Below are 56,948 nucleotides of genomic sequence, written 5' to 3'. Positions count from 1 at the left end.
TTCGGATTTTAGTTCCAATTATTTAGAGCCACAACCAAAACCAGAGCGCGGCTTTGATTCTCCATCTGAACCTGACTTTTTTCTTAACCCGGAACCTGAATCTGAGTCTGAATCTCACTCTGACTTTAACGTTGACTCTGAATATTTAGAGCCAGAGTTAGATTTAGAAACAGAAACAGAAACAGAATTTCTAGAAGCAATCTAAAAACATTCGAGACACAGAAACATCCTCGTGTTTTGCTCTGGTGAGGAGCAATGATGTTTCTGTACCAGATTGCCAGGAATAGCAAAAAAATACCCCAAAACTGTCGCGGGGGGTGCTTCGCTTTGGGGAACTGATTTTTTATCAAAGTAACAACTATGTCAATCCTACCATCTTCCACTTCTTCCACATCAAGTTTACCACAAATCGAAACTCCAGATTTGATAACTGTAGAGTTCAATGCACAGATTCCCTGGAAAGCTTCGGACAGAATTCTTGAAGAAGCGATCGGCAAACTGATTAATTTGGATGAAATAGTCGATCGGCTCCAAGCACTTGATTGTCAACAGTCCGCAGCATTCACGACTGAACAAGTTAAGTTTGCTTTCCTGAAATGGATTGAGAATCATCTTGAGTCGATCGAACTCCAGCCCGAATGGTTTATCCATCAGGACTTTAAACATTTTGAGCGTTATTTACCTGAGCTTGATGGCTCTTTCTTCCCAGAGGAAGAGTACGACCAAGGCGTTATGTATGAAGATCGGGTCGCTCATGATACGGCTCAGTTTCAACTCGATTCTCAATTAGCTGCTGTTAACTTAGCTGCTGAATTAACAGCCACCGACTATCCATCTCCCCTTGAAGATGCTTTTGATGGGACTCCTGAACAAGCCGCCATTGCAGCACTTGATTGGTAGCCCCTGCTAGCAGCGCGAAAAGTTAAAAAATCCGGTGACATAGAAACAGATTAAAAACAAATCAAAACTCTGTTCCTATGTCATCGGTGACTACCATATTTACCCAGCAAATTCTAACATGAATATTCCTGTCGTTTCTACACCGTATTTACAAAGAATTGCTGAAATTCGCAGCAAAATTGAAGCTCTCAAAGCTGAGGCTGAAGCGATCGAACCTAAGGCTATTGTTGAAGGCTTTGATGTTCTCCAATCTCAACAGTCTCGGAAACAGATTGTCTATAACGATGCCAATGCCAAAATTGTCATTCAGTTTCGGAATCAATACGATGACCAAATCCTTCCCATTCAGCGCCTAGATGAGGACATTGCACGAGAATATGAAAACCTCTGCCGATCTAATGCTGAATCGATCGAATCTTCTAAATCTCTCATCGCTGAACTTCAAACTCAACTTGAAGAAGCAGAAGCAAAACTAGAAACGTTTCGCACTTCTGAACATTTAGAAAACCTGCAAAAACAGCGGGCTATCGAACTTAAAAAAACTGAACATCAAGTGCCAAAATTAGCGGTTTCTGTCCACCAATTAAACCGTTAAAATATGGAAAGCTAAACATCGAGGCTATTGGTCAATACAGAACTTAAAATCATAAAAATTTTGGCTAAGTTCCAATTGACTAAATGCTTCGCTGTTGGGCTTTGAGTTTCTTATTTCTCATATAGAAACAGAAACTAGAAACAAAAAATGAAACCTGAACTGAAACTTAATCTGAACCAAAAACCATGCAGAATCCAATTATCGTAGACGGGCACGCATTCAGAATCCCCGGTGTCCCTAGCCGTTACAGGGCTAACTGTTCGAGGGATTTTGGCGTCTTCGTTACCGGAGACACGAAAGGCTTAAACATTCTCGAAGTCCAAGAAAGGAAATTAAGCCGTGGAAAATTTGTTGAAATGGCTGTTTGCTCGATCGGCTCAAAGATTCTAACTTTTGAGCCAAATTATGTGAATGAACAATTCACCGAAATCTGGGGATTCCCAGTAAGCGGAGGTATGAAAGAGTTCTTTCATGCAAATTGTTCTGAACTGTCAACTTTCTTGATTCATCGGCAGTCACGAGACAAGTTAAAAATTCTGGTTGAGAGCTTCAGTCAGCAAGCATTCAATTCTTGGGTTGAAGAGGGAATGCCAGGGGGTTACGAGGAGTATGCTCGAACGAAAGCTGCCGATGCTCTATTCACCAACATTTTCTGTTTTGAATTGATTAAGCAGGAAAGTCGCGAATATGGAGCCTATTACGCTGTCTCAATTTCAGTTCGTCCGCCAAATGGAGCTTTAGATGAAGCAGCTCTCCAAGCAGCACGTCAAGTTCATGAGGCCGAAACTCAAGGCTTCATCTGTTGTGAAGACCCTCGGCTAGTCGAAAATGAGCAAATGTGCGTTGCCTCAATGCCTCAGTCTCAAGCACCAGTAACATTGCCTGAAGCTTCGGAACAGCCAGCAATCAATGTGGCTACCACATCCGCAAAACAAATCAAGTCCGCTAAGTAATTCCTGAAATTTAACTGAAGGTTGGGGAGCAATCCCCAGCTTTTTTTTAAAACCCAGATTCAGTGTCAGAGCCAGTCAATGCGATCACTCTCAATCAGTGCGATCGATGCTGTCCCACTGCGATCAATCAATGCGATCAATACCCGCCACCGTCACCGGCATCAATGACCAATGATTAATGCCGTGACTGATGACTGATGACTGATGACTGATGACTGATGACTGATGACTGATGACTAAAGCGATCGACCGATAGCCAGGATAAAACCTATGGCTCAAACCAAATTCGGTGGCTGCAAGGTAGCCGCTAGAAACTTGGAATTTCTGTTGAAGAGTATCTGCACAATATAAAATCCGGCTTGAAATGGTGCTTTAGTTGCCGAACCTGGTTGCCAACCGATCCCTTCAGCAGGGACAGGACCACTCACGACGGCAAATATAACTGCTGCCAAAACTGTCGCCGTGCTGTCGATCGCCAGCGGTACGAACGCATTCCCCCCGAACTTCGCAAACCCAAAGGCTTCCCCCCTAAACCTGCCAAAGATGGTGACAAGAATCAAGCCCGCGCTCGTGTGAATTATGCGGTTACACGTAATAAATTACCCCATGCTCGTACCTGACCCTGTACCGATTGCGGTCATTTGGGTGCCGATCGACAGCATGAATATGACCACCATAAGGGCTACGACGCAATCAATCATTTAGAAGTTGAATGCGTTTGTGTCCCTTGCCATTCCCGACGTGAACAACAACGGCAACGGGAACGGCAACAAAAAATTCAATCTGTTCAATAATCTTTGAAAACTCTTTGAGATGTTAAAAAACTAAGTAAACGTGTTAAAATTCTCTTAGATTTTTAACACTTTTTTAGACATATTTCAAGTAATCTAGAAACAAGAAACACTGGTAATACTTCGTTTCTAAGGTGGAGATGACTTACACTTTGACCGTAATGAGAGTCTGTGGGTTTAATGGTAATGAACCCTACACTGACTACAACCGCAAACACTCTCGCCATATTCACTTGATTTACGTCCAAACTAACGATCTTATTGAACCAAGTTCATGGGTTTACCGCAGTCTCTGTCATTTAGACGACAAGCATAAAATCTGCTTAGAAACCCAAATGTCGGACTATGAGGTGAGCGTAATTCAGCAATGGTTACGAAAGAATTAGACACAATTTAGGTAGCAACAATAGGAATAAAATCATGGGTAGAACATTGATAAGCTGGGTGTCAGAAGCTTGGAACCCCATCGTAGGCTGTTCCAGAATTTCCCCAGGTTGCAAGAATTGCTATGCTGCTGATTTGCCCCTAGACCCAAAGTTTAAGAAACTGTGGCAGTATCAAGCAGTAAAGAAATGGGATGGGACTATCGCCTTTGTTAAGAAAGAACTATATCGACCTTTTCGATGGCGGAATCCGAGAACGGCTTTCTTATCAGTTACGGACATTGCCCACGAGAATGTCAAACGCCACGAACTCAGTCAAGTCTTAGCAGTAATGGCTCTGACTCCCACCCATATTTACAAACTGCTGACCAAACGCCCTGTTGAAATGAGGCATTATTTCCAAACGTTGACAACTACTGAACTATTCAAAGCTGCGTTGGAATTTTGGGATGAGGATTTAATTAGTAAGAGGGCATGGCGATCGGTCAAAGAATTGGAAAGATATTTCGCTGAGCTTGCCCTTCCCTTACCCAATGTCTGGCTCGGAGTCAGCGTCGAAAATCAAGACTATACCTGGAGGATTGATGAACTTCGGCATATCGACGCTGTTGGAAAATTCATCAGTTGCGAACCGCTGTTGAGCCCTGTAAATCTTTCTTCTTATCTTGGCATTTGCCCTGGCTGCCAAAGTTGCGACTTCCGAGGCGGTCACAGAATCGGTAAGTCTGTTGCTAACTGGATTATAGCCGGCGGGGAATCCACTCGGAAAAAGAGCGATTCCAGACCCTGCAATATAGACTGGCTTCGATCGATCGTCAGTCAATGCCGCCAAGCCGACATTCCGCCATTCGTTAAGCAACTGGGCTCAAACCCGGTTCAGTTTCAGTATGTTCAGGGTAATTTGTTGCAGTCGGAGGGCGATAACCTAATTTTGCCTTATAAAACCAAACATCGCAAAGGAACTGATGAAAATGAATTTCCGATCGACTTGCAAGGCTGTCAAATTCTCCCTGACTACCATCGAGTTCTAGCTACTGTTTCTTCTTAATTACTAAATTATCTTTAGTGAGGCATAAAGATTTGTCTGTTTATGCTTCGCTATAAAACTTTGAGTTTCTAGATAAATAATAAATATGACCATTCGATTTCCTAAGAAAAGTGACAAATTCCCTGAGCCTGAGCCTGAGCCTGAGTCTAAACCTGCCTCTACTCCTGATTCTGGGTTTAATGCAGAATCAATGTTTAAAAAGTTAACAGCTAAACTTCGCTGGGAAAAGGAACATATTGAGCCTGAATTAGGTGAATTGTTCCCTTCCTATGACGATAAATGTTATATCTTTCTAACACCTCAGTGTGATGAAGGATATGTAGGAGAAGGTTATGGCTTTTACCACTCTCGCATGGAACAATACGAGGAAGTTGGTCGGCGTTTGGCTAAGCTGTGGTCAAAAGAACAAGAAACAGAAGAAAGGAAAGTAAATCACTACAGCCGTGAATGTAAGTAGTGCTTCGTTGTTGGGTAGTGACTTTTTGGAAAACTTATATGTCGCTACCCTACCTCACTAAAATTGGCAAGGCAGGCTCAGAATCTTTTTCTTTTATTCATCCTTCAGCTATTCCATACGATCGACCAGCGCTTAGATTTGCTAACCGATTACGTTGGGATAGACTCAATGTTGCACCGGAGCTAGATCAACTCTATCGCTACTACCGCAACACCTGTTCTATTGCAGACAAAACCCAGGGGTTGGAGCGGTCTAATTCTGCCGAGACTTATGACGTAATTGGTAAAATTTTAGCTCAGATATGGTCGATAGATCAACTTACAGAAGTGAAACAATTGAATTATTACAGTCGTGCTTGGGGTTAATGCTTCGCTGTAGAGTGGCAGTTTTTTAGTTACCAGTAGACTATGCACACTCAGAGCTTAGAACTTTTGGGACAAAATAGCCAGCAACAATATCAGAAGTTGACGGCAAAAGTCCTGTTTGAAACGGAATATATTGAGCTATATTTAGGTTCAATATTATTTCCTTACTACCGCCACTACTGCGTTATCTCGTTACTCGGTATCAACTATTCTCATAAGCAGTTTGGCATTTTTGATACCAGTTCCAATTCTGATAGATACGATCGAATTGCGATCCTTCTCAAAAGAATCTAAAAACTTACAAAAAAAGTGGCTGTTACATCGCGCTTGTAACAGTCAATTACTTAACTAAAAACATTAACTAATTAGACCACAGATGAAAGTCTTTCTCACAGGAACCGAGCATTTGCAGAAGATGAACGATGAAATGTGGACAAGGATTCACAATATAACCAAACTAGATGCCGAAATTTTAATCGGCAACTATCCCGGATTTGACCAACTCGCCTTAGTTTTCTTAACGATTTTGAGGTATCCCAAAGTCGCGGTTTATGAAACTGGCAGCAATCTCAGTTTTGAATACCCGCTTGTCTTTGTTGGTCAGTATCCGGCTCAAGATATCTTCATGAGCAAACAAGCTGACTATATGCTTGCGGTCTACGACGGCAAAAGTCGCGGTGTCGCAGCCAATCTACAACGGATGCCATCCAATCGGATTCGCATTATCCGAGTTTAGCCAGAGCTTAGCCAGAAACAAAAACAAAAACAGAAACAAGAAACAGGAGTAGAAACAATTCAGGTAACTGTTCCTGTTTCTTGTTTCTATGGAAATTCAATGTTAATCAAATCAAATAAGAGTTCGATCGAATGAAAGTATTTTTCACGCGATCGGAAAATCTAAAAATAATCCCTCCTCAAGTCAGCCTAAGAATCTGTAAAGTAGTTGGGCTTAATGCCGAGATTTTGGTAGGAAACTTTAGCGACTTTGACGAAATTGCTTTAGGAATATTGTTTATCTTAGAATATCCTAGAGTTACTGTTTATCAAAGCGGGAACAAGGATAATCTAGGGTATCCGAGCGTCGATGTTGGTGAATATCCCGCTTCCGATATTGCCATGAGTGAAGAGGCTAATTTCATGCTTGCCGTTTGTGACGGTAAAAGTCCCAGAGTTACTGCCAATCTCCAACGAATGCCCAAAAACCGTATTCGTCTCATCCGGCTTTAGTTCTCTCAGAAACAGAGAACTATCCACAGCTTCTGTTTCTGAGAAGTAACCAATTTTAATCGATCACCAAAAACTACCATGTTAAACCACACTCAACTTTACCCGAGCATTCCTGTCGAGCAAGCTAATAAACTCAAAACTATTTCAATTACCAATTCAGACAAGGGACACAAAGATGGAGCGGCGATCGTCATTCCGTCGTTTATCCCTGGCACTGAAGCCAGAGCGATATTTGCTGAGAAACCACATTCAGTATTTGTCGGAGGATATAGATGTAGATTCTTTCAAACTCCCCAGGAAGCGTGGCAAGAAGCGTGTTATGAGGCAGGTCTAGATTTAGGATTGTCTCTTGCTGTTAGTTCAGATCCGGCAATTTTTCACAATCCTCAAATTCTAGAAACTGCTAAACAGTTGTTTGATTCAATGAAATGGTGGGTTTATCATTTTTCATCTTAACCTAGCACAAAAATTTCTAGCAGCTATGAACTGACCCGGTAAATGTAGAAAAGCCAAATAATTATGACATACTTTTACTTCATTATAACTAATGATTGTATGTTCTCCATCAATGAGTGTTAAAATTTATTTATCATGATTTTATTTACTTACGATTGGCAGAGCGTGCCAGTAATTCCACTTTTTTGTGTTTCTAAATAACTTTTTGTATTAGGAACTTAGCCTAGCCACAGAACAAATTGTGTGGCACTTCAAAACTGGTTGCAGCAAAGGATTTTACCTCTTACTAGAACTGCAACCAGCTCCAATTCAAAAGCGTTTTACTGCAAAAAGTAAATCGTCTTATTTGACATTTCTCCATCCCTCTGGATTTTTCAACACTGATGCCCAAAAGAATTGAATCTCGTAAGCCTCCGCAGCATCTTTATCTTCTTGTCGATCGCCAATCATGATACAATCTTCCGGCTCTGCCAGCGGTCGGGCTGCCAGAAGTAACATTCCGTATCCCGGTTTCCGGCAGGATATCTTTGTGCCATCACCGGACAACGGCGCACTGAATTCGATCGGTTCGTTGTCACGGGAAACCTGGTAACAACTGTCTCCCCAATTTGGACAGAAAAATATCTCTGAGATTTGCGGAAATAACTCCAAAGTTATTCGCTGTTCCTCGATTGCCGAAGCCAAACTCTTATGTCCGGCTGCCACGCCACCTTGATTGGTGACACCGATAATTACAAATTGTTGACTCAGATGTTCGATCACATCTTGAACCCCTTCGATCGCTTTCTGGTCTGTTGGCTCATTGATGAACGTTTTGCCCGATGCGGTTTCTCGGATTGTTCCGTCTAAATCTACTAACAATACCTTAGTTGTCATGATTTTGTGTAAAATAAACGTAAGGATTCAGGTCTCAACTTGAGGGATTAAAGATGGGGTCTGCACAGCCGAATTAACCATTGCTTTTATAGCCTGGTCAAAAAACTCAATTACAGAACGTCTTTGACGACGACAAGTTTGTATAACTGTCAATAGATTAGCAGTATCTTGGAACCGCTCCATTGAGCGGGAACCTCCACTAACTTTTCTTTTTGTTACGGCTAAACGTAAGGTTCGTTCGGCTAAATTATTATCAGGCGGTATCTCCGGGTGGTCTAAAAAATACCACCACTGATGGGATTTCTTTTGCAAGGAGCGCAAAAGTTTACCAGCTTCCCCTCCGGCTTGTTCCATCCATAAATGAATAGAAGTTTCAACTTTTAGTTTAAACCCTGATGTCCAACTCAAGAATTCATCACTATTTTGGTTTTGTTGGAATAAAGCGTAGTTTTTAAAGGCTTCATCGACCAGACTGATAAAGAAGACCCCAATCTCTTTGTTATTTAATCCGGGGAGTTTGATCAGCTTCTTGAAATGACGGCGTAAATGCGCCAGACATTTCTGTTGAGCTTTCACCGGATAACCATTATAAGCGCTATAATCATCAGAGCTCAGTACCCCTGAGTAGCTCGAACCCAGGATGGCGTCTAACTCGGCGCGAGAACGAGTATCAGCCGCATGAAATAGACCGAAGTCGGTATTGGCAAAAATCCATAACCATTCTTTTATCCCTTTGACTAACCAAGGTGTTTCATCAACATGGATATTTGGCTGGGTTTGCTTGAGCCACTCTTTAAGCCGGTCAATACTTGGATTTACTGCACCGTCTATTCGTTCATTTGTGGCTACTAATGTTCCCACCCCGATTTCTATTTTTCCCAATTCCCATAACAGTTCTTGTTGTTTTTCGTAGGATAAATGCCCGTAATTATTGAGCCATCCTAAAAAAGCTTGCAGTCTGATTCCTATATCTTGTCCTGGTACTATCTCGGCTGACCAGTCTGCTGAAGAGTGTTTCCCCACACTGGCTGCAAATACAGGTATATTTTTGATATTCTACAATTTCAATTGGTCGCTTCACTAACTGTGCTACTTGCTGTGTTTCTATTTTTATTGGTTTGCCACTGAATTCCTGTTGACCACAGCATCTACACACTTGCGGTCGTAATATTTCCTCTCTATCTACTCGGTCAAACCCTTTTCTGGTTTTTCCCGGATGTCCTGGTTGCCCTCCTGGTTTCCGTTTTGGTGTTTGGCTCTCGGATGGTTGAGCTTCTGGTTTCTTCTCTGCTTTTTTGAGGAGGTCAGCCGATGGAGGTTTTGATGATATTGTACTGTCTAAATCTCTGCTGACTTTTAGTTCCTGTATTTTTTTTTCTAGTTCTACTACTCTCGATTTTAATTGCTCTATAGCCTTCGCCTGCTCAATAATTATCTCTACCAGTTGTGAGGGAGCCAACTGGTTCAATATTTCACTGTCTAGTTTGAGAGGCGGCTCTTTTTTCATAATTCTAATAATCTCCCTCCAGCATCATCTTTGTCAATACCCCCTGACCTGAATCCTTACAAATAAACAACAATTCAATTCATCAAAACGAAGTCTTACATCTTTAAAAATTAATGAAGATTGATGCCATCAGCTTTTAATTGTGCTTCAAATTCAATTGTCGGGGACTGGTTTGAGGTAGGAATCGATCGTTCCAATGGATTGAAGGGACGACTTGTAAAATTCAAATGAGCATTAAAGGGCTTAGGCTCTGTCATAGTCAGACTTCCGTAAATTGGCAGAGCTTCGTCGGGTTTGGCACTCAAGGAAAAAGGCATCATAAATCTTGGATATAGCTGGTTTGAGTTTTCAAGCACTGAGCAGCTTTTTGCAATTCTACTCCGACGGCAGATAGTTCGGCTCCGGGAAGAATAATTCGGGCGGTTCGTCCGTGACCATAGCCATCAGATCGATCAGCTCTTGCACCTGTCCGTCATAGCCCGTAGGTCGCAACACACCTGTGGTTTTGATGCGGTGGATGATTTTTACCCAGGTTTCGGCGATCGTCTTCCCTTCTATCCGGTACCCGTAACGCTGACCTGGGAAAACCGCCGGCAAGTTCTCCACCAACGGGAATATCGTCGGCGTTGCCCACTCCGGCTTCTGAGCAAGGTTGGCTAACTTTTTGGCTAGAGTGACTGCTGCGGTGATGCTGTGTACTTCATAACATTCGATCGATTTCCGTAACTCTTGCAGAAATTTCTAACGGAATTTCAGTATCGATGTAGCCAATGATTTTTGATTTTATTCTCCAACACTTAACACCCTCTTCACTTTTTGCCTCTTCAAAACCTTGTCGAAAGAAATCTAGGAAACATTGAGCTGCACCTGAGTTTTTATCTTCCTTCGTTGCATTTAGCACTATTAGGTATCGGACATGAGGATTCTAAAGTAAGTTTCTAACTAAAAAGTTGATACCGCGTGTTGCTGAGTATAGTTGTCCGATGGCTCCATACTCATGCTCTTCCAGCTTCTTCTTCACTGTGCCTTTCAATGTCCAGCCTGTTACTATGGCTGTTTGTCCTGAACCACAAAACACCTGATTTGGTTTATAGAGCGGTTTGTAATATCTTTCCATTTTCTTACAATTTTTTACAAATCATTGTAATTGTATGCAGAGAAAGAGAGCTAAACTACAATATAATATAACACTAATTTAAAGGTTTCATTATGCCAAAAAAATCTAAATTTTTGACTCTACAACCGCAGATGAATCGGAACAAGAGTTTGCTGATGTTTGAAAAAATCAACAAAGAGCTGTTGGCAAGTATAAGAGAAGATATGAATTATCGAGTGCCATCAGAATACATAAGCTGGCAAGTGCTGAGCCAAATAATTGCGATCGGTTTAACAACCTGTGATTTGGAATATGCACAAGTTGACATCTCAGCGTTTATCCAAAGCTACCGAATCGCACTCTGGTTTGCCCAAAAAGCGCCGATGTACTGTTTAACTCATGAGTTAATTGAAGCGTTTGACCAGACTGATGCTCTCCATAAACCAGGGGTTTTATGCGGATGGCAGCCCTCTCTACCCACTTTTTTGCTAGCCATACCCAAAGGATCAATTTATGCACCACCCAATGGAGCTTCGATCGATTACTTGACAATTAGCTGTAACAATATTAATTATCCTGAATGGAATTCAGCGACTTGGAGAGATATCTCGATTCATCCGTTTAAATTAAGCTATCCTTTATACTTTCAGTATTCTACAATAGATACTCACGAAACTGTGTGGACTTCCGGCACTGCGGTTACAGAAAATGGAGACACTTTGATTTATGACGAAAATTCTGATATTGGACGTGATGCTCTTACTCCTGAAGATAGAATTCTCATCAAACGTTTAAGGAATCTGGTCATCAATATTCTGTTGACTCTTGAATTTCTTCCTTCTCTGGTTAGCGACATAGAGAAGAAAGACTTACCATCTCCTAAAGGATTTGGAGAAAAATTACACAAATCCAAAACAGTCGATCGATTTCCTCGTTGGCTTGGTAAAGGTTTTTCTATTCCACAATCCGATTCTTTAGAAACTTTTGAAGAAATTGTGGAAGAACAAGAAGATGATAATGAAAAAACAAAACTAAAGAAAATTCATTCATCACCTGTTGCACATTGGAGACGAGGACACTGGAGAGTTTTGGAGGCTGGTGAAGGTAAACGATGGAAAAACGCTAAGAGAATATGGATAAAGCCTATGTATATAAATTTTTAAGTTTATCGAATTGATCGGAATTTACTGATGACATAAACCCCTCAAGCTCATTTAAAATAAAGTTTTAGGAGTTTCTGTCATGGAAATAATTAAAGGAACAGCCTACAAAGCTGAACTAGGCTTTATCTACGATGGAGATAGTTTCAACTTGGAATTAGTATCTCCAAAAGGTACAGATAGTCAAACTATTATCTGCCGATCGCAGTGGATCGACACACCTGAGTCTCAAAAACCAGATAAAAACAGCTCTGATCCACTGATTCTAAAACATTGGGAATGGGCACAAAAAGCAAAATTAGCGTTGATGAATTTAATTCAAAATAGAGCGCTGATAGCTATTCCCTATGAACAAGATATGTACCGGAGGTGGGTTTGCGATGTTTACATCGACAATTTACTCCTATCAAACAATGTCCAGGTAAAACAGGCTCAGTCTGGCTTGGCTGTTTCTCGATTGCCCTTTAATCGTCACATATACAATGTGAGAGAAATAAATTTATTGCGGGCAATCATAAATGCAGCAGCAACAGCTAACAGAAAAAAAGTAGGAATCTGGGCAGAACCAAACATGATTTTGCCCTATGAATTTAAGAAGTTATCACTCTAACACTCAAACACTGTAAGACTTTTGCACAGTACATCTAATCCGAGGAAAGTGAAATGGCGAAGACATTTGCCGAAAGAATTATTGACTACATGGAACAGCAAAATTATGAAATCTCCCGGGGAAGGTCGGAGAAAAACATAATCTATGTAGAAGGAGCGGACACTAATGGAACGGAAAATGACGATCGACCTAATTACTTCAATGATTTGAGAATAATCATTGCCTTTACTGAAAATTATCAGCCAGTAATCGAAGGCATTTGGATAGCGACGACGGAACCGGGATTCTATTACACCGACAATCCCATGAATCCAAACGGCGCTGCTCGAATCGGATTTGGGCAATACAAAGCTTGGCAAGTCGGCCTTCATGGATGGTCAAGTCCTCATGAGGCTTTAGTGCAGATCGATGAAGTTAAAATTCATCGCGATTACAATCGCGACATGAAGCGGACAGGCGATCAGATCGAATGGGGAGTCTACGGCATAAACCAGCACCACGGCTGGAATCATCCTATTCATGACATCCATACTGCTGCGGCTGGGTGTCTCGTTGGTCGGCTTTCTGAAGAACATTTTGACTTTATGTATCTCGCAAAATCCGATCGTAGATACAGATTTGACGAGAGATTTGTGTTTCCGACAACTATTATTGCGGCAGATAGATTGGCTGTTGTTGCCCAGTAATCTACGAGAATTTATTTTCTGCAATCGATCGCTTGTTAAATGACAAACTACGGCTCAAAATTTGCTAATTACTTATCAACAGAGCTAGTAAAGACTAAGGGTGTATCGAACGTATTAACTTACTTGTCTCAAGTATTAGCCTATTTTTCGCAGTATTATCCTTTATTTTTTATCTAGCTGCAAGACAGATTAAAGCTGATAAAAAAAATCATATTTGGGAAATAACAACGATAATTGATAGGAAGTAGGAGCGATTGCAAATCATATTTTCTAGCCTCTTTCAATTAATTATCTATCGAAACATTAGCCCAATTAGGAATGCAAAAGCTTGATTGAATATATTGAATCAGCTTTTGATGACCCGAATTATGCCCAGAAGAACACACTAATTTATGACGATGAAAATAACACCAGACACTTTTTTAGATCTGTTAGCCACTGTTTTCGGCACTATTGGTGGAGTTGCCCAGCTTTTAGTCGTGACGAACAGAATTAACTCTGATGATGGACTTTTGATTGGTGGATTGGCTACAATCGCTTTAGGGATAGTTGCAAATAAAGGCAAATCGCCCTATACAAACAGCCTTAGAAAACCTCCTAATTATTTTCCAATAGACTTTGCTCCTTATGATTCACCGCCATACAACGACCCTTATTATGAGCCACCTACGGAAGCACCATTGAAAACGCATGACTATCCGACAGCAAACACGACTCAATACAATTCTAAGTACAAAGGACAGGACTCAAGCAAACACCCAAGAAAACAGCAACCTGAAAACGATCGACTTCAAAACGACAGTGAATCGGGGCGAGAATCTTTTCGACCCCAACGAAGAACTCGAAAACGACTAAAACCAGAGTCTTCTTCTATTTTTCCTGATGCCTCTGAACCGTCTAAATAAGTTACTTATACTTCCCAATTTAAAGCCTGTATCATACAGGCTTTTTTATGTTAAAACAGGGAACTGTTAATTGATTCTTTGAATGCGCCCTATTGGTTTTGTAAAACTTAATAGCAGACTTTGCCTCGTTGAAACTTCTTCCCACCAGTTCAGCCGTCTAGGACATCTCTAATCATCGCTGTCATTTTTATCAAGTAATTTGATTCCTAACCACAGCACTCGCTCGGGATTTTGCGGCATCAAACAAATCACTTCCCCAGAAGAGATTTGTGCTGTCGAGAGAAGTAGTAAAAGTGCTGCCAGAGCCTTCGAGTGTTCCTGTTCAGGTAGTCGTGAAGTAAAGCTCAAAGTGTTGCTTTTGTCTACTTTTGGCACTTCTGAAGTAGCTTCCTTCCCTTTACTTGCACCTGAATTCCGAGTAGTATGATTTACTTCTGCTTCCCCACTCACTCGACCATTAATACCTCAAATCTATAGACAGTAAGTATTACAAGTAAATTAAACATTATTTGGGATTGTAATTTTGACTCCTCCCTCACCAAGTACAGGCCTCAGAAACAAAAATCTTTTCTGTTTCTGACTTCTTTCACCGTTTTGTCGGGTACAAGCGCCGTAAAATCTAGCGTTCTACTCTCGCTAAACATCTTGGGTTACAGAAACACGTTTCTTTATTTTTCGGAAACAAAACGTATTTTTCTGTTTCTGAACACGTTACTGAGAAATTTAGGGACTGGTTGCCAGACACAAAAGCTTAAGCCGATGAGGATACGGGAGCGGACTGTGCTGATGAAGGCTTTTTGGGAATGGGGGTAAGAAAAAAAAGTTACTCGTTAGCTTTGCTGGAGGAATTCTAGAAAATCCTTGAAAAAACTTACAAATTTCAGTACCTCCCCACCAGTGCCACGAACCTTCCACTCTTAAAGAAATTAAGGCAATTGTCCAGAAATCTTGGTGTGACTCGTACCTCAAGCATTTCCTCGACTATGTGGAATTTAAGTTTGGGAGAGGACTCCGCACCGATGAAGCAGCCCTGAGATTGTGGTACTGTTGCAGCGAGTGCGATCGAATTTGGAACGGTGAAACTTTTAATTTTTTTTGTAAGTGACTATAGAGAAGAACGCAATTTCAAAGCTGCAAATAAAACTTGCAACAAAAACAAAGACCAGATGGTATCGCTAACTCCTCGGTTTGTTTTCTATTTCTTCTTTAAATCCCTCCAAAAGTTCATCTTCTCATTATATTGAATATCCTTCAAAAACCACAAAAAAATTAATAATTTACCTCCCTTAATATTTAATTAAAAACCTAAATCAGAACCTGAATTAGATGATTTATTCATCTTGAGAATTAACGAGATGTTTGATAATGTTACTCTGGATCATATTTCGACGAACCATTTCAATCAGCAAAATCTGTGCCTCTTCAGCGGAAAGAGATTTAGTCTGCTCAGAATAAACTTTAAGGCTAAACTTTTGTTCAACTGTAAGTTCAGTTGAGAGTTTATCTGATTGACTTTCATCTTCCCCTGTTCTTTCATTGGTCATAATCTCTACTGTTTCCTAGTCAGTTTCCTTATCTGTTAGAGAATCTGTTGAAGAATTGTGATTTTTGAGGGTGATCAATTGATAGATTCGATCGCGAACCTCCGCACTTTCCCCCTCCAGCCACTGAATTATCACAGCAACGTCGTACTTAGTCCCTGGTGTCTGCCAACCGTACATTTGTGTTAGAAGAGCTTGCAGTTGTTCTGGGTAGTATTCATTCCACCAAATCAGTGCTAGTTCTCGCAGTTTCTCTGCATCTTCATCACTAATTAATTGCTCGACTACGGGTTCAGGTTTGGGTTCAGGTTTGGATGCAGAATTCGCAGGATTTAATTCTGATTCTGGTTCGGCTGGTGTGGTCGGTGTGGGTTCCTCTACAGGTTCAGATGTAGCTCCCGAAGTTTCAGGGGTTTCGGGTATGGGGGCTTTGAGTAGAGCGGTGAAGGCGGCTTTTTCGGCTTCGGTCAGGCTTGCCCAGACCTTTTGGCGATCGGCCGCACCGACTCCGCAAACTTCCTTCAAAACGCTCTGGATACTTCTAGCTAATTCCGGGTCGCCGGCTTCGAGCACTGTCCGAATATATTCGAGTAGGTCAGCTTCCTCTCTTTGTTGTTGAGTTTGCTGATCGACCTCATTTTTTGAAAGATCAACCTCATTTTGGAAAGGTCGATCGGAATCAAAGGCTTGCTCTGTAAGGGTTTGATCGACCCGATCGACCCGATCGACCTTTTCACCCAAACTTTCTAAATCTGCTGCTTTTTCAGCATCGGTCAGCGCGTCCTTGCTTGCTAAATCTGCGATCGGTTCACATGATTGGGCGATCGCACTCTCGCCATAATCAGAGGTCGGCTCAGAGGTCGGCTCAGAAGTTTCCTCGGACGTTGGATTGGAGATTTGGTCAGGGGAATAGGGAGGGAAATCAGGGTGGGAATCAGGAATTAGTAAAGTTTGAGAAACAGGACGATCAGGTTGATCAGGTCGATCAAACCCAGACGTAGCATGGAGATCAACCTCGCGATCGACCTCCATTTTTAAGGGGATTTTCAAAATTTGAGGTTGATCAGCGAGTTCATCTATCTCGACTTTTGCCCAAACTCGAACCCGTTTGGAGCCGATCATTCTGAATTCTCGTTCCCACCCGATTTTTTTGAGAATAGCCGAGCAGCGCATTTGGTGCGATCGCTCTTGCCGACTCAGATCGACTTGGAGATGGTTAAGGAGGTCACTCAACTGAACGTAGTCACGGTGCTCGATGTAATTGAGGATGAAATCTTCCCAGGGGTCAGAGGTTTGAAAATCCTCTGTTAACTGTTCCGCTTTTTCTTCATCATTTCCAAAATCAAGATAGGGTTCTTCACCAGAGCGATAAGCCAGCATCGCAGCAGCCCAAATTTTGTCTCGTTCTTGCCTGAGTAATTTGGTGTCAATTTTTTGTTTAACCGGAATTATCCAAAATCGGCGGTTGCCAGTTTCATCTGCCAAAAATTCTTGCTTATTGGTGGTGGCAACAATAATGCTAGGTCGATCGAAATCTTCGGTATCTCGACAATATGGCGGTCGAATAGCATCTGTCCCAGAGGAGAGGAAAGCTTTGGTTGCCGAGACATCGCGGCGTTTGAATATTGACTCTAGCTCCGACCATTCAATTAACCAAGCTCGGTGAAGTTTTAGACGTTCATCTTTATCTGAAACCGTCCCTAAAGAATCGTCAAAATATTGCTTGCCTGCCATGATTTTGAAAAATGTAGATTTTCGGAATCCTTGAGGTCCTTGCAAAATTAAAACTGTATCCATTTTGCAACCCGGTTCAAAGGCGCGCTTTACAGCACCAATTAAAGTCTTTCGGATGAATTTTGTATAAAGTTCACCTTCCACACCAAAATATCTTTGAACCAAAGTATCTAAAATGGAAGTATCTGAAGCCATTGGCAGAGAATTTAGATACTCTTGAATAGGTGAGTATTGATTTTCCACAGCTATTTCTGTTAGAATGTCTTGGACATCTTCTCTACTCGATCGAGTCAATACTCCGTGTCTGATTGCGAGTTGAAGCCGGACTCGATCGAGAGATACAGGTTTTCCATCTATTTCGATTCGTTTGCTGAGTATGTTTAGCCTGATTTGTTTCCCAAAATGTCGGTTCAACTTTTTGTAATCCTGAATCATCTTGTCATTAGAATCCAAAATGTTAAAAGCCGATGACTTTGGGTTTTCTAACTCAGCAACAGAATCAGGAATAGACGCAGAATCAGACTTAGGTGAGAAATCTAAATCAAAGGGTTGCTGAGCTTTGAGAAAGCGCCAATATACGCCCTTAATACAGCCTTCTACTCCATCAGGAATATAGTGTTTGATAGAGGAGACTGGATTGGATTTAACAGCCGAATCCCATATCTGCTGCCATTCATCCTCATCCCATCCGCCACCGGGTGAACAACGGCGACAAGCATCCAAAAATAATGTATAAGCATCGTCATCTGTAAGTTGTCCTAAACGCTGAAATTCGGCCTGAACTCCAAGTAAATCTCTGGCGAGCATTGCCATTGATGTATTTCTTTGAGTTTCGATTCCATTCAGATAAACTTTGGCTTTCCCCAAGGCGGAAGCCAAGGGTATGGCGATCGGCACCGGAACTTTAAGATCTTTGAATTTTATCTTTTTGGTTCCTGACGCGGGGAGAGTTTCTGTTGGTTTTATAAGTGTCGCTGTGGAAGTGCCAGCACTTCCTGTACCGTTAGCGATATTTTCAATGCTTATTGGTCTAGAAGAATTGGCTAATAAATCGAGTAAATTTTGCTGATTCCGCTCCTTTTCCTCCTTTCTTCTTTGCTCAAGCTCGGCGAATAATCTACTAAGACGTTCCCGCAAATCATTGTAATTGTATCGAATACCTGATTCACTGACAATTTCTGATTTGATTGGTGGGCGATCGGGTTTGATGTGCCAAGCCCCTGCTAGGCGTAACATCCTACTGGGATTTTTATTACTTCCATCAGCTTCCATTATCTCAATGAGAAGCACTTGCAGTTCGCGCCACTGCTCCGGGGTAATAGGCTCCTCGAACAACCAATAAGGTTGCATGGACTTGCCACCACTAAATATTGTGAATGTCGGTTCTACAAAACTGACTTCACTCCATTTCTCGAACTGTTCAGCTAGCGATATGTCATCCCATTCACAGAAAATAGCGCAGCACTGTTTAATATCAGCATCGGTTTGACCAGTACCGCCAGCGCCATTGATGACTACATAAACACCGCGCCCATCTGCTTGATATTGTTCAATTTGTTGCCAGTTGAGGTCAGAGAGTTTGCGTCCTTTATCTTTCTTCTTACGATCGTCTGTGGAAGGATACAAAAATCTCAAGTAGGCTTGACCTGATTCATATCCCAGGTAATTGAGATGTTTTTCTGCTAATTCACGATCGATCACTATTTTCTTACTCACGTCTTTGCTCCTGATTCTATTCCTGATTTTTTAACTCCTGATTGGTTTAAGGAGTTGATAAGAGTCTGCAATTTCAATCGCAGATGATTAATCTCTGAATCTAGATTGTCGCGTTCTACCTCCAAATCCATAATTTTCTGTTCGAGGCAAGTAATTTTTCTTCGATTAGCTATTTCCTTCTTTCGTTGCTGTGATTGTTTAGGTTCAACGACGGTTTCAGGGGCTGATCCAGTAATTGCTTTATTGAGTCGATCGGCTAGACATTCACAGCATAAGCCGTCCGTCAACTTCGCAAAACGACGTTTACCATCTTTGTGATAGTTAACACGACACCATCCGTTTATTGTCATCAGAACCTCTCTAATACTTAAGTTTCAGTATTTTGTTGAGAGATGTTCTGAGAAGAGAAATAAAGAATTAAAGCTGTTTCTACTAAAGAACCCACACTAATTCTTTTGTGCGCTGCGAAAACACGAACTTTGTGGTCGATGTCTTCAGAAATTAATAAGGTACGCTTGGTTTTTCTTGCTTTCTCTGGCAAATTGTTGGTATCCGCTAACACAGTTGACACTGTTGAGCTTAGTGATTCTGTCATATAAAAGAAATAGTGAGTAAAAGATTGGTAGCAGTCCACGCTTAAACTTTCTTGACTGCGTGTTAGGGTTGCCCGTGCATTGCAAAATATGCCAAGCTCAAAGAAGAATGATGGAGCTTTGCTGATGTACGGCGAAGTTGTTACGCTAAAGTAAGAAAGTAAGGCGGACGTAGTACCTGTTTCAAAGTCAGGACAGGCTAAGACCGCAAAGCATTTAAGGGTGTGGTGATTGAGAATCCAGAAGAGCTCAAAGCAAACTAAGGTGGTTGCGAACAACTCAGAATGTGATTAACTCAATGTCTGCTACGGCTTAAGCTATTACTAGCTTGAGTTCGCTTATTTACCTTTCCCCTGTACTATGTGCCTTGTATCTGTGCCTTGTACCTGCGAATAGAAGCTTGGTAACTGTATTACCAGGCGTATTTACCACAATACTACCTTATTTACCAAATGGATACCCCATCACCTATCAATTTTCGTTTTTTGTTCGACGACTATCCAGATGTGGAAACTGAATCTTCCCTCCCGGTGCTACCTCTTGCCACTGGCTGCCTGAACCACTCTCAGAGCCATCAGAATCCTAGCCAAAATGATCCTAATTATTCTGGAAACCCCAGGCAGAGGGAACTTCAGCGATATGTAATGGATGATCACACCAAGAAAAAATTTGCTGAGCTGATCTATGAAATGCGGGCAAATAGACCATATCGAGCATTTGGTCGCTTGTTGGGGGTAACTCATCCCACCATCAAAGCTTGGGAAAATTTGGAGAAAATTCCCGACCTAGAAAATCTTGAACGTATCGCTCATTTCCGAGGCGAAACTCTTGAAGAATTCAAGCTAGTCCTGGCTGGGAAGCGCAAACCCAGCCGCTTACAAGAGCTCGTACAGCAAGTTCGTACTATTTCAAAGGAAGAGCTTGCTGTTGTGCTCCAGGTTATTGCCGAGCGCATTGCCTCCTAAATCCTTCTATTTCTCTTATAACTTTTTAATAAATGTATTTACCAGTATTGGTAAATGGTGTAAATTGGTAAGTAGGTTACCAATCTATTTACCAATGAGTAGCAATGGCAAAACTACCAACAACGTTTACAAGCCTTGACTTGTCTGGGTTTGATTTAGATAATCACAAGAAGCAACACACAGGGTACACAGGAATTAGTCGGGAAATGGTGGATTTTGCCTGTGCCGTGCTTCAGAAAAATCGGGTAGGGGTGGCAGTTCGATCAGTAAACGCAGCCCTCAAAGAAATCTACGGTTACGGAGGCAGTACGGACACAGTATGCAAACTGGTCAAGGAATGGCGATCGGAAAATCTGTCACTCCTCAAGCAAGGAAAATCTGAAAAAGATTTAGCAACTGCATTGCTGGAAGCCGTAGACGACGGTTTGCTGGATGAATCCGAAGTGCCTGAAGAATTTCTGGCGGTGATGAAACAAATGGCGCTCGCCAGTTACCGCTTAGCTTACCAAAAAGCGGATACCAGTATCAGTGGCGATCGCATGAAATCGCTGGCTCAGGAGAACGAAATTCTTCGCCAACAACTCCAAGGATTTCCAAAAATGGAAATGGAGCTGAATTTTTACAAATCTGAGTACGAACGTCAGAAACTCGAACTCAAAGAAGCGTACATGAATCTGAATAAACAACAATTGGCAGATTCTGAAGAATTTCGTCATCGGTTAGACTCTCTACAAGCAGATCGTAACGAATTACAAGCAAAACTTACACTCGCTGAACAACGGTTGGCTGAAGTTGCTGAATTTGAAACGGCAGCCCGCGATCGAATCTCTGAAATTTCACAACTCACAGGAAGAATCGAAGCACGAGAACGTGAAGTTACGAACCTTCATTCTCAAATTCAAACTCTTCAAGCACAAGTTGGTGAGAAACAAGTCCTTGAATCTCAACTAGAACAACTTCGAGCGCAACTTAAAGAGGCTTCGAGCACAATCACTAATCTGCAAAGTCAACAGAAAGTTAGTGGCGCTTTACAAGTCGATCGAGTTTTAGATGATTCAGATGATGAGCCAGTTACAGATGCTCAGCTCATGGTAGAAAACGAAACACTCCACGCTGATTTGTCGGAAGCTCTCAGAGAAATTGAAGATTTGAAAGCACGTCTTGCTAAAACTCAAGCCGCTCAATCTGAATCTCACTCTGAACCTCAAGCTGAATTACTTCCTGAAATACTCCCAGAACTACTTCCTGAAACAATTTCAGACTTGGTTGACCCTCTTTTAGAACCCGTTAACTCTGACTCTGACTCTGGCTTTGACTCTGACCCCATTAACTCTGAGTCTAGTTCAGAATCAGTTGAGTCTGTTGAATCTGTTCAACCTCCAGCTAAGCCGTTTGAACCTGCTCCCAGAACCAAAAGGCAAAAAGTGGCTGTGCAATGAGAAACAGAAACAGAAACAGAAACAGAAACAGAAACAGAAACAGAAACAGAAACAGAAACAAAAAGCTCAGTAGCAGTTTCTGTTACTGTTACTGAGCCAGAAGGGAGAATGGGTATTGCTAGAGAGCTAATAAGTCTTGAGTGGGTAGCTCAAGACTTGTAGGTAGCAAAATTGGTGGCTCAAAAGCTCGATTGCGTACTAGCTCGGCAAATCATTTGATATGGGATTAAGTACGCATCACTGCTGGGTAGAGAGTAATTAGCAATTGATAATTGGATTAAAACATGATAGACCAAAAGAAAGAAATTCAGCTAATGTTATTAGCGAGATTTCCTTTGTTGTGGGTAGTGAGCCCGGAAGAAGAACCAGCCGAAGAAATCTTGTGCGAAGTAATCAAAGGCATAGAGGGACAAATATACTTCTGGGATTTTGCCAGGGGATGGAATGACTCAGGTTTAGGCAAGGGAAATCCGATGCAAGCACTGGAGCGCATCAGTAAAGCGCCGCCAATGGAGCAAGTTACTGTTTTTGTAATGAAGGATTTGGGGAGTTTAATAGCCCCCGGTGCCAACGGGCAGATAGCAATGAATCAATTAGCGATCATCCGGGAACTAAAAAACCTGGCATGGCAAATTGCCCGTGACCGTCGCTGTCTGGTAATTCTTTCCGACCAACTCCGAATTCCCCAAGAACTCGCTCAAGAAACGACGGTGGTGGATATTTCCTTACCAGGCATTGAGGAGATATCGAACTTGCTCACTCGATTGGTCGAACCCCCGGATCTCAAACTAAATGCGGAACAACGGCAGCAGTTTGTCAAAGCTTGCCAGGGGCTGACCCGATGCCGGATATCTCGTGTCCTGGCGAAATGTTTGGCACGTGGTAAACGAGGCAAAGTCGATAGTACCGCTCTAGCTGCGATCATCGAGGAGAAACGCCAAACAATTCGCGAGACTGGCATTCTAGAATTTATCCCGCTTGAATATGGTCTGGAAGTCGTCGGCGGACTCGAAATTCTCAAACAGTGGGTCAAATCTCGATCGCGCTCTTTTACTGACCAAGCCCGCGAATATGGTTTACCAAACCCGAAAGGTGTCTTGCTCGCTGGCATTCAAGGAACCGGGAAAAGTCTGCTTGCCAAGACGATCGCCACGGAATGGAAACTCCCTCTGCTGCGCCTCGATGTCGGTCGCGTGTTCGGCAGCATGGTCGGTGAAAGTGAAAGCCGCATCAGACAGGTAATTAAGCTGGTCGAGGCGATCGCACCCTGCGTGCTCTTCATAGATGAGGTCGATAAAGCGTTCGCCAACATCGCCAGTGGCATGGATGGTGACTCCGGCACTTCCCAGCGAGTATTTGGAACGATACTCACTTGGATGCAAGAAAAGACCGCGCCAGTCTTTGTGGTCATGACCGCGAACCGAGCCGAAGTTTTGCCCGCCGAGCTGATTCGGAAAGGCCGCATTGATGAAACTTTTTGGGTTGATCTGCCGAACCTCACAGAGCGGGAAGCAATTTTCCGAGTACACCTCACCCGCGTCCGACCCGATCGAGTCAATGCCGGCGATTTCAATTTGAAGCTGCTGGCAGAGCAATCGAAAAATTTCTCAGGCGCTGAAATTCAGCAAGTTGTCTACGACGCGATGCAAAATGGTTTTAGCGCCGGGGTTGAGTTTACCCAGGATGATTTGCTTGTTGCGATCGCAGGTTGCGTCCCTCTGGCACAAATAGCCGAGGCGCAAATTGATGAACTCAAAACTTGGGCCATTCGCTCCGGTGCTAAGTCCGCCAGCATCCCTGACGTTCACACGCAACCCACTTCATATTCTCGTTTTGCCCCCCTTCAGGTTGATGAAAATTAATCGTTATCAAAAAGCGAAGTTAAATGCTTCGCTTTTTGCTTTTGATTTAGGAATTGCTCACATAAATTGAGGCAGAATATGGAACCCCATTTTGTTCATCCTTTGTCAAGTTTGGAAACGATCGATACCGATGAAGGTAAAAAAGAAGTAATAAATAATTGGGCGTTTGCCTCAGTGATTTGGTCTACCGCCCTGGATGGTAACGAAAATGCTTTGATTTTGATTAATGAGGTATTTCCTGATAAAAGCAGAATTCCTTTACTGATTTTGCGTTCTAAGCAGGGAGATGAAACAGCGATGAGAGATGCGATCGGAATTATTGCTTTTGCTATTGATGACAAATTAACCGAAGCATTTGAACCAAAAGGAAATTGAAATGGTGATGTAATGCTTCGCTGTAAGGAAATGATGTTTTTAATTTAGCAATCAGATTATGGCAAAGGCAATGATGGATGCTGAAACACTCTTGCAGAATTTGCAACATTTTTGTGGAAGTGAGCAATATTACAGACATTTTCTTGGGCTTTGTTACACTGACGGAGTTAAATATTTGGCTGAGAATGCTCAATGCTTTTGGTTGCTTGATGCGATCGGCTCTCATCAGCCCAGAGCTAACAGAATTCACCGATTAACCGAGTTTCAACTTTGGTTCCTTCATGTCGGAAATGCACATGAGTTTATTAAGCCCAAACGAGGCAATGCTGCGGTATTGACTTGTTAGGAAGATTCACCAACCCCCGAAACTAAACCTGCGATTATTCAACAGATTCCATTTACCGATTTTCCCTTGCCAGAACTCAAACTTTATCTACAAGAGAAAATCCTTCTGTTGCCCGACGAAAACTAAATCTTAAAAGTCTGTCCAGTTTTCCCCCACTGGCTGCTGGACAGACTTTCGCACTACATCATTCACACAAATTAGGAGCATCGCCATGACTTTGGACACAGGACTTACAAGAGAGGAACAACTTCGCTCGCTCCAAGCCCAAGTTAACGAAATTTTTGCAGAAGCAATTAGTAACAAAATAACGTTGGAGGTTTTTGCTCTTAAAATTTGGGTAAATGCAGTGAAGCAGGAAGCGCCTTATGTGGCGATCGCCTCACGAATGATTAATCTGGCTACAGGTCTAGTTCAAGATGAAAATCTGGCATTTCTCCGGTTCTTAGCTAAAGAAACACTTGCCCAGAATATTGCAAAGAGTCAGTGGGCTGTACAACTCATTTATAACGGTTTAGTTATTAATAATCGTTCCCAACCAATCCCACTCAAAAATCATGGAACTAACACAAACTAAGCAGTGCAAAAACTGTCCCTGGAAACAAGACAGAGATTTGAACACAATCTCTGGCTATAGCCGAGAAAATCATCAGAAATTGAGTCAGACGATCGCTAACCCAGACATTGATTTTTCGGAAGTCGTCTCCCAACTCACAAACCCCATGCGAATCATGGCTTGCCATTACTCCACCGCCGACCTCGAACTCCCCTGCATCGGATGGATTTACAACCAACTTCGGAACAATAATCTAGCTTTGCGACTGGCACTGATTCGATCAAAACAAGTGAAAAAACTTGAAATTGATGGCGCACAACGAGCAACTTTTGCTAAAACTTTTGAAGATTAACTCGTTCATTGTCCAACTCTAAAGGAATTTAGATGTCACATTTAACTCATCTCCGAACTCAAATCAAGAATCCGATCGTCCTCCAACAAGTTCTTCAGGAAATGATTGAATCTGGACTTGATGGAATTCTGACCGGGGCTTATCTAGAAAGTAATGCTCAAATTCATGACCCTTTCGGCAACAGTAAACTAGCGGAATTTGTCATTCGGCGCAAGCAAAGCTATCAGGGTGGTTATGACTTTGGCTTCAAATTAGTAGAAGAAACAGAGGAATTCGAGTTTTTAACTCGTGACGGTTCTCAACAAGATGCCAAGAAATTTATGGAACAACTTTTGCCTTGGTATGCACGGGAAAACACCCTGGCAGCACTGAGGAATCAAGGATTTAACATTGAGTCTCAAGTTGAAGAAAATGGCGAAGTCGTGATAGTTGCTGGCAAGTGGTGCTAATGGTCAAAACCAAAGTGAAGCTTATAATGCTTCGCTTTGGGGGATTGACTTTTACTCTTATGAGGAAGCCAAAATGTGTCCAGAAATTGAACAACTCACTGAAGAGTCTACTGAAGCAGAAATCCGAGAATTCAAAGATGAAATTAAGAGTATCGTGAACAGTGCCGGGAAACGGCGCTTGAGTATCAGAGAGTTTGCTATCGAAATTTGGGATAATGTACTCTTACAAGATGTCCATTATTTAGCATTTTCAAGCCTTTTATTGGAAAGCGCTACAGGTTTACCAATAGAAGTCTGTTGTGCCAAAATTGACGAAATGATGATAGCTAGTCTATTAGGTAACTCAGAGACAACTCAGGCAGCTATAACTTTAATGGCTGATGGATTAGTGGAATATCAGAAACGTATCCCGAAACCAGCTAGTTAATACTTCGTTGTTAGTTGTTGATTTAAAAATACTCAGGAGTGCCAATGATGACTCAGCAACAAGCCTCAATTCCTCAACTCTCAACTGACCAAGAAGCTGAGCTAACTCAAGCCAAAATTGACGAAATTTTTAATTTAGCTACATCTATTTTGTGGGATTTTGAACAATTTGCTAAGAAGATTTTGGCGGGTTGTGTTGCTTGTAATTCCGGTTACGTCGCCATTGCAATTGAACTCATTAACACAGTCACGGGACTAGAAGGTGAAGCAAACCATGCCATACTTTTCTTTTTTGTGGCTCAAACCAAGAAATTAGATATGGGAAGCATCAATAAAGCTCACCTCTTGTTTCAGCATGGGTTACTTATCAAATCTATTCAGGCTGAGCAAGGAACTTTGTAGCTGCTTTCAGTTATGGAAGCTATTACCTGCTTTCCTAATCATCTTAATCACAGCATCTACTTATCAGGACAGGAGAAAGACATGACTTTAATTCCTCAAGCCGAAGAAGAAATCCCTCTAACAGAGGAAGAAATTCAACGAAAAGCTCAAAAAACCCAAGAAGAAGTTGACAAAATTTTTCAGCTAGCACGAGACAACAACTGGAATTTTAAACAGTTTGCTAAGAAGATTTTAGCTGGAGCCATTGAATCGGATTTGGGGTATTTTGCGATTGCAGCTCAACTTGTTCAGAATGTCACAGGATTAGAAGGCGAGAACGCAATTCAAATCCTTAAGTGTTTACTTGCAGATGTAGCCCAGTTAGATAGCGTGAAAATTGAACAGACGCAAACAATGTTTGTCTACGGACTAATCATCAACAAAATCAAAGCTCATCCAAAGTATCGACTATGAAAACTCTCAGAACTGAAAACAAGATTGGGAGTGAAAGCAAGTATAAACCTGATGATAAGGTTGGGCAACTTAAACTGTCGATCGCCATTAACCTCATCCCAAATCTGCGCCCGATTCCCTGCAACGATTATCGGCTGATAGTGCTAGACCCGCCCTGGGACTTTCACTTACGAGAAACAGACCCTAGCCATCGGGGTCGATGTCCGTATCCGAGCATGACCGACCAGCAGATTAAGAGTATGCCGATCAGTGCGATCGCCAATCAGGACTCGTATCTGCTGCTGTGGGTAACAAACAACCATCAAGCGCTAGGGTTCCGGTGTCTGGAGCACTGGGGATTTACCCATCACAGTACCTTTACCTGGGAGAAAATCACCAAGGCTGGCAAACCTCATGCCGGAATAGGTCACTACGGTCGGAATTGCACAGAGCATTTTCTTGTAGCCACTAAAGGCAATCCTGGGAGTTTTACCCATCACGGCTTGACGAATATCGTCAACATCATTCGGGCACCGCGCACCAAGCATTCACAGAAGCCTGAACAATTCTGGGACATTGCCGATCGACTCGCCGAAAAACTGGAAAACTGCGAGAAACTGGGTAAACTTTCCACTCCCTCCAGAATTGAACTCTTTTCCCGTACACCTCGCCCGAACTGGGACTCCTGGGGGGCTGAAGCTGATTAATAAAATTAATGGGAGAGGGTTATCTCCCATTAGTGCTTCGCTGCAAGATGTTGCTTTATTCTTGGATTTACCATCATGATAAACATCGACACCGATACCCTAAAGGGTTTAATGATTGATAAGGACACTTACATTGTTAGAGTTCAGGGCTATCGATATCTAGCTGCTGAGAACTCTGCCGAAACTGTATTAATGAGCTACATTGAAGTCCTCAAATTTCCTGGTGAAATGGATGTTGTAACGTTCACCGGTGATGGTACACAGCTAATTGGTTATTTGATGACCAATGATGACTTAACTAATGAAAACCCTGATTTCTGGGACGTTCCAAAGTTTATCCCGAACGAAGACAAATTTTCTTCTGACAAACGGGCTACTTATTTCGGGGATAGAGGTTTTGAATTAGCCAAGCAAGAGCTAGAAGAACTTTCAAAAGTTCGTCTAGCCAAGGGTATTAAGCACTGGTTAATCAAGAACTATTTACGGAAAATTACTCTACTCTAGTTTTACAGATGTATCACCCTGCTCAAGAAGGTTTCGTTACTTTAGAAGAAGTTGAATTTTACTCTTCCCAAGTCCCAGAAACTTATAAATCTGACGGTAATTACTTTCGATTAAATGTGACGGCTGATGAAAATAGACACACTACTGCTTACTACACACTTTCAGGGAAATATCAACGATGACAGATAATTTGCCCGCTAAAAATGCCGATGGGTTCGTCGCCCTCAGCGACTTCTATGCCCATCACCATCAACCGATCGAAACCGCACTCAAAACAGCTCAGATTCCTCATCAGATAAAGTTTCATCCCCCGAATGCCGAGCAAATTTGGGAAGATGGCGCTTTCCGAGTTTATGTGCCTGCCGAGTATGTTGAGTCCGGGAGAACTCTGTATCGCAATCGAAGGTGCTGTAGTTTTCTAATAGCGTAATTAACTGGGTCGCTCCCAGTTGAATTGCATAAATGCTTCGCTGCAAGTTTCTGAGTTTTTAGTTTCTGAAAATGAACGACTTAGAACTAGACATATCCACCGAAAACGGTTCTTGGAGAACCAAAGAAGGTAAATCAATCCCCTACACAAGAGAAAGGTGCGAGCTTCTTATTGATGACGGCTGGAATGATTACTACCTTCAAATCACGAAATGGCCCAAAAATACCACAATTCAAATCTCGGTGGTTAGTGGAGATCCCGGTTATGACGCAGAAAGCCGATGGTCAAAGGAAGAAATTTATCGTTTAGCAAAGTTATCCCATACAGGATTTGCTAGACGAAAAGCTGAATTAATTCAAGATGCGATCGAATTTGCCAACAATCTGGTAATTTATTTGGTAGCCCACAACCTTATTAGCGTAATAATTGGGTCGTTCCCAGTCCTAATGAATGTCTTCACCTGACACCAATATTTCAGGACTTCAAAGAGTAGCTGTTTTCCATCCCATCAGCATCAGACGCTTGTTGCTGCCCTTGGCAAAATCCCTCATCAACTAGAGTTTTACGTGTATCAAGGCAAATTTAGCCTCTATGTTCCCCCTGAGAATTTTGAGACAGCTAAAGCTTTGTGTGAACCCATCTCTAAGATGGCGACAAATCAATAAATAGCGAATAACTGGGTCGCTCCCAGTTCCCTCTCATGCCTTACTACATTTTGATTACGAACGAACAAGAAATAAATGTTTACACCAAGCCGGAAATGTTGACAACAGAAGAAATTCAAGATTTGGTTGGCATTAAAGGAGAGCCAGCCACTTTTGAAGTGCTAGATTGTTCTAATTTTTCTGACCCCAAAATTGTCATAATTTGTGATGATGACGTGGAACCGAAAGCGCTGAAACCGACTTGTGTAACTAAAAAGGGAGACGTGATTTTCGGTCAGGTAGTTATTCTCGGAACTAACAACTCATTATTAGATTTGTGTTTGCTAAATCTTGAGCAAGTAAAAATGGTGAAAGAAGAACTCAGATTGCACCCAAAACCACCCAAGCCACAACACGATTTTAGTGCTTCGCTGCGGGATTGAGGTTTTCTGTAATTCGATCATTAGGAGCCATTCAAGTGCAATTTTACGTCTTAGTTAACTCTACTGGAATTGAAGAAGTAGTAGCAACCGAACTGCCACAAATCCCAGAACTTCAAAAACTTGTAGGAATTCCAGGGGAAGAAGCTTACTTGGAACCTGTCTATCAGTGTTACTCTGACCCGTCAATCGTCATTCTGTGTGATGAGGAGTTCTTGCGGAAGGCTCATCAGCCAACTATGCTTACTCCAAAGCGCGTGATTCTTCAGGGACAGCTTCTCGTTGTGGCGATCGATCCGCAAATTGAAGATTTCTGTCTGTTGACTCAGCAGCAGGTAGAGCTTGTGAAACGAGAAACCAAACTCTATCAAGCAAATTTACGTTAGCTATAACAAAATCATGCCCCAAATCCTGGGGCGTGATTGCAACTTATCAGAGCAACTATCAAAGGAACAGCAACCAAGAAAATGGATAAGAATCTGTACCGAAGAATAATTCAATATGCCAGGGTAATTGCTGGGGGAGATGAATTACCGTGGTCAGGATTATACACGGCTCGAAGTGTCTACAATCTGCTGAAAACTTCAGAGCCTCTTTACCCAAAGGACATAGGTTGTACAGTGACTTTTTATTTGACGTGGAGACATATTAGTGCCGTTAAAGAGGCAAAGCTAAATCTGGCTGGCTTTTTTGGCTCAATCTAGCTTGCCAATGCTGATAGTCAAATGCTAGAACGCTGAGAAAACTTTCTCTGCAATCCTGTAAGAGGGAAGGTTTTGCTCAGCAACACAAAATTGTTTCGATGTCATTTAATTAGGCACTGTACAAATGGTTTACCTTTCCTATGAAGGATGAGAAATTAAATACTGAAGGAACAGGCGCGAACAAATGTGGGTCTGGCTCTAGTACGCGAAAGCGACACGGAATTAGTTCGGTCATGATCACCCAACGATTATCTGCTGCCAACGCGCATCTGTTGGGGAGTTCAAAGTCTGCTGCTGGGCTTGGGGTACCGCGAGACTTTTCGGTACACGATTGCAGGTAGTAATGCACGGGTTTTGAGCCATCTTACCAGCAATTCTTGCATTTGAGCACCCCAGCCACGCTGACAAACCCATAAAACATCTAGTTTTTCTCTTTATTCAGCAAGCCCTCGGCTATACCCCAAACAGATGCTTTTTGGCGATCGCTCTAATGTTAAGAAATGTTTCCCCACCAGTATTGTATCTGCGCTTTACCCCTTTAAGGCGCGGTTAGTCTAAACTCCACTAGCGAACAACTTCAAACAAATCATGAACTGGAGTGGGAGATTGCTCGGTGGTGTTCTCAGTTTGCACAGTGACTCGATAAAGTCCCGGTTGCAAGTCAGCGATCGCCAGCACCCATTCTTTCTCTTGCTCGACAAAATCAAGGGTGAGAGCAGTTTGCTCGTGAGAAACTGCTTGAATATTAGCTTTTAGCTTTGTTGCTGAATTTGGTAATCCAATAAGTTTGGCACGCAAGGTAATAGTTTCATCTGCTAGATACAAATCATCCAAGCGAAGACTGATGGCTGTTTGAGGTTCACCTCCCCTTACAGCTCCCAAATCAAATTGGCTAGACCGTAGATTATTGAGTACATTTTCTAACACTTGACCCTGATTCTGCAAACCCCCATGCTGTTCGGCGATAAAGAAATTATCGAGGTTTTCCGATCGCTCAATAGGAATTGCAGAAGCTTTTGGAACAGTTCCATCCCCATCACCATAATCGAATTTCTTTCTCAATACCTCTGGTAAATCCTCGCTGGCTATGAGTTTTCCATCAATTAGTGCTGCCGATTGTAGGGTTGGCTGTTGTACGCCAGAAATGGGAACTGTGGTAAAGGATTTGTGGTAACGTTCATCTTTGAGATGTTGTTCGACTGCGGCTTCAATTTCTCGATGGAACGCTAAAGCATCTTGTGCCTTGAGTTGATCGACATTGGGAAGGTTGTCTATTTCTGCAATGCGGTGGTATTCACCATTGATGTTGATAACTTTATAAATCGGAAGTAGTTGGTAGATAGAGGTCAGCGATCGCATCACCTCTGTCAAGTCTAGAAACATCTGCTTGTAACCATTTGCCAGAAAGTTGACGGCTTTAAGCGAACCGCGATAGGGCGTGCCGAATGTGAACAAAGCTCTGCTATCTTGCCAACCTTCCAAAACTTCCAGATAGTAGCGAGATACTAACCCGCCCATGCTGTGTGCCATTAAAATCACTTTTGCATCCGAGGCTCCGTTTTCTCGCCAGCATTTGAGCCGCTTGTCTATCAACTTTTTCAAAATGCGGGCATTGGCTCGATTATCCCGTCGCCAATCGTAGGGAAACTGGTAAAAGTTTGCTGCTCGATCGTCTGGATCGCTGTAGATATCGCCGGGAGTCACGTCAAAATTGTCGGTAATCAGACGTGCTGTTTTGGTATAGCCATCAATCTTCCAAAATCCTGGAATCAAATGAGTATCTTGAATCAGCGCTGTTGCGCGGACCCCATCTCCCAAGCTTTCTGCTTCCGCATCGTCCTGAGCTAATTTTAAATTCTGGAAGGTCTGTTCTGAGTTGGTGAATACCTGCCAGACTGCCTGACCTGACACTGCCCAGATGTCTTTCCCATCCTTCTGCAAAACGCTTCCCAGGATGCCGGGAAGAATCACAACTAGATCTTTCAGGGGCGGTTTGTTAACCATTAGTCTCCTCCATCTTTCAACTTTAGGATTACAATTCTCTAGATTGGCTTTAGTTACAGTTCATCCGAGCAAAATATTCCAATAGCATCCGGTGGAAAAAGACATAACTACCCCCGACTTTTTTCATTAAACGACGATCTGAAACAAAGTCAAGGAATTTTGCATAGTTCCAGGGAATCCGATTCTTCTGGTGAAGCATCCAGCGTAGAGAGAAGTGTTGAATACAAGCTGCTCCACCGTACTTCAGCCCATAACTCAGCCCAAAATTCAGCCCAGCAATCAGCCCATAACTCAGCCCATAACTCAGCTCAGAACTCAGCCCGTAACTCAGCCAAAAAATCGGCACAAAAATCAGTCCTCCAATAATCAGCCCGATGAGAAAGCAGTGTCTTAGAGAAGTGCGAATTCCCTGATTTGGAACTGTTCGCTGAACTATTTCAGAACTACCCAGCCCACCACCCAGCCCAACAATCAGCCCAACAATCAGCCCAACAATCAGCCCAATAATCAGCCCAACAATCAGCGTATAACTCAGCCAATCGCTCAGCCAAGCACTCAGTTGATCGCTCAGCTTAGAAATCAGCTCAACAATCAGACTACGCAGCTTAGGAATCAGCCTAGAAATCAGCCCAAAACTCAGTCCAGCAATCAGCCCGTAACTGACACCAGTAAAGAATTCACGAACAAATTCAGACTTAGCCCTTTGCCATGACCAACTAAGTTGCTCTAAGGGCGATATTTTTTTTTGTAAACCAGTAATCAGCCCAGAAACCAGCCCATAAATCAGCCCAGAACTCAGCCCATAAATCAGCCCATAAATCAGCCCATAAATCAGCCCAACAATCAGCTCAGAACTCAGCCCAATAATCAGTCCAGAACTCAGCCCAGAAATCAGAAAAGTTCTAATTCGATAAGCACTTTCCTCTTTTGCATTCTTTAGCCAGTTTGGCTGCATCTTCTCAATCAAAAAAATTGTTTGCTTTTCCTGTACCATCCGGCTTGCCAACCAATTCAACCAACGCAGCACTTTATCTTTGGAATATTCTGAAGAAGCACCTTGCTCTAGTCTGCGATCGATGTAAGTATCAAATAAATGTTTATGACGATCTGGAGTTGAGCGCAGTTGTGATATCAACTCTTTGGCTGACCATCCCTGGTATGCCACACTCATAAAGTTCAAAATCAGCGGTGTTTGTGCAAACTGCTCTAGTTCCGCATCCTTTTTGAGTAGCGCTTTTAAGCCTGCTAGAGAGCCACCTACGCTGTCTAAAAACTGATACACCTGCTCTGGTGAGAGGGGTTGCAGGCAAAGGGCACTGCTGAGTTGTAAGCGTTCTGGCAGCGGCTCGTAATCTTTCACTCGGCTGCAAACTGCTACCTCCGTTTGGGGATAATCCCCAATAAATTTGTTCAAGGCTCGAACGCAATCATTGCGATAATCTTCTTTGACTTCATCCAGCCCATCTAGCAATAAGATTAGCTGCTGTTCACTAATCCAAGGCTCACTCAATGACTTGGGAACCTGATATTTTTCTCGCAGTTCATCAATCAACCAATCGACGAACTTCTTTCGCTCCTTCGCCCAAGAAGATAGGTTAAACACTACGGGCATCGGTAAACTGAGATTCTGTTCGCTGCGTTCTATCAAGCGTTGTGTCAGTTGCAGGAGGGCGATCGTCTTTCCGGCTCCTGGATCTCCTAAAATCAACAGCGTCCGACCTTGCCCCATTTCCTGATATATTCGTGTTGGTCGTACTTTTTTATACGATTCCTTTAGATCTACATACAATGCCTCAATTCCCTCAGATAAATCAGCGATCGCATCTGGACGGCCTTTCAGGTCAAGTCTCATTGCACGGTTATCCTGGAGGGAAGGCTTAAGAAATCCCTTAATCCAAAACTGCTTGACCTTGCCTATCAATATCTCGCGCTGTTTCGACTCCGATTTCGTCAGATTAGTTGCCTTCTTAGCCGAAAACTGCCCAAAATTGTCATACGCCTTTCTTACGAGATCGTTGTATTCCTTGCGCTCGATTGCTGGTTTCAACAATTCAAAAAAATCTTGTGAAGAATCAGGCATTGCTGACCCAAGAGAAGCGTTCTGAACTGAGTAAATCTCCGCTGATGTAGAGGGTAAAAGTCTCTTATTTATCCGCAATACTGGCTTCTTATGTTCTGCTAGCTGAGGTGTGGATTGTACAACTCCACCAGCGTATTCAGCCTTGCGAGGCTGCCTAGATTGAGACTTTTTTTCACTCCAGACTCGAATCGCGGTACAACCCATCTCATAGGCTTGCTCGATCGAACTTTCGTTTTCTAACCCTATATTTGCTAACCATATATAGAAGCCTACTGAAAACTTATAGGCGGCTTCATCCAGGATTGGCTCACTCATGCCAATTACATAATTGACATATTTAACAATTGCTGCTGCCTGGTGATCGCTACTGCAAGCATTCAGCACCGTACAGCTAACTACACCTGAAAAAGGCTTGAATATTTCAGCTAGTGTTTCTGTCGAAATGAGTATTTTTCGGTCATTCTCATCCAGCAAAACTAACCCTTGATCGCCTTCTCCATGTCCACAAAAATGAACAATTTGCGGTCTATGTTTCGCAAGTAGTTTTTGTAACTGATTATAGCGCAGCTCGAACCCAAATCTTAGTTCAAAGTTTCCTAAATTTTCTACCTCCTGTATCTCTGTGATCAAATCTGAAACTTCTCGATTAAGCTTCAAATCTTTCGTTGGATTAGAGGTCAGAATAAGGATTTTTACCATTGCTTCGTACCCTATGATTTAAAGCTTTACGGCTCGATGGTGAATTGAATTTGCTTCGTCACCCATTCATCCTTGGGATCTGCTTTGTAAGTTCCAGCACGATTTAGTTGTGGTGAAAGATCTGCATCTTCACCGATAGCTTCCAACAACTGCCCAAATGGAGTGCTAATTCTCTCTATTCCCATTGAACCTTTTGGTTCAAATTCCCGCTCTAACGGTGGTAGTTTTAACGAACGGAAGTCAGCACGCCCACGAGTTGCAAAAAGTTTGAATATTTCTTTCACTTGCTCATATCCTCTGCCTCCTGGCATCGTAAATTCAACTGGATTGTCTTCTACCTTATTTGGCACAAGTTCAAAGAAGGGAGAATCAAATCCCTGAATTGCATACTGGGAAATTTCCCAGGTAGACTCTAAATTCAACACTCCTATATTCAAGGAGTAAGCCGAAGTATTTTTAATCCGGAGATATGCATATCCACCATGCTTCAACACTATATTGCTTGGGTCGGGGAAGGGTTGTTTATTCTCGTCTATTAACTCAAATTCAACCGCATTAATTAGTGCCGAAGTAGGATTGTCCAGTTCTTGAATTGCCTGATACTTTGCTAAATGAACCAAGCGTTTGACCACTTGCTCTGCCGCTTCTTTTTCACCAATCATCAGCCGTGGGGTCAAGTTTTTAATTGGCATCCCGGCACAAATTTCATATTCGCAATTCTGACCAATTGCTACTTGATAATGGGCTTCTTCATCTGACTGTACTTCAACGATCCAGCCATTTCCTATTAAAGCCTGCCGAACAGCATTCAGTGCATACTTTTGTTTGTCAATTAAATCCTGAGTTGGTAATTCATCTTCGGCATTCCCACGTTTTTTCTCGTCAAATAGACGAACTCGACGCACCAGATCCGGGGGTGCAGATAACATAAGAGCAGGTGCACCTTGCTCTATCTGTCCCTTAACTCCTATACCTCCGTCCGCCTCTTCTAAAACATGGGCAGATGCACTGGATGCCTGAACTTGTGTAACCTCTACAATGGCTAATTGATTCTGCTTATTTGCAAAGTCAGATGTATTGAACGGATAGATGGCAAATCTTGCCCCTCTGCTTAAGCCATTCGCCAAACCTGCATTCAGTTTCACTTGTTTTTGATTGGCATCAACATCAGCCACAGCCACAGTATATTGAGTAGAAACCAGATTGCTGTTGAATACTGAGCGACTGCCTTCTCCCAACAACATTGGTAATTGGTTGGGAAACTTGCTCTGAATTTTGGCACTAACGCGATCGTGCAGGGTTTTATAGCTTAGTGTTCCAGGATAAGTTCTCAAGGTGTCAATCATCCAGTAGGTTAAAGCACCATGCCGCTCTTTTCCATTCACAGCATACTCCATCGCAAATTCGGTTGGACGACAGGCTGCCAGCACTACGTAGTTTTCGGACTCTGGAACCCAGCCAGTAGGCTTCGAGCCTTCAACCAGCGATCGCCAGTTATCGAGCAACTCTTCGCGAGAAGCTACCAGACTATCTTGGGGACGAGGTGTCATATCCTCCTCCTGTGAGCCGCGAATAGCGCAATCACCGCGAGTTGCACCACCGGAGTGGCAGCTATCCAGAACGACAGTGACTCCCAATCCTTTATCCGTCATGCGTTTTAGCAATGTAGCTAGCTCGATATCCCGCAGGTATCTCCCATCTTGTTCGCCAATATCCATTGGGACAATTGCCTCATCATGCTGTCCATCCTCCTTCAACTCCGAGTAGATGGTGGTGGCACGCCCACCATGACCGGAGTAGTGGATGTAAACCAGCTCTTGAGGTTGAGCTTTCTCAGTAATTTCATTAAACGCATTGACGATGTTTTCGTAAGTTGGTAAAACATCGGGTTCGTTTCCAGCCCTAACTTCTAAAAGAGTTGAGTCTTCTCGATCTGGAGAAGTAAGCTTGCAAATTCGTTCTGCTGGAATCTGTAACGTTCGTCTGAGGTAGTCATCTACTAAGTTAATGTCACGCACGCACCCTTTAAGGTTTGGATACAAGCGGTTGGGTTTGTAGTAGTTAATCCCAATTAGGAGAGCATGAATGTTCGGTTTTTGCTTAGGTTGGTCAGCCATTTTACCTCCATTACTCAGTGTCTCTTTTCAATTCAAGTATTGCTGCCGCAGCATTCCAAAGCCCCAAGTTTCTGCTCTTGAGAAAGCTCTGTCAGTTCAGAAACGCATCTTTTAATTCAAGATTTGGTTAGCTAGTTTGCGCTCGCTCAAGCCATTAGTGTTAGGGTTTTCGAGTCAACAATCCCGTCTGCGGTTAAACTCTTTTTCTGCTGGAATTCTTTGACTGCCTTATCTGTCCCCGCTCCGAATACACCGTCACTTGAAACAGCAAGACCTGCTTTCTTCAGCGCTTCTTGAAGTTTGAGTACATCAGAACCTTCCATCATCAGTCGGCTGAGCCTTAGCACTCGAAATTTTTCATCCCACGGCGCTATCTCAAAGCCCATAACTGGAGAGCGATTAAGGGCATCTTCTGTTTGAGCTCCGTAATCACCATCTTCACCAATCCTTTCATTTGGATAGTTTTTATTCCAGAGCTTTTGGATAGCTAACATGGCTGTACTACGAAGATCTTGCGTGCCTACTCCTACATAATCAAAATGGGGAGGATCGAAACTACCTAGTCGTTGCCAACCGTATTTCTCCAGAAAAGGTTGCCAGTCATCGGGATTTTCAACATCTAACGCTAAACCACTTTGATGATTACTTTGGCCTGGAAGAGCCACAACCGGATAACCACAGTCACTACCCCATCTATAGAGAAGAAGTTGTTGAGCGATCGTTCGATAAGCTGAATTTATCGACATTTTGATGCCTCGCTCCTGAATTGCTTGCTGTAATCCCTGCTTAGCTTGAGGTTGCAGGAAAGGAAAGGCTGCCTCTTCAAGTTCCACATCCAACTCGTCAAAGCTAACCAGAGCATCTGGCAGAATGAGATTCATCTGGTGAATCAATTGCTGGGACAATCCATTAACAACTGAGGTCGAACAGCCAGGAGCATCCTGAAGCAAGCCATTAAAACCAGCTCTAGTTCCTGCACGGGCTTCTCCTTCATTTATTCGATCGCAGGCCTCAAAGTCATAATTTCCTGTTGGATTTGATCTATCTACGGTTGTATAACTCATGGCGCTCTCCAGATAGATTTCCCGGGCGTTGCTGAATACAAGTATGAATTCAAGTTTTCGGAATGGCTATAAGCCCAGTAGAGTGAGTTTTGTAACATCAAGTGAAAAGTTTATTCATACGCCAGAATCAGCAACGCCTTACCTGTTTATCTTGCCCACTTTTTTGGGGCGTACGATCACATAACCAGGCCGTGTAACTTTTCTGCACTTATCCAGCAAGCCCTAAATACCTAACACGCCACACCCGAAGGCTAGAGCAGCATAGGGACATATCCTGACCCAGGGCTTAAAACTGCTAAGGCTGGGCGGGGAAAACCAAGATTGCGGGTCTACACCAAACTCAGACAGCCATTTTGGGGTTAGGTTAAGGCTGACTTTTGCTTTTCTTCCAAAGTTTGACCAGTTGTTTAAAATCCTCATTTTCATTGCCTGTCAGCACTGCTTTAACCGCTTCCTTGACTCCCAATTGATGCACTTGGCAATAGACATCATGGGCTGCTGCGGGGTCATTGTCCGCGATTTGGAGCGCACGCTCAACCAGTTCTAGTTCGTTTTCGTTGAGATTTGAGTCAGCAGCGGATTCTAAAACTAAATAATGCCTGTCAAGGAATTTTGGAATTAGAAAAACCCCAATAGTTGCCGAGTGCAATTAGCCCGGTTCCTCCTCACCCCCCGGAATTCTCCAAGGGTCGATGCCGTTTTCTCTGAGTAAACGCTCAAAGTAGTCGCGCTCGGCTCTGGCTTCATCGTCAACCCAAAACGCTTCTCTGATATTGCGCTCAAGCTCTTGAACTCGCTGGCTGAGCAATTCGTTTCTTTCAGTCTCGGTGCGGGTAACGCCGAAAGCTTCGTCAAACCGACGTTCGAGAGATTCGGTAATCAGTCCCATGCTCATAGTCAAGGCAGCTTTGTTCCCCCGGTGAGCTTGCCACAGCCAGTAAGCGCTGGCAATTTCTGGAGGGACGGACAGAAACCGACTTTGCCCCCGACTACCGGGTTCAGACTCGATTTCGATTTCTTCTCGCTCAAAAATCGTACTCGTGTAACCTTCACCCAGCAAGCTTTCGCCGGCGTTTGAGCGTAAAAAATCGGACACGTTGCGCTCTTTGAGAGCCCGCTGCTTCGGCGACTTGGGTTGGGCTGCGTCCGATACGAGCCGTCTGGCAGCATAAAACCATCGACTGTAATGGAACCTATTTGCCAGATCGCCCCCCAGTCCTTCTAGCTCGGCTCGGTTAAGGGCAGACCGCCTCGAAAAATCAACTCGGCAGTCAACCTCAACTCTGGGAAAGCCAGCGATTCAACTCGGTCATCTCCCCGAAACTGGCTGATTTGATACTCGCCGTCAACCAACTGGCAAACCGAGAGCGTGGGTTGCTTGGGAGTGCCGATGAACTTGCGGCCGCCCAAACCAAGGTAGTCCACAATCCAGTATTCGGGGATGCCCATTTCTTCGTAGTCAGCGAATTTGAGATGGTAATCGTCCCGCCAGTTCGTGCTGACGACCTCTACAGCCAGCCGTACCGAAGATCCCATCGCGATGATGGATTCCCTATCCCAGCGCGGTTCTCTCTGGCGCAGAGCTGCTTCGTCTAGGACAACTGCGTCTGGCAGGTAGCCCGCCTCGTTGCGGACGGGTTTGAGCAGGCAGTCGCCGGGGATGGAATAAGGTAAGGAGCGGCGGTCAATTTCGATTGATAGTTTTGAACGGATGAAACCTGTAACGCGGGAATGGCGACCAGTTCCTAAAGGCATTTCAACAATTGCTCCGTGGTGCAGTTCGTAGCGGCGAATAGAGTTCTCTGGATACCAGGCTGCGAACTCATCAAACGTGATTGTTTGGGGGATTGTTTGGGTTTGGCTCATAACATTTTCAGTTGGTAGACATTAGGTATGGAGTCAGCCCTATGATTTTCGGTCGCTTTCACTTTCAGGGCGATCGTTCCGCTGATTCTGTTCTATGTACTGTTTGACCAAATCGATAAGCACTTCATTCATGTTTTTTCCGTTCAACGCACAAATAGCCTTGAACCGTTCTCGAAGCGTCCGAGAAGGAAATGTGACTTTCAAGGTGGGTACTGGTTCTGTAGTTTTTCGCTCGGTCACTGGGATATCTAATGCAATTACTTTATATATCCCAGACTACCCGTTAAAGCTCGTTTTTTGCTTAATGGGTCAATAGACGCATACGGGATGTTTGCATTAAACATCCCGTATGAGTTATCATACACCCACGAACGCCTGCAAACCAAACAGAAGCACAAAACAGTTATCTGTACTTCCGATATGGTTGCTTCACTAAGCTTTGTTAGCGTCAAAAACCCAAAACCAAACCCCGCCCCCTATGACTGGAAATCGAATGGGGCAGGGTGTGGCACTCACATTAATGAGGTTTTTCAATCATGACACAACCGCAGATACCGATACCCGCTGAATCGGCTGCAACTTTTTCGGCAGCACCTGCACCCGCAGCCGCATCAGAACCAGGTACAACAGCAACTTCCGCTTTGTACCGCCAGTTGTTGGCATCTGTTAGCGCGATGCCGCACCGAGAACTGAGCGCTTTGATGGAAGCCTCCGTCTATTCGTTCCGTCAAAGCGATACCCTCACCCGCGCTATCAAAGAATGCTCCACGATCGAATTATTCGGGGATAAGTGGCCTCTGGCTTTCGACTTCCTGCCAACATCCGCTGAAGCTTTGAGTTTGGTGCGAGCGATCGCCGACCAATTCTCGTGCAGCCAACTCCATCCATGCTGGCAAGAACTCCTGACAACCAGTACCGCCACTCAGAAGAAGGCGCTCATTGAAGGCATCGCCTACGCCCAGCACTACTCCTGCACTGTGTGGGAGGCATTAGGAGAGTGTTCCGTCTTAGAGTTGTTTCCAATATCTGAACATTTAAATGTTTGGATGTCTGAAAGTGAAGCGCTGCAAATGGTTCGCTTGCTCTCGGGTTCTCTGTTAGCCCAAAGTTCAGAGACATTGCCCAATGCCGGTGACGGGAGGGACGATCGGTGAAAGCGCTCAGGAGCCACCAAATTGAATGGAGTGTCACCGTAACTCGCAAGTACAACCCGCCCCGAAAGATAAGAGTTTTCGGGCGGTCTAAGGAGGAAGCCATCTTAAACGCAGTTTCCTCTGCCCGCGAAGTCTGGGGTATCTGGGATGCCAAATCATTTAGCACGCCAGAAAAGAAATAATTTTTTTTGATTCTTCGTTAGCTACTTCGGGCGACTCCGAAAACAGCTAACGAAAGAATCAGAGTTTCGGGTGATGTAGCCTGCCAAGTAGCCAATCAAATGCCAGAAAATGCCAACACCTAAAAAGCCTGTAGACGTAGCGGTTTTTAACAGTCGATGCGGCCAATGGAACCATCGAAATTACTTCGCCAGCAGAGGTAAAAATCAAACGCTCAATTACCAACAAATACGGTATTCGCAGTTGCTTTCATTTTCCTCAATGATGCGATAATAAAATGGCAGAGATGGGGAAACTGCAATGGTGGAACTAACAAAATATAGTTGGTGGGGTGAATCCAAAGAACCGCCCCCGCACCTGAAAACTAAAAAGCAATTGGGTGAACTTGGTTTATCGCCTCTGAAACCTTCAGGCGTTATCGAAACGCGGAAATACGACTTGTTACTTTACGATTCTACCAATCCCGAAAGCTGCCGGCCCAAAAGAAAACCCACTCCCAAACAACTGGAAACTTTAGCGGCCAACCGACTCAAAGCCTAAATTAAGCAGGGTGGATTAATTGTGGGAAAAATAAACTAAGCTGATTGGAGTAATTGCTGACATTAGGTGAAGGATTTAACGGGTTTATCTCGGCACTGAAAACCGAAAAGCAACTCACTGATATTTTCAAGTTGGTTAGCCATCAATCTTAAAGCTTGCTGCCAGTTCTCTCGATCGCAATTATGTGTTTGGCTCCCGCCCAAAGGGGTAATAATTTAGGGGGATCTAGCCTCAACTAAAAGCGACATTTATTATGTTATGTGGGTTTCAGTCTTAAGTTGTCAGCAATGAGCTCTGCCTAGGAACCAGTTAATATTACCCCTTTTTTCCCGCCCTTTTCTTCCACCACAAACCCATTCCAGCAGCCACAAATGTACCAACAGCAGTCATCGGTTCCGGTACAGAAGCATCAGCAATAGGTTCATACTCATAAATTGCACTAACTGTAGTGTTAGCCGACACCAGACCTCCAAAACTACCCCTAACAGGATTCCCCGTAACTTGAGTAAAACCCGTCGTCACCAAAGCTGCGATAAAAGTATCACCATCACATCCACTTAACGCACTCAGAGACGGCTGGGAATCATAACTCTTTGACACAGTACCGGAAGCCGAACCGCTAACACTTCCTGTAACGCCATTAGCAATCCTCGTTTCCGGCGGACTGGCTAACACACTTAAAGTCAAATTAGGGTCAACTTTTAACAGCGGAATATTCACAGCAATACTTGCATTACTCGTCGCCGTTCCCATAAAATCTCCAGTCAAAGGAGTAATGCTAACAGTGTTATTAACAGTAGATTTAACCGTAACATAAGCCCTTAATAGCGTTCCTAACAGCGAATTAAACTTGGGCAAAACCACATTATTGCTACTATTTAATGGCTGGGAACCCAGATCCACGGTATAAGTTTGAGTTAGAGTGGCAGCTTGTACAGAAAAACATTGACTAACAACTGCAAAACTCAAACTTCCGCCAACAATTCCCAACTTTTGATAAACATTCATTTCGCTCAACTCCTACAAGAATAAAGTTGCATTTTGAATAATTAGTATTGTTTAACCGCTTCGAGGCGCGTAAGCGCTCTTGTCACAAATGAAAAAGAATAAAGAACAAGGAAGGAGTAGATAATCTTCTACGGGAGCAATCGTGGCACGGGTGTCTCGCCTGTGATTCATCTGCGGTTAAAAACTCGGAACATTTAACAATACCCAATTTCCAATCAAGGACATTAAGTAACTAAACGCCCAAACAGTATAAACTATACTCAAAGGCGCATAGACTGCTAAAACCCATCGCGTTTCGACTTCTGCTTCAATCTCCTCCCTTCGCAACAAATCCACATAAAAATTAAAAGATTTTTGTCGCAGATTGTTAATCCCTGTTGCAGCAACTAACAAATAATAACCGTCAAATCTATTCAACGGGTTTAAGTTAATTGCCACAGTCAGCAATGCCGCCACCATCAACAAGTAACTAATTTGATGCCAAACTAAATTCCCTTGAGATAACAGCCATATCCAAACAGCAACTGCCCAAATTGTTACTTGGATCAATACTCCCGCAGCTACTACTAAAACTCGCTGTTTCCGCCGGACTAAACTGTATTGGTCGGTTGTATCTGTATAGCATCCGGGGATAAGACACATAAACAACAATCCAATTTCTTTAACTATGCCACCGTAGTGTTTGAGTGTGAAAGCGTGACCGAGTTCATGCAACGCTATTACTAGCATTGTCATTAAGACAACTTTGCTCGCATTTTCAATTTTTCCCGCTGTCAATAACTGCTGGTGCGAGGCGGCGACTTCGGCAGCAGAAGCCAACAACACTGCTACGGATGAAGAGATGAAAGCGCACAGAAAAAAGCCAAATTCCCACGTCCAAATCCAGCGAAATTTGTCGATGTGCCGCGATAACCAAACATCGGGATTGACTAGGGGAATTGTGAAGGATAGCAGGTTGAATTTAGCTTTCGGCGGCTTGGTTCCTTCTAGCATTCCTGCTTGTGCTAAGTCTTTCAAAAGATTTTGCACATCTTCTAAATCGAGGTCGTATTCAGCGAGAATATTAGTTACTGGTTGTTGACTTAGTTGCAAAATTACCTGTTTGTCAAAGTCGTCAACTTGAATACAGGTAATGTCTTCGGGATTGCGAAGTATCCAATAACCGTCGGGATGAGGTATCCACTGCACTGCTGATTTTAGTTGCATGGTTTGGCAGAAGGAAAAAGAAAGTTCGGCAACGAGCAATGTACGGGATGTAACACATGGACTGAAGTTGGAAGAAGGCAAAACTCATCTCCCTTAGCCCCAATTTAGGAATTACGCATTTTAGGTCGAAACTCGATCCCCCCTAGCCCCCCTTAAGAAGGGGGGGACAAGAGTTTTCACTCAAAGTGGGTGTTTTTATTGAATTGTGTTGAATCGATCGCCCAATTGTGTTTGTATGTTTTCTCCGCTGGGTTTTTGAGATTTTCAAGTAGCCCTAAGTTTTTCTGAAAATGGAAATTTTTAAGGCTAAATTTTCCCCTGTTTTAATGAAGCAGGGAAGTATTAAAGTATTTTGTGAAGAAGCTTTAGTGATATTTGTTTGGGCTTTAGACTTTAATCCAAATTTCACCTTGGTATTTATATTATCAGAAATCAAAAAAAAAGCAAGTGTACATTCTAACTCTTTTAGTAATTACGCATTTTACACCTGTCATTGCGTAGGAAACCTAGTGTAGCGGATGTTTTGCTTGAGGCGGGGATTGCTTTCCCGTTGCAAGGCGTAAGTCGTAATTAAGTTGACCGAAAAAACTTTACCGAAACTTTACGATCTCCAACAAAATTTGGGTGTATGATAATCGTGTGAAGAAGCAAAAATCATAAAAACTAAGCATTAACAAAGTCTTTGTCCGATCGCCCGCCTGACCGTTAGTCAAGGGTGGCAGATGTGAAGCGATCGCCTATACAGAAAATTTGTTAAGTTTGCGTAAATTCTCAAATAAACAGAAATTTTTGACGATTAGTGAAAAATCCTTGGCAAGGAAGGGTTTTGGTTGGATGTCTCAAGGCATTTAATTAAATTCGTGCGATCGAACTCATATTAATCAGGGTGCAAAAGTTATGGGCTGGCTAAATTTTGGTGGCAAAAAACGCAAACAGGCTCAAGGTTTTGGTAATTCCAAGCCAGCGAAAAGCCGGAAACGGCCAAAAACTTTTATATTAGAAAAAATTGTGACTCCGAGTGCGGGTGTTGGGGGTTGGCTGCAAGATTTTGACTCGCTGCATCAGTTATTGGGTGCTTTTTCTTTACCAGATTTAGATTTACCTAATTTCTTGGCTGATAGCGGTGTTTGCCCGATCGACCCGAATGGAGCACCAACTAACAATCTACCGCCGCTGATTGATTTTGACCCGCTGGGTCTGTACCATGATGGGGTTGCCACTCAAACTCCTTACAATCCGGGCGGTGCGTTTGAGACTTTGCCGGTTGCTGTAATTCCTGTCGATCCGCATTCGCCGAATCCTAACAATCCGAATGCAATCCGTCAATTGCTAGATTTTCCTTTGGCAGATCAGCCGTTGTTGGGGACAATTGATACTGGTGTGAGTGCGGATAGTCCTTATTTGAATTACGCGAATATTAAGAAGGGCCGCGATTATGTGGGCGGGGATGACAATCCGTTGCTGAAGCCTGGGGAAGGTAGCGAGCACGGTACTTTTATGTTGGGGATTATTGATGCGATTAATAAGACTGCGCCGAAATGGGTGGGAAGGGCGATCGATTCTGGGAGATGGGCTGATTCTTTGGTAGAGTTTGTGGATGCTGCGAAGGCTTCTGGACAGAAAAATGCGATCGCGAATCTCAGTTTGGATTTGACTCAGAAGAATGCTGACGGGATTGTGGAAACGCGCTATGAGTTGACTCCGCCAGAAAGAAGTGCGATCGAATATGCGCGGCAAAATGGGGTAATGCTGGTAGTGGCGGCGGGTAACGATGGCGGTGTGATGTCAGTTTTGGGTCAAGCTTCGCAGGAATTTGACAATATTTTTACGGTTGGGGCTGGGGATATTAACGGGCGATCGATCTATTCTAGTTATGGCCGCGGTTTGGATATTGTGGCGGATGGGGGCACGAATGAACACCCCGGTTTATCGACTGTGGGAAATGATTTGGGTACGATGGCGGGAACTTCGGTAGCGACTGCAAAAGTTGCGGGGGCGGCTTCTTTGGTTTGGGCGGCAAATCCTGCTTTGAACTATCGCCAAGTGATGGAGATTTTGAAGTCTACGGCGAGGGATTTGGGGCCATCTGGGTGGGATGATGAGACGGGTTTTGGATTTTTGAATACGCTGGCGGCGGTGGATTTGGCGAAGAAAACGCAGCCGGAAGTTTATAATCCGACTCCGTGGGTGACGCCGGATACTTGGAGTGGGGAAGGGAAAGTAACGCCGGAGGAACGGGCGGCTAAAGGTGGAAATTCGATCGCGACTGCAACTGTACAAGTATCAACTAATTTCTCGGATATCGATCGGGTTGACGCGAATCAGCCTGAAAAATATTATCAGTTTAGAGTGAATGAGCCTGGTTATGTAAGCTGGAATTTGACCAGTCTCAATCCTGTTTCAGGAGTGCTCAGTTCCCCAAACGTAACCATCATCAAAGCTGACGGTAGTTCTGCGTCTCATCGCTTCCATAAAGGGGGTTCTGTCAGTATGTCTGTAACAACGGAGGGACAGACTTCTTTTTCAGGCGGCGATTTCTACGATCCGGGGACGTACTATCTCAAGGTCGGCGGCGTTGGGTCTACTTTAAAAGATTACAATATATCAACTCAGTTTACTGCCGATCGAGTTTCGAGTTTTACTGGGAATATACAGTACAGAACTCAGCCCTATAAGTCGTTTGACGACAGCCAAACTGCGCTGTTCTCAGGACCGACTGTCTCTGAGTTAAAGAATTTATCAGGTCAGGTCACTTATAACAATACAGATTTCAACAGCGGGGTTGCTAACTATGGGTTTGAAGTGAATGAGTCGGGAAAATTCAGGATAAATTTGAATTCTCCCAACGGTAAAATGGATCTGAACATTAATAAATTTATCGGATCTGAAGATAGACCAGTACAAATTGGTGGCTTTGGTGGGGTTCCTGCTAATTCCGATGGATGGTTGGAACTCGATCTGAATAAAGGGCGCTATGAGATTGAAGTGAAAACTCCCACGGATTACTGGCAATTTGATGGGAATTCAGCTCAGCAGACGCTGGTACGACCTTATACGTTGAATGGTACTTTTACTCCCAATGCGCCACAACCCGGACAAGGGAAAGTTCCTTCGTCCGCAGGGGCATTTGATAAGACTGTAGTGAGTAGTGGGGTTGTTAATCACTATTACGCAAATGGGTATTTGACGGTGCAGCCTTCGGGTCAAGCAAGTTGGTATGGCTATGGCGGTGGCGGGGTTACGAAAGTTACTGTAGTACCAATACCCGATAAATTGCCTCAAGATTATGCCGGAAATTTACCGAATACGGCTCGTAATATTGGGAATTTAATTGGCACAAAAACTTTTCAGGATGTCATTGATAAAAATGACCGCTTTGATTACTACAAGTTCGATCTAACCACTGACAGTAAAGTAGATTTTGCTTTGAGTGGAAAGATGGGAAATACAGGGTTTTATTTGTTCAAAGACTGGAAGATAAACAGCGACACATCTACACATATTGATATCCTTTCAGGTACTACTCCCGGTGTTGTGCCAGAGTTTAGCGAGACTCTCAAAGCAGGAACTTATTACGTCCTAGTTCACAAGCCTGAAGGCTATGATGGTGATGAATATGACATGAAATTGTCGGCAACTCCTCTGGGCGACCCGGATGGAAACTATTCAATCCCAACTGCCAAAGATTTATTGGTTTCTAATGCTGACTTCGGGGATGGGATAGAACGCAGAGGGTTTGTGAGCAGCATTGGTGGAAATCTTGACCGTGAGGATTATTATCGGTTTACTCTGGATAAAATATCTGATGTTGATATCCAGTTGAGCGGAGATAATGCAAATGCAAAATTCTATTTAGCTAAAGATGTTAACAGTAATGGAAAAATAGATTATGGTGAGGGTTTACAGTGGGCGAATCAGGATACGAATACCAAAAATATTTCTCGCTCTTTAGACCCGGGTACTTATTATGTTGTTGTGAATTCAGACGATCGCGTCAACCAGACCAAGTACAATCTTAATGTCGATACTAAGCTTGAAAAAACAGGAAATTCTCCGTCAGGGGCTCAAGATATTGGTCTTTTGAATAGCAGTCAAACTGTCAAAGGATTAGTTGATACCAAAGCAGATGTCTACGATTACTATCGGTTTAAGTTAGACGAAACTAGCAACGTCAACTTGCAATTAGATAAGTTGATAGCCGAATCATCTAGCGAGAGTCAGGGTATAACTCGAACCGTGAGTGTGGAATTGATGAGTGCTAACAATCAGATTTTGGCAAGTGCTCGTGGCGATTCATCTTCAGCCGCTTCTATCAACCGACTTTTGGAACCTGGATATTATTATGTTCGGGTCAATTCTACTGAAACAACTGGTTACGCGAGTTACGAGTTGACTCTGGATGGTGAACCTGCTTACAAGAAAGCAATTGATGCTGAGTATGCACGTTATCAAGGGTTATTAGGATCTCCTACTACTGGCTATTGGCCGGCGGCTGATTCACAAACAGGAACAAAGGGCTACGGTCAAAATTACAATAATGGCCATGTCTTCTGGACTGCTAAATCAGGGGCGATCGCATTGTGGCATGGCTTCGCTAATACTTACAATCAAACTGGCGGTTCTAACGGTTGGTTAGGCTTTCCGACTAAAGGAAAGGAAACGGATTCGTCAGGTGGCCAACGCATTGATTTTGAAGGGGGATATATTTATTGGACAGAAAAGGAAGGGGCAAAAGCTTATCACCCTTGGGAAACGCCTCAACAGAATCTGAATAATACAGTGGGTTACGACGGTGCTAACACCCATCAAACTTACGTTAATACTTTCAATAACAATGGCGGCTTATCGGCTTTGGGTTCTGCCACTGGTAATGTGCATCCTGCGGGAACAGGAAATGGCTATCTTCAAGAATTTTCAGGGGGTTCTGAAGGTTCAGGGGCAATTATGAAGTCTGGTGCCAATGATAATTCTTTTTGGGTTGGCGGTGACTTTTGGAATACTTACATCCAAACAGGAGGCGTGACGGGTGTTTTGGGCTACCCTATTTCAAATCGGTATGAATTTAACGGCGGATGGAAGCAAGATTTCCAAGGTGGTTCCCTTTCGACAACCTTACCTTTAACTCCTGCTCCTGATTCTGGATTAACTCCTGCTCCTGGTTCTGGAACAAATACATTACCACAAGCGCCTCAAATCATCAACCGAAGTGGTGAAACTGGAACTGGCAAGTTGATTCAAGGGATGAATTTTCGTAATTATCCTTGGACTGACAGCAGCAGTTTGGTTCAAGGAATGTCGCTAGGAACAACTTTCACTATCCTGGAAAAGGTGACGACAACTGCCGATCCAACTCTCAGACATAGTGATTGGTATCGGGTGCGGTTGAATGATGGTCGTGAAGGCTATTTCTGGGCGGGTGAAGAGTTTATTCAAAAAGTAGCAAGTGGGGGTAGTGCTGGGTCGATTGGCGTTGGCGGAATTGGAGTCACACCTATTAAGGAAGGGCCGATTGGTGTTGGCGGAATTAGAGTCACACCTATTGACGCTTCCAACGATAACACATCTCTATTCCCATCTATCTCGATCGCCAGTGCCTACGATGCAAATGATGGGGATAATTTCGTTGTTGCTGGTAGCAAAATCATACTCAGTGGTAAGACTAATTCACAAAATATCCGATTTTATTTGGGTGATATTCCTTTGACGCAAGGCAACATAAATTTTGATGATGACAATTTCTCTGCTACTCTAATAGTCCCGCCTGGTGTTTTACCTGGAAGTTATCAAGTTAAAGCCATTGTTAATAGCCTTACGGGTGATGCAAATTCTTCTGGACCTGTGATTAATGTTCAAGCAATTAATGATTCTCCTATTCAATATACTTTAACTAAAATTATTGAACGTATTCGCTCAGTTGAGAAGAATGTTCCACTTAAAAAAGAGTGGTGGATGTTGTGGCCAGAATACGATCCTTGGGCTGCTTCTAATACTTTGAGAAGGAAGTCAAGAGAAAAATATTGGAGTGGCGGATTTGATTCTGTTCCTGGTTGGAATAATAGAGGTAGTGATTCATATGCAAAGACTGAAACTCTACCTGAATTTGGAACTAATCAAGTAATAGAAATTGGGACAATGAAATTTCCTGTCGATCACTTCTTTGCCGCTTTGTCATTTCAATTTGGAAATTTAAGCCTAGGAGCAGCACCTTATGACAATTCTTACGCAGGCGATTTAGGTTCAGTAATTGGTGCTAGACGGAATCCTAAATTCTGGTTAGGCGATCCTAATTATGAAGGTACTCCAAGTTGGGAAGACGCATTTCGTCTAAAGTCTCCACCTGATCAGCTTGATGCTGATATTGCAGCTCATGTAATTGCTGATTTAGTAAAATCGAAAAAAATCAAGATTTCTGAAGCAATTGAGGAAATGTCAAAGATGAGTAAAAAGGCAATTTATGAGAAGTTTATGACGTTAGAATTTGGTAGTGGTATTTCAAGTTTGATAATTAGTCAGCAATCTAGTTCCATCGATAAATATATTTTGGGTAGTATAAAAGCTACGTTAAACAGCAGAATAATTTGGTTTCTTGGTAAACATATGTTACTCAACGAAATGAAGAATGTCAGCGATTACAATGCTTTTGTGCCTTATGATGATGAATTAAATCAAATATCAAATTATTTTTTTAATCACTTGTCTAAGGTAGCTTAAGGAAGTTGAAATGAGTTAAAAGATGCGAGCGCGCCTTTGGAATAAGTCAAAACGTCCAATCACTGTTTGGGGCTCTGGGAAGGTCGATCACCCTTTATTCCTTTTTCTCGATCGAGGGCTGTATCAGCAACTAACGCAACGACTGAATTATGCCACCTAATATTTTATCCGATCGCCTCGATCGCATCCCGCAACCCATTCAACTCTCCTCCCTCATGTCCCCCCCTTCTTAAGGGGGGCTAGGCAGGGTGGATTTATGGTCAGCAGAGAAATTCTGTCAAGCTCATTGCTCCGTTGGCGGCTCGATCGCGAGCAGTCAAGCTCGAACGAGGTTTCAATGCCTGCATATTTTGCTATCGGAACAATAAATCCGCCCTGCCTCAAAGCCAAAATTAAGAGGGATTATCAAGACTGGTATCGAGAAGTAGGTTTCATTGAAAGAGATAGGGTGAGTGCTGTCCTTTGGGCAAGAGAACAATTAAGCCAGAAAGATTGGGTGATTCTGGATACTAAAACTACGGGGCTCGTGCGTGCTGAGATTGTAGAGATAGCAATTATCAATCATCTCGGTAAAATGTTGCTGAATACGCTCATAAAGCCCTCAATTGTTATACCTGCAGAAGTAACAGACATTCACGGCATAACTGATGCAATGGTAGCCGATGCTCCTACTTTTACCGAAGTCTATCCCCGCATTGCCGAAGTGCTTGAGGATAAACGGATTTTGATATACAATGCCGAATTCGACATCAAAATATTAAATTACTGGTGCCACCTTCACAACTTGCCAAGTTTAAATTTACAACAACGCTCCGAATGCCTCATGGAATGGGCGGCACAGTGGGGAGGAGATTGGAGCAATTATTATAAAGATTATAAGTATTTCCCTTTACCGAGCGGGAACCACCGAGTGTTGGGAGATTGCATAGCAGCCCTCCAATTAATTAAGAAAATGGCAGCGGATTCGGATCGAATCAATTGTCCCGTGCCGATTCCTGAGAGTAAGCGCAACTCCCAAAATCAATGACGCCGCCTTCTTCGGGAGAATACCAGCAATCTTGGAGAAGAAGCTTATGATAAAGCAATGGAGTTATCCCCGAAACAATGACCAACCCCGAGCCCGTTGACTATGCTGCTCTTATCCGCGCTGTGACTCCCAACAGCGAACGTAAGCATCCTGAGTGGTTAGACCCCGGACAGCAGCTCTTTTCTCCCAAGTACGGTCAAGGCGAGGTTATTTCTTGGATGGGTAACACACTTATAGTGAAGTTTCCCGGATACTCGGTTCCCGTTCTATACAAAGATTGGCAGCAAGCTGTTGAAAAAAGTGAAATCGCTCCTGGAGACGCATTTAAAACACCTGAATCCTCATCCGAATCTGAAGAAAACGGTGCAGGTGAAATACAGTCTGCTAGCTTTTCTCAGGTAAGTGCAGCAGAAATTGCCGCTATTCCTCAACCCAAATTTAGGGCGATCGCGCTTGAGTTAGCTTCAAGTCTTAGCGCGGTTCGCATTACGCCTCCCGCATCTGGTTCGTTGTACGCCATCCCACGAGACTTACCCTGGGCTTTACAAAATGCTCTTCGGGGATTGGGAATTAACCAACTGTATTTGCATCAAATTGAAGCCTTAGATTGCTTGCGTCAGGGCTGCGATTTGAGTATTGTGACTCCTACAGCATCGGGAAAAACGCTATGATGGAACCGAAGACGCAATTGCTGATTGGTTAGTAGCAAAGGGAGTGCCGAAGCAAGACATTGTGATGGCATATCATGCGCCTTACGTGCGGCAGTATACAGAGTTTGCTCTAGGGTGAAACATCGCGACGACTCATGTGTTTGAGCCGGATGGTACGCCGAACTCGATCTAGAAAAGGAGATTCTGATGAAAGTAAGAAGAGTTTGACATACATCCGTCGTAATCTGCGGTATTTTTATATTATATTAGGTATTATATGGCAACTACGATACAATTATAAGTTAGGCATAGATGAATTTTCCTATTGTTTTGTTCTCGACTGCCTACGATTAATTAATGGAAAATGATTCAGTCAGATACTCAAGAGCAGGTGATGTATTTCACTACCGATGGGCAGCACGTCGCTGTCTCAGGATGTTACATCCAAAATCTTCCGTCAAATGCATAGTAATTGAAAACTCAAAGGAGAATAAAGTCCCGGGGGAAAATGTAATCGATGTTGCCGAATATACCGAAGATGCCGAAGGCTTTGACAAAAAAATTACCTACTTTCAGCTAAAACATACAACCCAAAGAGTGGATGAGCCTTTTACATTAAGTGGGTTAGAAGGTACCATTGAGGGATTTGCCAAACGATTTTTTGCTCTCTTATCCAGAGATGACAATACAGATGAATTTGGGACTGTAAGATTCTCGGTTATAACTAATCGTAAAATTGCCGATTCATTTAAGGAAGAAATTTCTTTAATCAAGAATGGAAGTAAAGCAGGAAAGGTATTTCAGGAAACTCTTGAAAAATATACACAATTAAAAGATGCAAGGTTGCAGGAGTTTTGTAACTCTCTCGATCTAATTGATGGAGAAGGAGACTATCTTACACAACGACATGAATTACATACTGAAATTTCAGCACTTTTAGCTGGAGCTGTTGACAATGCTCAAATTGACAGTTTGATTGCTCTTGTACAAGATAAGGCTCTACCTGACAACAAAGGTGTAATAATTCGTGAAGATATTTTAAAATGCTTTAATGTTACGTCTGAAAGAGATCTATTTCCTGCGCCACTGGAGCTTGAGAAATTTAAAAACTTCATCAAGCGGGAGCAACATGAAATCTTACTTAATAGTGTCCTTGAAGCTTCTACACCTGTAATTATTCATGCGGGTGGCGGTGTAGGTAAATCAGTCTTCTCTCGTCAACTAGCAGAGTCTTTACCCACCGGATCGTTAGGAATTGTTTACGATTGCTTCGGATCGGGAAAATATCGAAATCGAAGTGAGTCTAGGCATCGCCATCGTGATGCTCTCGTTCAAATTGCAAATGAAATTGCATTGCATGGTTTATGCGAAATTCTGATCCCACCATCTACTAATTTTGATGATGCAGCAATTTTCAGAGCCTTTCTTTCTCGATTAAATACGGCTGCTACAGCTATAAAAAAAGTCGATAAAGATGCTGTTTTAGCTATTTTAATTGATGCGGCTGATAATGCAGAGATGGCGGCGAAAGAGTTCAGTGAGTCTTGTTTTGCTCATCAGCTATTGCGTGAGGAAGTTCCAGAAGGATGTCGAATTATCATACTATGTAGAACCGAGCGTATCGACTTGCTCAAGCCTTTAAGTACAGTTAGACAGATTGAATTGAAACCTTTCAGTCAGTCTGAGACAGTGATTCATCTTCGAGAACATTTTCCAAGTGCAACCGATATCGATGGCTTGGAGTTTCATCGCTTGACTGGTGGCAATCCGCGAGTACAAGCGAATGCACTGAGTATACACCACAATACGGTTTCAGATGTTTTGGCGGGTCTTGGGCCTTCAGGTGCTACGGTTGAAAAACAGATTGCAGCACAGCTTGAATCCGCAATTTCTACGATTAAAGACAAGCTGCCTACTGATTTTCAAAGACATATTAATGCGATATGTCTAGGTCTTGCAAATTTAACTCCATTTATCCCGATCGATGTACTTGCTACCGCTGCCGAGGTTGAGGTTTCAACGGTTGTGAGCTTTGTCGCTGATTTGGGACGACCTCTCTGGATATCGGAAAAATCAGTTCAATTTCGAGATGAGCCAACAGAAACTTGGTTTCGAGAGAGATTCTCTGCATCAAAGCAGCAGATTGAATCATATATCATGAGCCTTAAACCTTTGGCTTCAGAGTTTTCTTACGTCGCGCAAGTGCTGCCTTCTCTGTTACTACAATCTGAAAACTACGATGAGCTTATCAGCTTAGCACTCTCTGACGATTATCTACCTCAAGATAGCCCGATCGATGAGCGCAATATCCGAGTGTACCGCTTGCAATTCGCTTTCAAAGCAGCCTTAAAGCAAAAAAAATATGCTGACGCAGCAAAACTGGCTTTACGCGCAGGAGAAGAGGTTGCAGGTGATAAGCGACAGCTTGAACTTTTAATTCAAAACGTTGATCTTATTGCACCTTTACAATCTCCACAGAGAGTTCAAGAATTGGCATTTAGGCGGATGTTACGGGGCAGTTGGGATGGTTCAGCGGATGTATATTCTGCTGCACTTTTATCTTATGTTGAGGAATTCAAAGGGGAAGCAAGAGTCTTTTTAAGATCGGCTAGCAATTGGCTAAAATTGTATCTTGAGGAGCGTAGCAAGAACGAAGACAAGATACACAGTGAAAAGCAGCTCAAAGAGGATGACATTGTGGAAATGGCAGTTGCCCATTTTCATCTTTATGGAGCGAGTAAATTAGTTGATTTTATTTGGGGTTGGCAGCCACCAGAAGTCGTGTTCCAAATTACCCGGTTGTTCATTAAGCGCCTTATTGACGCAGGAAACTTCACGGCAGTAGATGAAATTTCACAGCTTGGTTGCCGCAATCAATATTTGATGGTAGCCATTGCAGACGAACTCATGGCAGTGGGTAAGTTTCCTTCCACAGACGCAATGCGACAGTGTTTGAGCTTGTTAACTCACAAGCGAGTACGTATCCCTAAACCTGCTGAGTATTGGAACGAACAAAGATTTACCTCAGCTATTGTTTCATTTGCAGAAGCAAGCTCGGCTATCGGACTATCTCAAACTCAAATTCTGCGGGTTTTGAACCACTATCTTCCTCAAAGAGGCTTCGGCTTAGTCAGTTACAAACATTATGATGGCGAACGACATATTTTTCTGCGAGTAACCGCTTTAAGATGTGCTATTTCAGGTGATTTTGCTCCAAATATTAATGCTTTAATCCCACAGAAGTTACTTGAAGATGAAAAAAAGTATCGACAAGATATAGAAGATTGCAAACAGATTATTGAAGGAATGTTACCGTGGTATTTGATTCGCGCTCGCATTCTACTTGCTAGCGTGGAAAATCTTGAGATAGCTTTTCAAGACGCGGATCGACTTTCCAAGAAATTGCTGTTGTGGAGGTACGAACAACACGATCATTTACTGTCTGAAATCACTCGTGTACGCTTTGAAAGTTTAGCTTTAAAAAAGCCTTGCGATCTCTCTGAAAAAGGACATACGATCGTACAACTCTTCGATAACGAATACAAACTTTCGCTTCAGGATCATTTAAGTGCGGTTCGAGCAGCTTACCGTTTAGAACACCTTTCAGAGATTAAAAGCCAGCTTCAACAGTCTTGCTATGAGATGGTGGTTTCTGTATCAAACGAGGGACTCGAGACAAAGGCCCAAAATTATATAGCGCTTGCTCGTGCTGTTCTTCCTGTAAGCCCTGCGGACGCAGCAGCTTATTTCAATTGTGCGATTGAGGCAGTCTCAATGTTCGGAGATGAACTGGTTGATAGATGGAAAGCTGTTGTCGCTATGGCGAAGCGTTCTGCGGAAGGTGGGGGGGGCTCTTCTCCAGAAATTGCCTATCGCTTCATACGTTGTGCTGAATTAGTGGGTGATTCTGTAGCTCGTGAAAAACATTGGAATCGTAATAGACCTCTTGCAAAATAATTTTATGCTATAATCAAGGGTTTGCCTTAAGTGGAGCAGATTGCAGGTTATAGCTA

General features: G+C 43.1%; 62 protein-coding genes and 2 pseudogenes (1 of these 64 running past the window's edge). 42 read left to right on the top strand and 22 right to left on the bottom strand.

The window, feature by feature from the left end; translation table 11 throughout:
- The 4 genes from QUA54_RS18705 to QUA54_RS18690 form a co-directional block, all read left to right on the top strand.
- Window positions 1–205 carry the final stretch of a hypothetical protein gene (locus tag QUA54_RS18705; protein WP_333415800.1) on the top strand. 251 nt of this gene lie to the left of the window's left edge, so only the last 205 of its 456 coding nucleotides appear in the window; its start codon lies off the left edge, out of view; its stop codon occupies window positions 203–205.
- Between the two features lie 155 nt (window positions 206–360).
- Window positions 361–900: a hypothetical protein gene (locus tag QUA54_RS18700; protein WP_333415799.1), complete on the top strand. Its 540-nt coding sequence runs from the start codon at window positions 361–363 to the stop codon at window positions 898–900.
- A 118-nt stretch (window positions 901–1,018) separates the two neighbouring features.
- Complete coding sequence (locus QUA54_RS18695; protein ID WP_333415798.1) at window positions 1,019–1,495, top strand: hypothetical protein; 477 nt, start codon at window positions 1,019–1,021, stop codon at window positions 1,493–1,495.
- Between the two features lie 185 nt (window positions 1,496–1,680).
- Complete coding sequence (locus QUA54_RS18690; protein WP_333415797.1) at window positions 1,681–2,448, top strand: hypothetical protein; 768 nt, start codon at window positions 1,681–1,683, stop codon at window positions 2,446–2,448.
- Between the two features lie 275 nt (window positions 2,449–2,723).
- On the opposite strand, the gene QUA54_RS18685 is transcribed toward QUA54_RS18690, so the two are convergent.
- Window positions 2,724–3,008, bottom strand: coding sequence for a hypothetical protein (locus tag QUA54_RS18685; RefSeq protein WP_333415796.1), 285 nt, complete (start codon window positions 3,006–3,008; stop codon window positions 2,724–2,726).
- Between the two features lie 371 nt (window positions 3,009–3,379).
- On the opposite strand from QUA54_RS18685, the gene QUA54_RS18680 reads away from it, so the two are divergent.
- The 8 genes from QUA54_RS18680 to QUA54_RS18645 all read left to right on the top strand — a co-directional run bounded on the left by QUA54_RS18680 (window position 3,380) and on the right by QUA54_RS18645 (window position 7,175).
- Window positions 3,380–3,625, top strand: coding sequence for a hypothetical protein (locus QUA54_RS18680; RefSeq protein ID WP_333415795.1), 246 nt, complete (start codon window positions 3,380–3,382; stop codon window positions 3,623–3,625).
- 34 nt (window positions 3,626–3,659) lie between these two features.
- On the top strand, window positions 3,660–4,670 hold the full coding sequence (locus tag QUA54_RS18675) for a DUF5131 family protein (RefSeq protein WP_333415794.1): 1,011 nt from the start codon (window positions 3,660–3,662) through the stop codon (window positions 4,668–4,670).
- Between the two features lie 85 nt (window positions 4,671–4,755).
- On the top strand, window positions 4,756–5,127 hold the full coding sequence (locus QUA54_RS18670) for a hypothetical protein (RefSeq protein WP_333415793.1): 372 nt from the start codon (window positions 4,756–4,758) through the stop codon (window positions 5,125–5,127).
- A gap of 38 nt (window positions 5,128–5,165) precedes the next feature.
- Window positions 5,166–5,492, top strand: a complete 327-nt coding sequence (locus QUA54_RS18665) for a hypothetical protein (RefSeq protein ID WP_333415792.1) — start codon at window positions 5,166–5,168, stop codon at window positions 5,490–5,492.
- A gap of 42 nt (window positions 5,493–5,534) precedes the next feature.
- On the top strand, window positions 5,535–5,786 hold the full coding sequence (locus QUA54_RS18660; protein ID WP_333415791.1) for a hypothetical protein: 252 nt from the start codon (window positions 5,535–5,537) through the stop codon (window positions 5,784–5,786).
- 82 nt (window positions 5,787–5,868) lie between these two features.
- The gene (locus tag QUA54_RS18655; protein WP_333415790.1) at window positions 5,869–6,228 is read left to right on the top strand and encodes a hypothetical protein; all 360 of its coding nucleotides are present in this window, start codon (window positions 5,869–5,871) and stop codon (window positions 6,226–6,228) included.
- 131 nt (window positions 6,229–6,359) lie between these two features.
- Window positions 6,360–6,719, top strand: coding sequence for a hypothetical protein (locus tag QUA54_RS18650; RefSeq protein ID WP_333415789.1), 360 nt, complete (start codon window positions 6,360–6,362; stop codon window positions 6,717–6,719).
- 78 nt (window positions 6,720–6,797) lie between these two features.
- Complete coding sequence (locus QUA54_RS18645) at window positions 6,798–7,175, top strand: hypothetical protein (RefSeq protein WP_333415788.1); 378 nt, start codon at window positions 6,798–6,800, stop codon at window positions 7,173–7,175.
- Between the two features lie 342 nt (window positions 7,176–7,517).
- On the opposite strand, the gene QUA54_RS18640 is transcribed toward QUA54_RS18645, so the two are convergent.
- The 6 genes and pseudogenes from QUA54_RS18640 to QUA54_RS18615 all read right to left on the bottom strand — a co-directional run bounded on the left by QUA54_RS18640 (window position 7,518) and on the right by QUA54_RS18615 (window position 10,675).
- Window positions 7,518–8,051 (bottom strand): HAD-IIIA family hydrolase, encoded by a 534-nt coding sequence (locus tag QUA54_RS18640; RefSeq protein WP_333415787.1) that lies wholly within the window; start codon window positions 8,049–8,051, stop codon window positions 7,518–7,520.
- A 27-nt stretch (window positions 8,052–8,078) separates the two neighbouring features.
- Window positions 8,079–9,558 (bottom strand): annotated as a pseudogene (tnpC, locus tag QUA54_RS18635) (IS66 family transposase).
- A gap of 110 nt (window positions 9,559–9,668) precedes the next feature.
- Complete coding sequence (locus QUA54_RS18630) at window positions 9,669–9,878, bottom strand: hypothetical protein (RefSeq protein WP_333415786.1); 210 nt, start codon at window positions 9,876–9,878, stop codon at window positions 9,669–9,671.
- 55 nt (window positions 9,879–9,933) lie between these two features.
- On the bottom strand, window positions 9,934–10,167 hold the full coding sequence (locus QUA54_RS18625; protein ID WP_333415785.1) for a hypothetical protein: 234 nt from the start codon (window positions 10,165–10,167) through the stop codon (window positions 9,934–9,936).
- Between the two features lie 91 nt (window positions 10,168–10,258).
- Complete coding sequence (locus tag QUA54_RS18620) at window positions 10,259–10,459, bottom strand: hypothetical protein (protein ID WP_333415784.1); 201 nt, start codon at window positions 10,457–10,459, stop codon at window positions 10,259–10,261.
- Between the two features lie 24 nt (window positions 10,460–10,483).
- A complete protein-coding gene (locus tag QUA54_RS18615; RefSeq protein WP_333415783.1) occupies window positions 10,484–10,675 on the bottom strand; it encodes a hypothetical protein in 192 nt (63 codons plus the stop codon).
- Window positions 10,676–10,767: 92 nt separating this feature from the next.
- Between QUA54_RS18615 and QUA54_RS18610 the strand changes: the two genes are divergently transcribed.
- The 4 genes from QUA54_RS18610 to QUA54_RS18595 all read left to right on the top strand — a co-directional run bounded on the left by QUA54_RS18610 (window position 10,768) and on the right by QUA54_RS18595 (window position 14,015).
- Window positions 10,768–11,817, top strand: a complete 1,050-nt coding sequence (locus QUA54_RS18610; protein WP_333415782.1) for a hypothetical protein — start codon at window positions 10,768–10,770, stop codon at window positions 11,815–11,817.
- Window positions 11,818–11,896: 79 nt separating this feature from the next.
- Window positions 11,897–12,424, top strand: coding sequence for a thermonuclease family protein (locus QUA54_RS18605; RefSeq protein ID WP_333415781.1), 528 nt, complete (start codon window positions 11,897–11,899; stop codon window positions 12,422–12,424).
- A gap of 53 nt (window positions 12,425–12,477) precedes the next feature.
- Window positions 12,478–13,110, top strand: coding sequence for a hypothetical protein (locus tag QUA54_RS18600; protein ID WP_333415780.1), 633 nt, complete (start codon window positions 12,478–12,480; stop codon window positions 13,108–13,110).
- A gap of 398 nt (window positions 13,111–13,508) precedes the next feature.
- The gene (locus QUA54_RS18595; protein WP_333415779.1) at window positions 13,509–14,015 is read left to right on the top strand and encodes a hypothetical protein; all 507 of its coding nucleotides are present in this window, start codon (window positions 13,509–13,511) and stop codon (window positions 14,013–14,015) included.
- 168 nt (window positions 14,016–14,183) lie between these two features.
- On the opposite strand, the gene QUA54_RS18590 is transcribed toward QUA54_RS18595, so the two are convergent.
- From QUA54_RS18590 to QUA54_RS18570, 5 genes are all read right to left on the bottom strand, one after another.
- Window positions 14,184–14,465, bottom strand: coding sequence for a hypothetical protein (locus tag QUA54_RS18590; protein ID WP_333415778.1), 282 nt, complete (start codon window positions 14,463–14,465; stop codon window positions 14,184–14,186).
- A gap of 881 nt (window positions 14,466–15,346) precedes the next feature.
- On the bottom strand, window positions 15,347–15,559 hold the full coding sequence (locus QUA54_RS18585) for an NblA/ycf18 family protein (protein WP_172190600.1): 213 nt from the start codon (window positions 15,557–15,559) through the stop codon (window positions 15,347–15,349).
- Between the two features lie 15 nt (window positions 15,560–15,574).
- A complete protein-coding gene (locus tag QUA54_RS18580) occupies window positions 15,575–19,006 on the bottom strand; it encodes a VapE domain-containing protein (RefSeq protein WP_333415777.1) in 3,432 nt (1,143 codons plus the stop codon).
- Entirely contained in the window at window positions 19,003–19,356 is a 354-nt protein-coding gene (locus tag QUA54_RS18575) for a hypothetical protein (protein ID WP_333415776.1), read from the bottom strand. Before QUA54_RS18575 ends, QUA54_RS18580 begins: the two co-directional genes overlap by 4 nt.
- A gap of 17 nt (window positions 19,357–19,373) precedes the next feature.
- Window positions 19,374–19,601 carry a hypothetical protein gene (locus tag QUA54_RS18570; protein WP_333415775.1) on the bottom strand — a complete coding sequence of 76 codons (228 nt, stop codon included), beginning with the start codon at window positions 19,599–19,601 and terminating at the stop codon, window positions 19,374–19,376.
- A 450-nt stretch (window positions 19,602–20,051) separates the two neighbouring features.
- Between QUA54_RS18570 and QUA54_RS18565 the strand changes: the two genes are divergently transcribed.
- The 17 genes and pseudogenes from QUA54_RS18565 to QUA54_RS18485 all read left to right on the top strand — a co-directional run bounded on the left by QUA54_RS18565 (window position 20,052) and on the right by QUA54_RS18485 (window position 30,311).
- Complete coding sequence (locus QUA54_RS18565; RefSeq protein WP_333415774.1) at window positions 20,052–20,564, top strand: helix-turn-helix transcriptional regulator; 513 nt, start codon at window positions 20,052–20,054, stop codon at window positions 20,562–20,564.
- Window positions 20,565–20,668: 104 nt separating this feature from the next.
- Window positions 20,669–22,003 carry a hypothetical protein gene (locus tag QUA54_RS18560; protein ID WP_333415773.1) on the top strand — a complete coding sequence of 445 codons (1,335 nt, stop codon included), beginning with the start codon at window positions 20,669–20,671 and terminating at the stop codon, window positions 22,001–22,003.
- A gap of 284 nt (window positions 22,004–22,287) precedes the next feature.
- On the top strand, window positions 22,288–23,865 hold the full coding sequence (locus QUA54_RS18555) for an AAA family ATPase (RefSeq protein WP_333415772.1): 1,578 nt from the start codon (window positions 22,288–22,290) through the stop codon (window positions 23,863–23,865).
- A 78-nt stretch (window positions 23,866–23,943) separates the two neighbouring features.
- Window positions 23,944–24,240: a hypothetical protein gene (locus QUA54_RS18550; protein ID WP_333415771.1), complete on the top strand. Its 297-nt coding sequence runs from the start codon at window positions 23,944–23,946 to the stop codon at window positions 24,238–24,240.
- A gap of 58 nt (window positions 24,241–24,298) precedes the next feature.
- A pseudogene (locus QUA54_RS18545) lies at window positions 24,299–24,712 on the top strand (DUF6876 family protein).
- 85 nt (window positions 24,713–24,797) lie between these two features.
- Window positions 24,798–25,160: a hypothetical protein gene (locus tag QUA54_RS18540; RefSeq protein ID WP_333415770.1), complete on the top strand. Its 363-nt coding sequence runs from the start codon at window positions 24,798–24,800 to the stop codon at window positions 25,158–25,160.
- Window positions 25,141–25,491, top strand: coding sequence for a DUF6283 family protein (locus QUA54_RS18535; RefSeq protein ID WP_333415769.1), 351 nt, complete (start codon window positions 25,141–25,143; stop codon window positions 25,489–25,491). The genes QUA54_RS18540 and QUA54_RS18535 overlap by 20 nt, the downstream gene beginning before the upstream one ends.
- A 32-nt stretch (window positions 25,492–25,523) precedes the next feature.
- The gene (locus QUA54_RS18530; RefSeq protein WP_333415768.1) at window positions 25,524–25,940 is read left to right on the top strand and encodes a DUF1257 domain-containing protein; all 417 of its coding nucleotides are present in this window, start codon (window positions 25,524–25,526) and stop codon (window positions 25,938–25,940) included.
- Complete coding sequence (locus QUA54_RS18525) at window positions 25,921–26,367, top strand: hypothetical protein (RefSeq protein WP_333415767.1); 447 nt, start codon at window positions 25,921–25,923, stop codon at window positions 26,365–26,367. Before QUA54_RS18530 ends, QUA54_RS18525 begins: the two co-directional genes overlap by 20 nt.
- A 44-nt stretch (window positions 26,368–26,411) precedes the next feature.
- Entirely contained in the window at window positions 26,412–26,768 is a 357-nt protein-coding gene (locus QUA54_RS18520; protein ID WP_333415766.1) for a hypothetical protein, read from the top strand.
- An 81-nt stretch (window positions 26,769–26,849) separates the two neighbouring features.
- The gene (locus QUA54_RS18515; RefSeq protein WP_333415765.1) at window positions 26,850–27,221 is read left to right on the top strand and encodes a hypothetical protein; all 372 of its coding nucleotides are present in this window, start codon (window positions 26,850–26,852) and stop codon (window positions 27,219–27,221) included.
- A complete protein-coding gene (locus tag QUA54_RS18510; protein ID WP_333415764.1) occupies window positions 27,218–27,907 on the top strand; it encodes an MT-A70 family methyltransferase in 690 nt (229 codons plus the stop codon). The genes QUA54_RS18515 and QUA54_RS18510 overlap by 4 nt, the downstream gene beginning before the upstream one ends.
- A 75-nt stretch (window positions 27,908–27,982) precedes the next feature.
- The gene (locus tag QUA54_RS18505; protein ID WP_333415763.1) at window positions 27,983–28,411 is read left to right on the top strand and encodes a hypothetical protein; all 429 of its coding nucleotides are present in this window, start codon (window positions 27,983–27,985) and stop codon (window positions 28,409–28,411) included.
- A gap of 178 nt (window positions 28,412–28,589) precedes the next feature.
- The gene (locus QUA54_RS18500) at window positions 28,590–28,841 is read left to right on the top strand and encodes a hypothetical protein (RefSeq protein ID WP_333415762.1); all 252 of its coding nucleotides are present in this window, start codon (window positions 28,590–28,592) and stop codon (window positions 28,839–28,841) included.
- A 71-nt stretch (window positions 28,842–28,912) separates the two neighbouring features.
- Window positions 28,913–29,305, top strand: coding sequence for a hypothetical protein (locus QUA54_RS18495; protein WP_333415761.1), 393 nt, complete (start codon window positions 28,913–28,915; stop codon window positions 29,303–29,305).
- A gap of 236 nt (window positions 29,306–29,541) precedes the next feature.
- Entirely contained in the window at window positions 29,542–29,928 is a 387-nt protein-coding gene (locus tag QUA54_RS18490; RefSeq protein WP_333415760.1) for a hypothetical protein, read from the top strand.
- Between the two features lie 35 nt (window positions 29,929–29,963).
- Window positions 29,964–30,311 carry a hypothetical protein gene (locus QUA54_RS18485; RefSeq protein ID WP_333415759.1) on the top strand — a complete coding sequence of 116 codons (348 nt, stop codon included), beginning with the start codon at window positions 29,964–29,966 and terminating at the stop codon, window positions 30,309–30,311.
- Between the two features lie 882 nt (window positions 30,312–31,193).
- On the opposite strand, the gene QUA54_RS18480 is transcribed toward QUA54_RS18485, so the two are convergent.
- From QUA54_RS18480 to QUA54_RS18445, 8 genes are all read right to left on the bottom strand, one after another.
- Window positions 31,194–32,633 carry a lipase/acyltransferase domain-containing protein gene (locus QUA54_RS18480; protein WP_333415758.1) on the bottom strand — a complete coding sequence of 480 codons (1,440 nt, stop codon included), beginning with the start codon at window positions 32,631–32,633 and terminating at the stop codon, window positions 31,194–31,196.
- A 49-nt stretch (window positions 32,634–32,682) separates the two neighbouring features.
- Window positions 32,683–35,412: an NACHT domain-containing protein gene (locus tag QUA54_RS18475; RefSeq protein WP_333415757.1), complete on the bottom strand. Its 2,730-nt coding sequence runs from the start codon at window positions 35,410–35,412 to the stop codon at window positions 32,683–32,685.
- Between the two features lie 26 nt (window positions 35,413–35,438).
- The gene (locus QUA54_RS18470; protein ID WP_333415756.1) at window positions 35,439–37,529 is read right to left on the bottom strand and encodes a caspase family protein; all 2,091 of its coding nucleotides are present in this window, start codon (window positions 37,527–37,529) and stop codon (window positions 35,439–35,441) included.
- Window positions 37,530–37,675: 146 nt separating this feature from the next.
- The gene (locus QUA54_RS18465; protein WP_333415755.1) at window positions 37,676–38,593 is read right to left on the bottom strand and encodes a peptidoglycan-binding protein; all 918 of its coding nucleotides are present in this window, start codon (window positions 38,591–38,593) and stop codon (window positions 37,676–37,678) included.
- Between the two features lie 364 nt (window positions 38,594–38,957).
- A complete protein-coding gene (locus tag QUA54_RS18460; RefSeq protein WP_333415754.1) occupies window positions 38,958–39,242 on the bottom strand; it encodes a hypothetical protein in 285 nt (94 codons plus the stop codon).
- Window positions 39,243–39,689 carry a hypothetical protein gene (locus tag QUA54_RS18455; RefSeq protein ID WP_246276819.1) on the bottom strand — a complete coding sequence of 149 codons (447 nt, stop codon included), beginning with the start codon at window positions 39,687–39,689 and terminating at the stop codon, window positions 39,243–39,245.
- A gap of 125 nt (window positions 39,690–39,814) precedes the next feature.
- On the bottom strand, window positions 39,815–40,459 hold the full coding sequence (locus QUA54_RS18450; protein ID WP_333415753.1) for a Uma2 family endonuclease: 645 nt from the start codon (window positions 40,457–40,459) through the stop codon (window positions 39,815–39,817).
- Window positions 40,460–40,498: 39 nt separating this feature from the next.
- Window positions 40,499–40,699, bottom strand: a complete 201-nt coding sequence (locus tag QUA54_RS18445; protein ID WP_172189059.1) for a hypothetical protein — start codon at window positions 40,697–40,699, stop codon at window positions 40,499–40,501.
- 296 nt (window positions 40,700–40,995) lie between these two features.
- Between QUA54_RS18445 and QUA54_RS18440 the strand changes: the two genes are divergently transcribed.
- The 3 genes from QUA54_RS18440 (at window position 40,996) to QUA54_RS18430 (ending at window position 42,333) form a co-directional block, all read left to right on the top strand.
- Entirely contained in the window at window positions 40,996–41,613 is a 618-nt protein-coding gene (locus QUA54_RS18440) for a hypothetical protein (RefSeq protein WP_172189057.1), read from the top strand.
- Window positions 41,610–41,795, top strand: coding sequence for a hypothetical protein (locus tag QUA54_RS18435; protein ID WP_333415752.1), 186 nt, complete (start codon window positions 41,610–41,612; stop codon window positions 41,793–41,795). Before QUA54_RS18440 ends, QUA54_RS18435 begins: the two co-directional genes overlap by 4 nt.
- Window positions 41,796–42,093: 298 nt before the next feature.
- Window positions 42,094–42,333 (top strand): hypothetical protein, encoded by a 240-nt coding sequence (locus QUA54_RS18430; protein ID WP_333415751.1) that lies wholly within the window; start codon window positions 42,094–42,096, stop codon window positions 42,331–42,333.
- A gap of 315 nt (window positions 42,334–42,648) precedes the next feature.
- Here QUA54_RS18430 and QUA54_RS18425 read toward each other — a convergent pair whose 3' ends face one another.
- Both QUA54_RS18425 and QUA54_RS18420 read right to left on the bottom strand, forming a co-directional pair.
- Complete coding sequence (locus tag QUA54_RS18425; protein WP_333415750.1) at window positions 42,649–43,341, bottom strand: PEP-CTERM sorting domain-containing protein; 693 nt, start codon at window positions 43,339–43,341, stop codon at window positions 42,649–42,651.
- A 177-nt stretch (window positions 43,342–43,518) separates the two neighbouring features.
- The gene (locus QUA54_RS18420; RefSeq protein WP_333415749.1) at window positions 43,519–44,547 is read right to left on the bottom strand and encodes a site-2 protease family protein; all 1,029 of its coding nucleotides are present in this window, start codon (window positions 44,545–44,547) and stop codon (window positions 43,519–43,521) included.
- A gap of 290 nt (window positions 44,548–44,837) precedes the next feature.
- Here QUA54_RS18420 and QUA54_RS18415 point away from each other — a divergent pair, with 290 nt between their 5' ends.
- The 6 genes from QUA54_RS18415 to QUA54_RS18390 all read left to right on the top strand — a co-directional run bounded on the left by QUA54_RS18415 (window position 44,838) and on the right by QUA54_RS18390 (window position 56,892).
- Window positions 44,838–45,062: a hypothetical protein gene (locus QUA54_RS18415; RefSeq protein WP_333415748.1), complete on the top strand. Its 225-nt coding sequence runs from the start codon at window positions 44,838–44,840 to the stop codon at window positions 45,060–45,062.
- 382 nt (window positions 45,063–45,444) lie between these two features.
- Window positions 45,445–51,258, top strand: coding sequence for a S8 family serine peptidase (locus QUA54_RS18410; RefSeq protein ID WP_333415747.1), 5,814 nt, complete (start codon window positions 45,445–45,447; stop codon window positions 51,256–51,258).
- Window positions 51,259–51,514: 256 nt separating this feature from the next.
- Complete coding sequence (locus QUA54_RS18405; protein ID WP_333415746.1) at window positions 51,515–52,285, top strand: 3'-5' exonuclease; 771 nt, start codon at window positions 51,515–51,517, stop codon at window positions 52,283–52,285.
- Between the two features lie 77 nt (window positions 52,286–52,362).
- Window positions 52,363–52,956, top strand: coding sequence for a hypothetical protein (locus QUA54_RS18400; protein WP_333415745.1), 594 nt, complete (start codon window positions 52,363–52,365; stop codon window positions 52,954–52,956).
- A 43-nt stretch (window positions 52,957–52,999) separates the two neighbouring features.
- Window positions 53,000–53,074 (top strand): element excision factor XisI family protein, encoded by a 75-nt coding sequence (locus tag QUA54_RS18395; protein WP_333415841.1) that lies wholly within the window; start codon window positions 53,000–53,002, stop codon window positions 53,072–53,074.
- Between the two features lie 296 nt (window positions 53,075–53,370).
- Window positions 53,371–56,892, top strand: a complete 3,522-nt coding sequence (locus QUA54_RS18390) for a hypothetical protein (RefSeq protein ID WP_333415744.1) — start codon at window positions 53,371–53,373, stop codon at window positions 56,890–56,892.
- Window positions 56,893–56,948 lie beyond the last annotated feature (56 nt).

This window comes from Microcoleus sp. MOSTC5, from assembly GCF_036701825.1.
In the GTDB taxonomy this organism is placed as follows: domain Bacteria; phylum Cyanobacteriota; class Cyanobacteriia; order Cyanobacteriales; family Microcoleaceae; genus Microcoleus; species Microcoleus asticus.
Note: the sequence above shows the minus strand (reverse complement) of the source record. Positions and strands in the feature narration are given on the sequence as shown.

Bases quoted from the DNA above. Each gene is read 5' to 3' on its own strand.
- QUA54_RS18645 (WP_333415788.1), top strand. From the start codon at position 6,798: ATGTTAAACCACACTCAACTTTACCCGAGCATTCCTGTCGAGCAAGCT.
- QUA54_RS18680 (WP_333415795.1), top strand. From the start codon at position 3,380: ATGACTTACACTTTGACCGTAATGAGAGTCTGTGGGTTTAATGGTAAT.
- QUA54_RS18420 (WP_333415749.1), bottom strand. From the start codon at position 44,547: ATGCAACTAAAATCAGCAGTGCAGTGGATACCTCATCCCGACGGTTAT.
- QUA54_RS18700 (WP_333415799.1), top strand. From the start codon at position 361: ATGTCAATCCTACCATCTTCCACTTCTTCCACATCAAGTTTACCACAA.
- QUA54_RS18665 (WP_333415792.1), top strand. From the start codon at position 5,166: ATGTCGCTACCCTACCTCACTAAAATTGGCAAGGCAGGCTCAGAATCT.
- QUA54_RS18475 (WP_333415757.1), bottom strand. From the start codon at position 35,412: ATGGTAAAAATCCTTATTCTGACCTCTAATCCAACGAAAGATTTGAAG.
- QUA54_RS18520 (WP_333415766.1), top strand. From the start codon at position 26,412: ATGATGACTCAGCAACAAGCCTCAATTCCTCAACTCTCAACTGACCAA.
- QUA54_RS18560 (WP_333415773.1), top strand. From the start codon at position 20,669: ATGGCAAAACTACCAACAACGTTTACAAGCCTTGACTTGTCTGGGTTT.
- QUA54_RS18565 (WP_333415774.1), top strand. From the start codon at position 20,052: ATGGATACCCCATCACCTATCAATTTTCGTTTTTTGTTCGACGACTAT.
- QUA54_RS18405 (WP_333415746.1), top strand. From the start codon at position 51,515: ATGGTCAGCAGAGAAATTCTGTCAAGCTCATTGCTCCGTTGGCGGCTC.
- QUA54_RS18640 (WP_333415787.1), bottom strand. From the start codon at position 8,051: ATGACAACTAAGGTATTGTTAGTAGATTTAGACGGAACAATCCGAGAA.
- QUA54_RS18425 (WP_333415750.1), bottom strand. From the start codon at position 43,341: ATGAATGTTTATCAAAAGTTGGGAATTGTTGGCGGAAGTTTGAGTTTT.
- QUA54_RS18570 (WP_333415775.1), bottom strand. From the start codon at position 19,601: ATGACAGAATCACTAAGCTCAACAGTGTCAACTGTGTTAGCGGATACC.
- QUA54_RS18650 (WP_333415789.1), top strand. From the start codon at position 6,360: ATGAAAGTATTTTTCACGCGATCGGAAAATCTAAAAATAATCCCTCCT.
- QUA54_RS18415 (WP_333415748.1), top strand. From the start codon at position 44,838: ATGGAAATTTTTAAGGCTAAATTTTCCCCTGTTTTAATGAAGCAGGGA.
- QUA54_RS18470 (WP_333415756.1), bottom strand. From the start codon at position 37,529: ATGGCTGACCAACCTAAGCAAAAACCGAACATTCATGCTCTCCTAATT.
- QUA54_RS18515 (WP_333415765.1), top strand. From the start codon at position 26,850: ATGACTTTAATTCCTCAAGCCGAAGAAGAAATCCCTCTAACAGAGGAA.
- QUA54_RS18500 (WP_333415762.1), top strand. From the start codon at position 28,590: ATGACAGATAATTTGCCCGCTAAAAATGCCGATGGGTTCGTCGCCCTC.
- QUA54_RS18390 (WP_333415744.1), top strand. From the start codon at position 53,371: ATGTTACATCCAAAATCTTCCGTCAAATGCATAGTAATTGAAAACTCA.
- QUA54_RS18555 (WP_333415772.1), top strand. From the start codon at position 22,288: ATGATAGACCAAAAGAAAGAAATTCAGCTAATGTTATTAGCGAGATTT.
- QUA54_RS18630 (WP_333415786.1), bottom strand. From the start codon at position 9,878: ATGATGCCTTTTTCCTTGAGTGCCAAACCCGACGAAGCTCTGCCAATT.
- QUA54_RS18535 (WP_333415769.1), top strand. From the start codon at position 25,141: ATGGAACTAACACAAACTAAGCAGTGCAAAAACTGTCCCTGGAAACAA.
- QUA54_RS18465 (WP_333415755.1), bottom strand. From the start codon at position 38,593: ATGAGTTATACAACCGTAGATAGATCAAATCCAACAGGAAATTATGAC.
- QUA54_RS18400 (WP_333415745.1), top strand. From the start codon at position 52,363: ATGACCAACCCCGAGCCCGTTGACTATGCTGCTCTTATCCGCGCTGTG.
- QUA54_RS18530 (WP_333415768.1), top strand. From the start codon at position 25,524: ATGTCACATTTAACTCATCTCCGAACTCAAATCAAGAATCCGATCGTC.
- QUA54_RS18540 (WP_333415770.1), top strand. From the start codon at position 24,798: ATGACTTTGGACACAGGACTTACAAGAGAGGAACAACTTCGCTCGCTC.
- QUA54_RS18575 (WP_333415776.1), bottom strand. From the start codon at position 19,356: ATGACAATAAACGGATGGTGTCGTGTTAACTATCACAAAGATGGTAAA.
- QUA54_RS18480 (WP_333415758.1), bottom strand. From the start codon at position 32,633: ATGGTTAACAAACCGCCCCTGAAAGATCTAGTTGTGATTCTTCCCGGC.
- QUA54_RS18505 (WP_333415763.1), top strand. From the start codon at position 27,983: ATGATAAACATCGACACCGATACCCTAAAGGGTTTAATGATTGATAAG.
- QUA54_RS18595 (WP_333415779.1), top strand. From the start codon at position 13,509: ATGAAAATAACACCAGACACTTTTTTAGATCTGTTAGCCACTGTTTTC.
- QUA54_RS18450 (WP_333415753.1), bottom strand. From the start codon at position 40,459: ATGAGCCAAACCCAAACAATCCCCCAAACAATCACGTTTGATGAGTTC.
- QUA54_RS18585 (WP_172190600.1), bottom strand. From the start codon at position 15,559: ATGACCAATGAAAGAACAGGGGAAGATGAAAGTCAATCAGATAAACTC.
- QUA54_RS18430 (WP_333415751.1), top strand. From the start codon at position 42,094: ATGGTGGAACTAACAAAATATAGTTGGTGGGGTGAATCCAAAGAACCG.
- QUA54_RS18655 (WP_333415790.1), top strand. From the start codon at position 5,869: ATGAAAGTCTTTCTCACAGGAACCGAGCATTTGCAGAAGATGAACGAT.
- QUA54_RS18550 (WP_333415771.1), top strand. From the start codon at position 23,944: ATGGAACCCCATTTTGTTCATCCTTTGTCAAGTTTGGAAACGATCGAT.
- QUA54_RS18615 (WP_333415783.1), bottom strand. From the start codon at position 10,675: ATGGAAAGATATTACAAACCGCTCTATAAACCAAATCAGGTGTTTTGT.
- QUA54_RS18490 (WP_333415760.1), top strand. From the start codon at position 29,542: ATGCCTTACTACATTTTGATTACGAACGAACAAGAAATAAATGTTTAC.
- QUA54_RS18675 (WP_333415794.1), top strand. From the start codon at position 3,660: ATGGGTAGAACATTGATAAGCTGGGTGTCAGAAGCTTGGAACCCCATC.
- QUA54_RS18660 (WP_333415791.1), top strand. From the start codon at position 5,535: ATGCACACTCAGAGCTTAGAACTTTTGGGACAAAATAGCCAGCAACAA.
- QUA54_RS18610 (WP_333415782.1), top strand. From the start codon at position 10,768: ATGCCAAAAAAATCTAAATTTTTGACTCTACAACCGCAGATGAATCGG.
- QUA54_RS18605 (WP_333415781.1), top strand. From the start codon at position 11,897: ATGGAAATAATTAAAGGAACAGCCTACAAAGCTGAACTAGGCTTTATC.
- QUA54_RS18495 (WP_333415761.1), top strand. From the start codon at position 28,913: ATGAACGACTTAGAACTAGACATATCCACCGAAAACGGTTCTTGGAGA.
- QUA54_RS18670 (WP_333415793.1), top strand. From the start codon at position 4,756: ATGACCATTCGATTTCCTAAGAAAAGTGACAAATTCCCTGAGCCTGAG.
- QUA54_RS18695 (WP_333415798.1), top strand. From the start codon at position 1,019: ATGAATATTCCTGTCGTTTCTACACCGTATTTACAAAGAATTGCTGAA.
- QUA54_RS18510 (WP_333415764.1), top strand. From the start codon at position 27,218: ATGAAAACTCTCAGAACTGAAAACAAGATTGGGAGTGAAAGCAAGTAT.
- QUA54_RS18690 (WP_333415797.1), top strand. From the start codon at position 1,681: ATGCAGAATCCAATTATCGTAGACGGGCACGCATTCAGAATCCCCGGT.
- QUA54_RS18440 (WP_172189057.1), top strand. From the start codon at position 40,996: ATGACACAACCGCAGATACCGATACCCGCTGAATCGGCTGCAACTTTT.
- QUA54_RS18600 (WP_333415780.1), top strand. From the start codon at position 12,478: ATGGCGAAGACATTTGCCGAAAGAATTATTGACTACATGGAACAGCAA.
- QUA54_RS18410 (WP_333415747.1), top strand. From the start codon at position 45,445: ATGGGCTGGCTAAATTTTGGTGGCAAAAAACGCAAACAGGCTCAAGGT.